Origin of the sequence: Paenibacillus solisilvae, assembly GCF_042656405.1 — a bacterium.
In the GTDB taxonomy this organism is placed as follows: domain Bacteria; phylum Bacillota; class Bacilli; order Paenibacillales; family Paenibacillaceae; genus Paenibacillus_Z; species Paenibacillus_Z solisilvae.
On sequence record NZ_JBHSOW010000096.1, the window covers coordinates 1 to 57,671 of the forward strand.

Sequence of the window (57,671 nt, forward strand, 5' to 3'; positions counted from 1 at the left end):
AAGTTCACTCATTCCTTATGGTACCATAAGGTTTTTTTCTGAGTGTCTACTTGAAGGGGATAATATCATTCCCTTGATCTACCGGTGTTTTTGATTAAGGCGCCGAGTTATATTTGCTATCCTAACTAAAGCCCGTTTACTTTAATATGCTCCGTGAATGCGGCTAATGCTGTACTGGAAAACCGGTCATTACGGCGAACCAGGCCCGTTTTTATAAATCTGAACGTTTCTGGAATCGGGTAAGCAATCAGATTTACATACTCTCCCGTTAACTCAGCGGCTCTTGCCGCAGCCGTAGTCGGGATAAGCTAAGAAACCTCCAGAAGCGCTGCTCCCGGAGGTTTCTGGCTTATTTGATCTTATTCATCCAAGTCTTCAATGCGGCAAGCAGTTGTTGATGCTGCTCCTTTTCCGAGATGGACGGGACGTTGTCTCCTCGCTGCGAATCAAAGGAACTGAACTGCGAATGGTTCCCGCCTTCAATGGAAACAAATGCCGTGTCAGCCGGCAAATTCACTTTGTTTTCCCTCCATGCCGACCAGGGTAATATCCCATCCTTGCTTGCCGTAAGCTGAAGCACCGGAAGTCCCTTCTTGCTAAGATCCCCTTTTGAATCGGCATAAGAGGCCAAAAAGAACATACCCTTCAGCTTATCCGAATGCTCCGCTGTATAACGCGCTGCCATTAATCCGCCGAGGGAATGACCCCCGATGATGAAGCTCTCTTCCGGATGCCCGTCTATAATATCATCCGCGCGATTCTTCCCAAAAACAGCCAAATTGAACGGCATTTTGACGATGTATACCGAATGCCCAGTCTCAGCAAGCTGCGATCCCCATGCAGCATAACAGCTAGCCTCTACCAAGGCGCCAGGGTATAAAATAATCGAAGGCTGCTTCACTTCCCCCTTTGGCCGAAAGACCAGCAGCCCCTTGGACTCTCTGACCGTTACTTTAGCTTCATTTGACAATGCAGCTATTGCTCTCGAATTCGGGTGATAGGTAAACAGCTGGAAGGCGATGGTACCAATGATCACACAGAGGGCAAGCATACTCACAACCCATATCGTAATGCGCTTTGATTTCCCCGCTTTGCTTCCTTTTCTATCCACTTTGTACATCCGCCACCCTCTTCCCGTCTGTTCTAAGTATTTCTACTAGTTGTAATTTTAAGTCCTTAATACCCGTTATGAACCGAACGTCAACTTTCCAGAAATTAGCGGCTTATCCAGCTAAACAGATGCTGGTATGCTAGAACTATTACATACAGCATCCATTACCCATTCGAACGGAGAATTCGCCATGAACAGTAAAGCAGCCAAGATTGTATTGACCGTCATGCTCCTTATAGGAGTGGAACAACTGGCTTCCCCCCACATCCATCACATTCATGCAAGCACTGTCATATTGAATGTCGGAGCCTCGGGGCAGCAGGTTTCCATGCTTCAAGCAGACCTTCAGCAGCTTGGATACTACACTTATCCAACGATTACGGGATACTACGGCTCCATTACCCAAACAGCTGTTGCCCGTTTTCAAGCCGATTACCTTCTTCGTGCAGACGGCATTGCCGGACCCTTCACGCTGGATGCCATCCATCATAGTCTCGTGAAGCAGCAGCTTGTGCGGGAGACCTATTCCTATACGGGAACTCCCTATGTCTGGGGAGGCTCTTCCCCTTCAACCGGATTTGACTGCTCGGGCTTCGTTTATTTCATGTTCACTACATTCGGCATCCCGCAGGCTCGAACAACCTCCGCTAACCTATATACACAAGGGATCGCGATTAACAAATCCCTGCTGCGTCCCGGCGACCTCGTTTTCTTCAAATCGATTAACACGGGAATGATCAATCATGTCGGCTTTTACATAGGAAACGGGTCTTTTATTTCAGCTATCAGCTCAAAGGGAATCTATGTCCAGCCGCTGGATAATTCGTATTGGGGTCCGCGTTACGCTGGCGCCCGGCGCTTGTACTGATAAATCATCCAGCCTTCGAAATTGTACATATCAGCCCCCTCCTGCCCATACATATAGATATGAAGAACAACCATTTTCCTTTTTGAGGGGGAAGCCTCCATTGCGCCAGGATGAAGTAAAAGCGCTCGAACGCGCCATTGATGAGATAACGGAAATCGCCAAAGGATTCGGACTCGATTTCTACCCGATGCGGTACGAGATTTGTCCGGCAGATATCATTTACACCTTCGGTGCATACGGGATGCCGACACGCTTCAGCCACTGGAGCTTCGGCAAGACGTTCAACAAGATGAAGATGCAGTATGATTTTGGACTTAGTAAGATCTATGAGCTTGTTATTAACTCGAATCCCTGCTATGCCTTCCTGCTTGACGGTAATTCACTCATTCAGAACAAATTAATCGTCGCCCACGTACTTGCTCACTGTGATTTCTTCAAGAACAATGCCAGATTCGGCAATACCAACCGCAACATGGTCGAGAGCATGTCGGCCACGGCGGAGCGCGTAAGCCAGTACGAGATGTTATACGGAACCGATGAGGTTGAGAAATTTATCGATGCGATTCTGGCGATTCAAGAGCATATTGACCCTACCTTGATTAAGCCCTATCAGCTCGACAAGTCGCATTATATCGAGATGCTCAGCAAGGAAGAATTGAACCAAGCGCCTCCTATAAAGACAGGTTACGAGGATTTGTGGACACTGGATACGGAAGAGAACGATAATTCCGCCAATAGCCCGGAGGCCAAACGTTTCCCTCCCAAGCCGGAGAAGGATCTCCTCTGGTTCATCGAGGAATATTCCCCGCAGCTGCAGGACTGGCAGCGTGATATTCTCTCTATGCTTCGTGATGAAATGCTCTACTTCTGGCCGCAGATCGAAACCAAGATCATGAACGAAGGCTGGGCTTCGTATTGGCATCAGCGAATCATCCGCGAGCTTGATCTCACAAGTGATGAGACCATTGAGTTTGCCATGCTCAATTCATCCGTCGTGCAGCCCTCCCGCCACAGCTTAAACCCTTATTACCTGGGGGTCAAAATCTTCGAGGATATTGAGAAGCGGTACGACAATCCGACCAGAGAAGAGCAGGAACGGTTCGGACGCAAACCGGGCCTTGGCCGTGAGAAAATGTTCGAGGTGCGGGAATTTGACTCCGATATCTCCTTCCTGCGCAACTACCTGACCAAGAAGCTGGTCGAGGATCTCGACCTCTATATCTTCGAGAAGAAAGGCGCCGAGTGGAAGATCACCGACAAAACGTGGGAGTCGGTTCGGGATCAGCTCGTCTATTCCAAGGTTAACGGCGGATTCCCGAATATTATGGTCGTCGATGGGGATTTCAACCGTATTGGCGAGCTCTTCCTCAGCCACCAATACGAAGGCATCGAGCTTGATCTGAAATATGTGGAACGAACGCTGCCCCATGTTGTTGCGCTGTGGGGCAAATCCGTACATCTCGAGACGGTCGTCGAGGATAAACGCATCGTATTCAGCTGTGACGGCAAGAAGACGAGCCGCAAGTTTATTTAATGGATGAAAAAAGAGATCGCCCTTCCCGGCTGCTCATCGAGCTTGGGAGGGCGATTTTTTGCGGTCTGCCATTTATACCTGGAACAAGCTGCTAACCCGCTCCTCTACCTGCTTCAGCATCTCTTTGCGCGCTGCATCATCCACCTGCGAAACAGCGCCGAATAGGAGATGATCGACTACCTCTATGCCGCAGAATTCAAAGATACCGACATCCGAGGTTTTCTTCAATGCATCCGTCATCCCATTGGAATCATAGATCTCACCAGGCGTTCCGTGTGTGTTAATAAAGAGCCCTTTCTTACCTGGAAGCAGCTTCTCAATGGTCCCGTCCTTGCCATAAGCGTATGCAAATCCATATGCGAAGACGCGGTCGACATACCCTTTCAGAATGGCTGGAAGGCCCGTCCACCAGATTGGATAGACGAACGTAATAACATCTGCAGAAGCTATGTATTCCTGCTCTGCCTTGATGTCTGAAGGGATTTGCCCCGTACGCAAGGCGCTGAAATCCTCAAGCGTCAGTACAGGTTCGAACTGCAGGGCATACAGGTCACGGACAACAACCTCATGCCCTTTGGCTTTCAATGCTTGGACCGCCGTTTGCAGAATAGCATGATTGAAGCTTTCTGGATTCGGATGTGCAGCTACGATAAGATGATTCATCAGTTACCTCCTTCAATGATCTCAATCAAACCTGCCTTTCAGTTTCTCCTTTCTTCCATTAACCTTATTCATAACTTTCACATCTAAACAACAAAGAGCGGCCGGCGCTTAATTGCACCAAGCCGCCCTTTCCCCTTTCCTGAGCCAAACACAGCCCTCTCCTTCCATCATACCTCTACCTTCTTCACATCAACGGTAACGACAAGGTCCGCTTCGCCCGTCCCGCGGTAAACGCCCTTGACGGGGACGATATCCTTGTAGTCCCTGCCGTGGCCCAATTTAACATAGCGTTCGCCTACTAAGGAATTATTGGTAGGGTCGAGACCGCACCATCCGATTCCAGGCGCATAGGCCTCCACCCACGCATGAGAGGCCTGTTCGAAGTCAGCGCTGCCTCCCTGCAAGTCGCCCACAAAATGATACCCGCTTACATAGCGGCATGGCACCCCATTCGATCTGCAAATCGCTATCATCAGATGAGCAAAGTCCTGACACACCCCGCGGCGTCTGCGTATCATGTCGCTGGCTACCGTGTATACATTCGTTGCATGCGGATCATACACGAACTCGGCATTAATGCGGCTGCAGACACTCAGCAGCCAGTCGTAAACCTCCTGCTCTACACCTTCCGTATTGTGACCCGGAACATGAGCTTCCGCAAAGGCAGCCACCTCAGGCGTTATACTGGTGTAGTCTGTGGGCAGCAGAAATTCAGCAAAACGGTTCTGCGCTTCTTCTCCTGCCAGCCACTCCCATGCCTTCTTTGGCTCCATCCCTTGCGCTCCAATGTGCTTTTTGCTCGCTTCTTTCGTTACGATTGTCATTTGGGTTCGGATTGTCAGCTGCTGATGAGGTTCGTTAACAGAGAATGCATGCACACGGTTGCCGAAATAATCTTCGTAGCTAAAAAGGGAAGCGTTCGGCTCGACGTAGATGGAATGCTGGTAGCAGGACTGCTGATCATTCGTAAACGGAGTCAATCGTATCTCATTGACACTGTCCGTCACTGCTCCCATATAGGAATATTGTGTCGTGTGCGAAATGCATAGCTTCATGCGCTGACCTCTCCCATCCGAAAGAAGGTATGCGCAAACGTTACCCCAAGCTGCTGAGAGGCTTGCAGCAGACGGCCCGTTACCGCGTTCTCCAGATCAAAGGAAAGATCCTCCCGCTCCAAGCATGCAAGCTCCGCTCTAAGCTTACCTACTTGACGGATAATTCGGTCATGAGCAATACGAAGCTGCTTCTCCTGCAGCTCGATACCGCGAAGATGATCATCCAGCTCATCAAGAGAGAAGTGAACCGAACGAGGGAATACCGTGTTAAGCACCAGAAACTCAACAATCGAATCTAGCGAGAATCCATCTGCATAATAGCGGCGGAATGCCTGATAACCGCTGACCGAACGAAGCACCGCCAGCAGAAACGGGTATACCTCATGATCCATGCTGTAATCATCAAAAGAAAGCGAGGCGGATTTGGATGCATGAACCGACTGCATAATGCGAAGTGTATTCTCCGCGCGTTCCAGGTAACGGCCGCACTCAATAAAATGCCATTCGTTCTCTCGCGGCATAACAGACTGGCAGATTCCCGTGAAGAGCGCTGTCCATTCTTTGATCCGGCCAAAAAACTGATGCGGCGATTCCTTGGTTAAATCGCTCTGCTGCTTCTCTCTAAGCCATAAATAAAATCCATTGGCAGCATCCCAAAGCTCACTTGGCAGCTTCTCCCGAAGCGTGCGCACATTGCCTCTGGCATGGTTTACACAAGTGACCAGTGAATTTGCGTTATCACGATCCAGCGTGACGTAATGAACAACATCCTGCTCGGTATATGAAGCTCCATACTGCTGCTCATAAGCTTGACGGCTTCCGAGCGCATCAACAATTCGTCCCCATTTACAGAGCCGCTGATCTTTGGATTCCGCATCCGAAATTAATTGAGTTTGTGATTCCTCAGACTGCAGGTGGTAATGGACATCAATGAGCCTCGCGTGATTTTCCGCCCGCTCCATATAACGGCCAATCCAAAACAACGCTTCAGCATTTCGGTTGAGCATCGTTCATCCCTCCAATTGATTATCGGTTAACGATTTAACACCCATGTGTCTTTGACTCCGCCCCCCTGCGAAGAGTTGACGACAAGAGAGCCTTCCTGCAGGGCAACACGGGTCAGACCGCCAGGAATAACATGCGTGTCCGCCCCCATAAGAATGAATGCACGCAAATCAATATGCCGCGGGGTCATCGCTCCGCCCATCATGACCGGAGCTCTTGAGAGCTTCATTGTGGTTTGCGCGATATACCTGGCCGGATCATGACGAATGGCATCGGCAAAGGCAGCTATTTCTTTCGATGCTGCAGCCGGACCGATCAGCATGCCGTAGCCGCCGGATAAAGAAGTTTCTTTCACCACCAGCTGCTCCAGATTGTCCAGCGCATACTCCCGGTCTTCCTTCCGTGCAAGAATATAAGTCGGCACATTATGAAGAATAGGCTCTTCCCCCAGATAGTAACGAATCATATCCGGTACATAGGCATACACGGCTTTATCATCCGCTACACCTGTTCCAGGTGCATTGGCAATCGCCACATTTCCCGCCCGGTAGGCATTCATCAGCCCAGGTACCCCCAGCAGTGAATCCGATTGGAATGCAATAGGATCCAGAAACTCGTCATCCAGCCTGCGGTAGATCACATCTACTTGTCTCAAGCCGCGTAGATCTCTCAGGAAAATTTTATGGTCTTTATACACGAGATCGCGGCCTTCTACCAGATGGATGCCCATTTGCTGCGCCAAAAACGCATGTTCGAAATAAGCCGAGTTGTAAGCCCCTGGCGTGAGCAGTACGATGAGCGGATTCGCTTTTCCTGATGGAGCTAAGCTGCGAAGCGAGCTTAAAAAAACATTCAAGCTTCGCTCAATATCCGCTACCCGGCTGGATAAATACAATTCAGGAAACAGCTCGCTCATCAAGCTCCTGCCTTTATATAAGTAAGAGAATCCCGATGGGGTGCGCAAGTTATCCTCCAGGACATAATATCGGCCTTTCTCGTCGCGGATCAGATCGATCCCCGAAGCGGTCATATACACATCCCTCGGTACCTGCAGACCAGCCATCTCCGGCCTGAAATATTTGTTGCTGACGATCATCTGACGAGGAATAACCCCGTCCTTCACAATTCGCTGTTCAAAATAAATATCCCGGATAAAAGCATTAAGCGCTTTGACGCGCTGCTTCATTCCCCGTTCAATGGACTCCCACTCATGCTTGGGAATGATTCTTGGAATGTAATCAAAGGGGATTGTCCGCTCGAGCGGCTCAGACTGATTGGGCGAGTATAAGGTAAACGTGATGCCTTCTTCCAGCATGCGTTTCTGCATGGCTGCCTGTCTCGCAGCGATCTCAGGGGGTTTCATGCGGGCGAATGTTCGATGAACACCTTCATAATGAGGGCGGACCGTCAAATCTTTCTCGAACATTTCGTCGTAAAACGACTGTGAATCGTAAGGATTGAATTGCGACTGGATCGCCATCGACATGTTTACCGCCTCCAAAGCAATCTCTTGTCAACTAAATGTCAGGTTTGTCCCGGAAGACCTATGAAATTTGGATGAATTACTGGGGATTGTTACCTAAATCATACCCCAACCCAAAATAACATGTCAACTTATATAACATAAAGAAAAGACGCGAAAGCCGCGTCCCTACTGGTTTTATGGAGTTGAAAATATGGCTGCGCTTTCATTCTTTGCTGATCATCCGAATCGTCCGAGGCGCGCTGCTCGCTCTCTCTACCATCATCCGGCCTCGGCCAGATAGAGCGCACCCGATTCCCGGATCAGGTGATTCACCTTTCTTATATTGGCTGTCGAGACTGTAGCCTCTATCCACTCACCGGTCGGTAAATGGTCTTCGAAATAAAGTTTGCGCTGAACAGGATCGTAGGCACTGGCTTTATTCAGGTTGACAATCGCATTCCGATCGACCTGCTCGTAGCCGAAGGCATTAAACTGCCTTACAAGCTCTGCAGCAGTTTGCGGGTAACGAAAATTTCCCCAGCGGGTCACAAACTCGGGCCCATTCTTCGTGGGTATGATCATACAGATTTCTTCGACTTGAACAATGCCGGGCTCGCCTTTGTCGTTCATCAGCAGCAGCTGCATATATGAGATACCCCCTGATAAAATAAGAACTTATGTTCTTATTTTATCATCGTTTCTCCATTATTTCCAGTCCCTTAAGGAATGCTTTTGCTCGGCAAAGAAAAAACCGCAGTGCGTTTACGCACACTGCGGTCTTCTTTCGACTATTATCGGTTCAACAGACTGCCTACATACCGCAGCAGTTCATTCGAACATACCGGGCAATATCCATGCTCATCCATAAGGCGCTTCGTCACCTCATTAATTCGCTTCAGTTGTCTTTCATCCGGTGTTTTCGTGGATGTTGTGATCTTCACAACATCCTTCAAGTCTGTGAAGAGTTTCTTCTCGATTGCTTCGCGGAGCCGTTCATGGCTGTAATAGTCAAACTTCTTGCCCTTGCGTGAATACGAGGAAATTCGGATCAGAATTTCTTCACGGAACGCTTTTTTCGCATTCTCGGATACGCCGATTTGCTCCTCAATAGAACGCATGAGCCGCTCATCCGGATCCATCTCCTCACCGGTCAGAGGATCTTTGATTTTCGACCAGTTGCAGTAGGACTCGATATTATCGAGATAGTTCTCGAACAGCGTTTTTGCAGATTCCTCATAGGAATAAACAAAGGCTTTCTGAATTTCTTTCTTGGCCAAATTATCGTATTCCTTACGGGCAATGGATATGAAGTTCAAGTAGCGTTCACGTTCTTCTTTCGTAATCGAAGGATGCTGGTCAAGACCTTCCTTCAGCGCCCGGAGCACATCCAGAGCATTGATACACTGCACATCATGCTTGATAAGCGCACTGGATATGCGGTTAATGACGTACCTCGGGTCAATGCCGGACATCCCTTCTTCAATGAACTCATTCTGCATTTCCTTCAGATCGGCTTCTTTATAACCTTCGATTTCCTCGCCGTCATACATACGCATTTTCTTGACAAGATCCATGCCTTGCTTCTTCGTTTCTTTAAGCCGGGTAAGTATGGAGAAAATAGCCGCCGCCCGCAGCGTATGCGGTGCAATATGAATATGCTTCATATCGCTTTGATCAATCAGCTTCTTATAAATCTTCTCTTCCTCGGATACCTTCAAATTGTAAGGAATCGGCATTACAATCATACGGGACTGCAAAGCTTCATTCTTCTTGTTGGCGATAAACGATTTGTACTCCGTTTCGTTTGTATGCGCAATAATGAGCTCATCCGCAGAGATTAGCGCGAATCGGCCAGCTTTGAAATTCCCCTCCTGTGTCAGCGAGAGTAAATTCCATAGAAACTTCTCATCGCATTTAAGCATTTCCTGGAACTCCATCAGCCCGCGGTTGGCTTTGTTCAGCTCCCCGTCGAACCGGTAAGCCCTTGGATCCGATTCCGAGCCAAATTCAGTAATGGTTGAGAAGTCGATGCTCCCTGTCAGATCGGCAATATCCTGCGATTTGGGATCCGAAGGACTGAATGTACCGATTCCGACCCTGCTTTCCTCTGATACAAATACCCGTTCTACTGTAACCCTCTCAATATCGCCGCTGTATTCTGTTCTAAGACGCATTTGGCAGGATGGGCATAAATTACCCTCAATGCGAACGCCAAGCTCTTTCTCTACCTCTACGCGAAGCTCATGAGGAACAAGATGAAGCGGATCCTCATGCATCGGACACCCTTTGATTGCATAGATGGCTCCTTTAGGTGTACGTGAGAATTGCTCCAGCCCCCGCTTAAGCATCGTGACTATCGTGGATTTACCGCCGCTTACAGGCCCCATTAGGAGCAGGATCCGTTTACGGACGTCAAGTCTTCTTGCCGCAGAATGGAAGTACTCCTCCACCAGGTTCTCGACTGCACGGTCCAAACCGAATATCTCTTGTTCAAAGAACTTGTATTTCTTCCTTGCGCCACCATCCTCAACGACGCCAAAAGACTCAATCATTTCATAGACACGAGCATGCGCCGTCATTGCAGGGGTTGGATCCTGCTTCAGCAACTCGAGGTATTCACTAAACGTCCCAGTCCACGCAAGCTTCTCGCTTTCCGCTTTGTACGCTGATATCCGTTTTAAAATATCCATGCCGTACCTCCTCTCGTCCAATCCGGTGCTGCTTACTGCTTCCTAATTGCTTCACATTACCTGTTTACGCTGCGGGTCATCATCTATCCCTCTAAAGCTGCCCGACTTTTTGTTGAAGTAATACAATCCTATGCGCCTACGTGAGGGAAGTTGCCCTATATTTTAAATGACAATCCAGCAAAATCCGCGTTTCTGCTACAAATGATTCCTGTCTCATTTACATGCGGTTTACGAAATTCTCGCAAGCTGCTCCATGTTTACCTTTACAAGCCCATGTCGAACACCGCGAATTCCGACAATTCCTCTTATGAGACGACAGAAATCCATTTTATGAAAAAATGCTCTGTTCCATCGCTATAACGGCAGGTATGAATATGTTATAATCTTGGGCAGGGCAGTTGGAAAGGGGGGCGCAATCGCTTGGCCGTCAAGCACGAAACAGAGCTGTACAAGCCAATTAAAGCCCACTTCGAAGCGCAAGGCTTTGAAGTGAAAAGTGAAATCATGCATTGTGATTTAGTCGCTATCCACCCGCTGAGCGGAGCAACCATACTAGTAGAAATGAAGAAAACCTTCAATCTTGCCCTTCTGCTGCAGGGCATTGAACGTCTTCGGCTCGGCGGAGACGTCGTACTTGCAGTCGAGCGTAACCGAAAGAAGAACGGTGCTCATAATCAGCGCTTCGGCGATCTCACAGAGCTGTGCAGGATGCTCGGCATCGGCTTTATGACCGTAACCTTCTTCAAGACAAAAGCACCGGTGCTCGATATTCTCTGCGAACCTGGCGATCCGCCGGTAAGAGGGCAGCGCCGCCTGCGCCAAACCCGGCTGCTCAATGAATTCCGGGAACGAAGCGGTGATTATAATACAGGCGGAAGTACAGGCCGGAAGCTGGTTACAGCCTACCGGGAGAAGGCGCTGCGGATTGCCTGGGCAATCAGCCAGCACGGTCAGCTTCCTCCGCGCCAGGCAGCTGCATTAACCCAGGTTATTAGAGCAAGCGACATTCTCCAGAAGGACTACTACGGCTGGTTCGAGCGTGTTAAGCGCGGTGTGTACAGGCTGAAGCCGGACGGTGCAGCCGCCGTAATCGAACATGCAGAGGTTATAGAAACATGGCTTAAAGGACAAGCTTCACAACCAATACTTCATAAAGGGGAATACAAAATATGAGCAGCATATCGGATCCTTCATCTCGCGTGATTGGCAAAGTTGAGGATTACAATCAATTTCCAGCGGCTGTAAATGTGGACAATGATCCCTACTTCATCGTTCATTCAAATTCACGCGCCAAAGGCGAGACTCCCGTATACAAGCTGGTCTCTGCCATCTGTCCGCATGCCGGCGGTACCGTCCGTCCGCTTGAGGACGAGCTCATCTGTCCGCTTCACTATTGGTCATTCGATGCATCGACTGGGGAATCCACTAACGTTCCCGGTGAGCAGCTTGACTGCCAGCCGCTTGCCATCCAGGATGGATATTTTGTTCTTCAAGCCTCGTCCTAGGTTAATCTAGCAAAAACCCTCCCAATAACAAAGAGAAGACCGCGTTCCCAATCGCAGGGAACCGGTCTTCTCTTTGTTAAGTGAACTGCTAAACTGCTTAGCAGCGAGCGATAAATTCATTGAACGCTTCGGCAAATGCATGAATACCGAGCTTCATCCGTTCGCCGTGTGTATACGTAAAGTTAAGCCGAGCTGTATTCACTTGAGGTTCACCAGCATAAAAAGACGCACCCGGCACGAAAGCAACGTTCTTCGTCACTGCACAGCGGAGCAGAGCAGCCGCATCCAGTCCTTCCGGCAGCTCCAGCCATAGGAACATTCCGCCCTCTGCCTCCACCCAAGATAAATCACGCAGATTCTCCTCGCGAAGCAATCTCTGCATATCCTGCATACGCTCACCATATGCATCGGCAATCTTCCGGATATGCGCATCAAGCGCAAAATGATCAAGCAGGTGGCTGAGCGTCTGCTGATCAACCGCACTGGAATGAAGATCTGCGGCTTGCTTTGCTTTTGCCAGCATCTGAATGACTTTACGGGCCCCCATCGCCCAGCCGGTACGCAGTGCCGGCGCGACGGTTTTCGAGAAGGTGCTTGTATAGATTACACATCCGCCCTCCGCTTCCCCCTCCAGAGAGAACAGTGTCGGATAATTTGCTTCTGCATCAAATTTAATGTCTCCGTACGGGTCATCCTCAAGAATTGCAATACCATATCGGCGGCATATCTCAAGCAATCCCTTACGGCGCTCAAGACTCCATACTCGTCCAGTAGGATTCCCGAAGGTAGGTACAATATATACGAGCCTCGGTTGATGCATTTGTATCAGGCGCTCCGCATCCTCCATAATCATCCCGTCTTTATCGCTTTGGACCGGCACAACGCGAAGTCCGCTCAGATTAAATACTTGCAAACTCGCCAAATAGGTCGGATTTTCGACAAGCACAATATCTCCAGGCTCCATAAGCACCCGGGTGACAAGATCAATTGCCTGCTGTGAGCCCGTTGTCAAGATCATTTGATCAGGCTGAACCCGCATTCCTTTATGAGCCATCCTCTGGCAAAGCCGTTCACGAAGAGGCATATAGCCTTCCGTCAATCCGTATTGGAGTGATCCTGTACCGGCAGTAAACACTCGATCAGCTGCTTCGCGAATGGCATTAAGCGGGAATAGTTCTTCGGCAGGCAATCCTCCGGCAAAAGATATAATGTCTTTCCCCTGCGTTAACTTGAGAATATCCCGAACAGCTGATGACTGCAGCCGCTCCACATTGCTTGAAAACCGATAATCCACGGTGGTTCCCCTCCCTTTTTCCTATGCTACATTTTACGCGCATAATGGCGGGGGAGCAACTGAATTACGACAGAAATACTCATTTTTAGCGGTTCAAACATTTGTTCACAAGTTTGAACATTTTCTTTTTGCCCATCTTTGGTTATAATAAATTACGTGTATAGGAGGTGTCCAGAATGACAATTAAATTTCTCATTGTCTTGGTTGTATTTCTGTTGTTCTTGGCAGCCATGCTTACTGCGTCGTACAACGACGACAAGACAAAAGGCATTTAACTAAAAAAGAAGCTTCAAGCGATTGAACGAAAGTTCATTGCTCGAAGCTTCTTTTTTTTTGCTCTTTAGCCGCGGCGCAGCGCGGACATTTCAGTAATACAAGCTGAACACAACGAGCGCTCTTTAAAATCCCGTACTTCCTCCATCGATCCGCAAAATACGCAGCGAGGACGGTAACGCTCCAAAATGATATGGTCACCCTGGACTAAGATCTCCACGGGGTCTCCTTCGTTCATTTGATATCTCTTGCGCAGCGATTTTGGCAGAACAATACGTCCCAATTGATCGACCTTACGCACAACGCCAGCCGGTTTCAATGATTTCACCTTCTCTACAGTCTGGATTTGCAAGTTTGCTTTATTGCTTTTGCACCCTACTAAGGTTCGATAGCGAGTGGCATATTCCTTCTCTTGCGAATATTTGCTTAATATCCTGCAATAATTATTCCATTCCCGCAAAATCAACCTGCCGCAGCGCCTCAAAAACGACAATTGCCGCGGAATTCGACAAATTCAGCGAGCGAACTTTGTCTGTCATTGGAATTCGCATACAGGTTTCCTCATGCGCTTGTAAGATTGAATCCGGCAATCCCTTCGTTTCTTTACCAAAAACAAAGAAGTCACCATCCTCGAATTTGTAATCCGTATATCGCTTTGATACCCGCGTGCTTGCACAGAAAAAACGCTGCTCCGGATATTTGGACTTTAACTCCTCAAATGAATCATAATAATGAATATTGACCGCATACCAATAATCAAGCCCTGCCCGTTTGAGCGTTCTGTCATCCGTATCGAAGCCAAGCGGACGCACCAAATGAAGATGTGTACCTGTTGCAGCACAAGTGCGTGCGATATTCCCTGTGTTAGCCGGAATCTCCGGCTCAACCAAAACAATATGAAATGGCAATGTATATTCTCTCCTTATTGTGTAATGCCTTGAATTTTAACATAGGTTTTACGATCCCTTAATCTTACGAAAAATGTACACTGCCATAATTAGCAATAGAATCGTAAGAAAAGGAGAACATTAACGATGAAGAAGAAAATATTAATCGTCGATGACGAGCCTTCCATCTCCATGTTAATAGAGTTCAACCTTAAATTAGCCGGATATGAAGTACGCTGCGTACAAGATGGCGAAGCCGTGTTTGATATGCTGAAACCGTTTCGGCCTGATCTGATCGTCCTTGATCTCATGCTGCCCAAAATGGATGGCATTCAAGTATGCCGGGAACTGCGCAAACAAAATAATGCCGTTCCGATTATTATGTTGACTGCACTGCAGGATGTTACCGACAAAATTGCTGGTCTTGATAACGGTGCCGATGACTATATGACAAAACCTTTCTCCCCCCAGGAACTGCTCTCTAGAATTCAAGCCATATTCCGCAGAATCCAAACGCTTCCTGGGTCGAGCGACACCGTTGTCCATGATATCGGCCGAATGTCAGTACTCACCGAGCAGCGGGAGGTTCAGATTGAAGGCAGACCCGTTGAATTAACACCAAAGGAATTCGAGCTCCTGCTTTTCTTATGCCGTCACCGCGGTAAAGTGTTAAGCCGTCAACAGCTGCTGCATGGCGTTTGGGATTATCATTTCCTTGGCGACACTCGAATTGTCGACGTCCATATTAGCCATCTTCGCGATAAAATCGAGAAAAATGCGAGAACACCGGAATATATCATGACCGTCCGAAATGTCGGCTATAAGCTTACCGGCCCTAACGCCGCCGACTCATCCCTTGCTTGATTGTTGTATCAATCATCATGCTTTCACATAGAAGACCGCCTTTCCTTCAATAATAGAAGGAGGGCGGTCTTTATTTTAAGGAGATGAATCGGCTGTTAACCGTTACGTTTCTGGAAATCCTGCATAAATTCAGCCAGTGCTTTACAGCTCTCAAGAGGAACTGCATTATATGTCGAAGCACGTAAGCCACCTACGCTGCGGTGACCTTTTAATCCGATAAATCCTTGCTTCTCGGATTCTTTGACAAACAGACTCTCAAGCTCTTCCGTTTGAATACGGAAAGTAATATTCATGAGCGAACGGCTTGCAGGATCTGCAAAACCGCGGTAGAATCCGCCGCTTTGATCAATGGTGTCATAGATCAATTTGGTTTTGTCACGGTTATATTGCTCTGTTGCACTAACGCCGCCGCGTTCTTTCAGCCATTTGAGCATGAGGCCAACAAGGTATACCGAGAAGGAAGGCGGTGTATTGTAGAGTGAGTTATTGCTTATATGCGTATCATAACGAAGCATGGTCGGAATCGACTTTGGACTTTGAGCAACCAAATCTTCACGTACGATAACAATGGTTACACCTGAAGGACCCAAGTTCTTTTGAGCTCCCGCATAGATAAGTCCGAATTTGCTGACATCAACGGGGCGGCTCAAGATATCACTGGACATGTCAGCGATTAATGTAACATCTCCGGTCTCAGGATAAGCCGCATATTGTGTGCCTTCAATCGTTTCATTGGAGGTAACATGCAAATAAGCTGCGTTCGATGGAAGCTCGATTCCGCTCAAGTCCGGAATCCGGTTAAATTTATCCGCTTCAGACGAAGCGACAATCGAGGTTTGTCCAAACAGCTTCGCTTCTTTAATCGCTTTATCTGCCCAGCTCCCAGTCATCACAAAGGAAGCTGTTTGGTCAGGCTTCAATAAATTCATCGGAATCATGGCAAATTGCGTGCTTGCCCCGCCTTGAAGAAACAACACTTTATAATTGTTAGGTATGCCGAACAATTCACGAAGCAGCGCCTGCGCATCATTGTTCACCTGTTCATAAATCGCACTTCGATGGGACATCTCCATAATTGACATGCCTGCACCTGCGAAATCAACAAATTCTTGCTGTGCTTGCTGCAATACTCCTAATGGTAATGCCGCCGGTCCTGCGTTAAAATTAAACGCGCGTTTGGTCACAGTTGTTCACTCCAGTCTCTTTCTTTATATCTTAATGATAGCAATTTTATAGGCCTGCATCAAGTCCAAAAGTCGAACATAATCATCTTGTGTCAAAGAAATCATTCGGATTTCGCCATAAACAAAAAACAAGCCTCCCAGATGGGAGGCTTGCCTGAAAAGTATAGGTCAAAAGTGCTAATTAGCAATCGAAGTACAGGCTGTACTCGTGTGGATGAACACGGATTGCAACAGCTTTTGCTTCGGAGCGTTTCAAAGCTACATAGTTCTCGATGAAGTCCTTCGAGAATACGCCGCCTTCTGTCAAGAACTCGGAATCAGCTTCCAGAGCATCAAGCGCTTCGTCCAGGGAACCTGGAACCGAACGGATTTCTTTCTTGTCTTCTTCTGGCAGTTCATAGATGTTTTTGTCAAACGGTCCGTATCCAAGTGCAACTGGATCCAATTTACGTTTGATACCATCAAGACCTGCAAGAAGCATAGCTGCGAATGCAAGGTAAGGGTTAGCAGTGGAGTCCGGTGTACGGAACTCGATACGACAACCTTTAGGTGTTACAGCGGCAACCGGAATACGGATTGCAGCGGAACGGTTACCTTTCGAGAATACAAGGTTTACTGGTGCTTCGTAACCAGGCACGAGACGTTTGAACGAGTTCGTGGACGGGTTAGTCAAAGCGATCAGAGCTGGAGCATGGTGAAGGATACCACCGATGTAGTGCATAGCGAGCGGGCTTAGGTTAGCATAAGCACCTTTCTCGAAGAACAACGGTGAATCACCGTTAAAGATCGATGAGTGAACGTGCATACCGCTACCATTGTCGCCGAAAAGCGGTTTAGGCATAAAAGTTGCAACTTTACCCCATTGGCGGGCAACGTTGTTAATGATGTATTTGTATTTCATAAGGTTATCGGCTGTTTTTGTAAGTGTGTCAAAACGGAAGTTGATTTCAGCTTGACCGGCTGTAGCAACCTCGTGATGGTGACGCTCAACACGCAGGCCGGATTCTTGCATAAGACGAACCATTTCGCTGCGGATATCTTGTTGGGAATCAACAGGAGCAACCGGAACGTAGCCGCCTTTTACAGGAATTTTATAACCAAGGTTACCGCCTTCTTCTACTTTCGCTGTGTTCCAGCCAGCTTCAGCTGAATCGACAGAGTAGAAAGAAGTGTTCATTTTGCTTTCATATCGAACATCATCAAAGATGAAGAATTCGGATTCAGGTGCGAAGAACGCTGCAGTACCTACGCCGGATTTTTTAAGAAACTCTTCGGCTTTTTGTGCGATGCTGCGCGGGTCACGCTCGTAACGCTCACCATCTGGCGTGTGAATGTTACACATAATGTTTAATGTCGGGTGATCAGTGAAAGGATCAATAAACACGGATTCTGTGTCCGGTACCATAACCATATCGGACTCTTCAATACCGCGGAAGCCTGCAATGGAAGAACCATCGAATGCAACGCCGTTTACGAAAGTGTCACCATCAACTTCCGTAGCAGGAAGGGTAATGTGGTGCGCATGGCCTGCGAGATCCACAAAGCGGAAATCGACAAACATGATGTTGTTTTCTTGAATTGTGTTCAAAACATTTTGAACTGACATTAGGTATTTCCTCCATTTCCGAACATTAGCGATGTGTTGAACAGTTATTGTTCAATTTTTGCACTAAAACTATGAGGTAATTATAGAATTTAGCTTTGCACCCCGTCAATAGTTATGTAAGGTATTTTTTAAGCGGCTGTTAGGTATCTTCACACATTTGTTGGATTATTTTACTGTGTTTCTTTCATTACCTAAAAAGAAGCCGCAGCTCTCAACAAGTGAGTTGGCTGCGGCTTCCGTATGAGCTTGGAATCTTTGTCCAAATTCTGCTTATTTAATCCAGCTTGTGAAGTAATCTGCCGTCTGTTTCGGAGTATCGAACCGTCTGCCTACCAGCTTGCCTAGCTGTTCAAGCTCCTTCAGAAGGTTCGCGAACTGATCCGGGAAAAGGGACTGTACACCGTCTCCGGTCATGGAGTTATCAGGATCGGTATGCATCTCGATGATGAGTCCGTTTGCCCCTGCAGCCACTGATGCTTTGGACATCGGCTCTACTAATTCACGGCGCCCTGTGCCATGGCTTGGATCCGAAATAACAGGCAGATGGCTAAGTGATTGCAGGACCGGAATAGCAGCCAAATCCAGTGTATTGCGCGTGTAAGTTTCGAATGTTCGGATTCCTCTCTCACAAAGCATAACGTTCGGATTTCCACCTGCCAAGATATATTCCGCGGCGTTCAAAAATTCGTCATAAGTTGCACTAAAACCGCGTTTGAGAAGAACTGGCGTCTGAATGGTGCCAAGCTTGCGAAGGAGATCAAAATTCTGCATGTTGCGTGTGCCTACTTGAAGAATATCCGCATATTCTGCGCATACATCCACATATTCAGGTGTCATGACCTCCGTAATTGTCAGCAGGCCGTGCTTCTTGCCTGCTTCCGCCATCATAGCGAGTCCTTCGACTCCGATGCCTTGGAAGCTGTATGGACCTGTGCGAGGCTTAAATGCTCCGCCTCGAAGCACTTGTCCGCCGGCTGCCTTAACCAGTCTTGCGATCTCATCAATCTGTTCCGGCGTCTCTACCGCACACGGACCGCCCATGACAACCAAATGCTCGCCGCCCATTTTGACGCCTTTAATTTCGATGACCGTATCATCCGGGTGGAAGTCACGGCTCGCCAGCTTGTAGGACTTTGAAATCTTGATTACATTCTCGACGCCCTTCATTTGCCGTAAATGCTCCGCAAGCGTTGGTTCTGCTTTGCCAATAATGCCGATGACCGTGCGATCCGTTCCTCTGGATACATGAGCCTGCACACCGGCTTTCTCAATATGTAGAACAATCTCTCCAATACGCTCTTCAGTAACATTGCTATTCGTTATAACGATCATATAAGAACAACTCCTCAAGTTTATGAAATTTCAGTGACTTTGAACATTCATTTAGGGTCGCACTGCAACGCGTGTTCGCTTTTAAGCTTTTATGCTTTTATGCTTTTATGCTTTTATGCTTTTATGCTTTTAATCGCTAAAGTAAATATATATTAAAAATCCGGACCCGTCAAGAGGCCGGATACAACTTTTACTCAGTAATGGGTTTAATATCAGGTTTGACATCCAATTCAACATCACTCGAACGGCGCAATTTCCGCTTTTCCTTACGTTTGTTGGCTACATATTGAATCATCATCTTAACAGGGAAATAAAAGAGCGCTCCTAATATAATACCATCAATAATACCGCCGACAATCAGCTTCAGATTCATCAATAAGATATGATCAACCCAGTCAGGGGCTAGAGGTACGTGGATCTGCATCTTCTCGGGCAGCACCCATCCTCCAACTTTACTGTTAATGAAAGCAACCGGAATGAAGATTATCTTACCTACTACAAACCCGATCAGCGCACCGGCAAAACTAGCTCGAAGCCAGTAAATGAGAGGGAAAATAAGAAAAAAAGCTAAACCATAAGTAGGCAAAGTAAACATTTCTACCGCCATGCCTATAGCAAATCCAAGAGCAACAAACGATGCTCCGCCTGGCGCTCTCATAAGCTGAGTGTACTTAAACTTCATCCAGCGTTTCAATGAGCGCGGTTTTCTTGAAGTACTCATATTCAGTTGCGCTCCTTTCTTTCAATCAGACAGACGATTTTACACGAATGGTGGGCAGCAGCTTGTTCATGTTAACCGTCCGACGGATTTCCCAAGTCGAAGGATCAGCATCATCAAATTGCTCCAAATAAGATAGGACTTCTTTGGTAAGCGGAGTAGGCGTTGACGCCCCAGACGTCACAGCTACCCTTTTCTTACCTCGCAGCCATTCCAGTTGAATTTCAGAAACATCTGAAACGCGGTAAGCCTTTACTCCCGCAATTTCCTCCGACACCTGAGCAAGCCGGTTTGAATTATTGCTTCTCGGATCTCCGACCACGATGCACAATTCCGCTTCCTTAGCTTGTTCAGCGACCGCTTCTTGGCGAACCTGTGTCGCCAGGCAAATCTCATTATGAATTTCAGCAGCGGGGAATTTCATTAGAAGTTTGCTGATTAAATGCTTAATATCCCACTGTGACATTGTCGTTTGATTGGTAATAATAATTCGATCTGCCTGCAGTTCCAGAAGATCGATTTCATTATCCTTCTCGATGAGGTGGACATGATTCGGTGCAATTCCAATAGCGCCCTCTGGTTCAGGATGCCCCTTCTTGCCGATATAGATAACCTCATAACCATCATTTACCTTGTCACGGATCAAATCATGCGTCTTCGTTACATCCGGACAAGTCGCATCTACAATCGTCAGCCCTCTGTCGCGTGCGCGATTTCGGACTTCCGGAGAAACGCCATGTGCCGTAAAGATGACGGTCCCGCTTGTAATTTGCTCCAATATTTCGAGCCTATTCTCACCATCCAGCGTGATGATCCCTTCCTCTTTGAAGGCTTCTGTCACATGGCTGTTATGAACAATCATGCCCAGAATATATATCGGGCGCGGGAGATCCAGGTTCTTCGTCGTCTGAAGAGCGAGAACCATGGCATCAACGACACCATAACAATAACCGCGCGGTGAAATTTTTACAATTTCCATGCTGCACCTGCTTTCTAAAGCCATAACGACCTGGACAAGCTACAAAAGTCCCGGTTATTCTATTATAACTGATTGGAACTGCCAGGGAAAGCAATCGGGAGCCATACAATAAATGTCGTTCCTTCTCCTTCCCGCGTGGCAACCTCAACCGAACCTTCATGTTCATCGATAATCCATTTTGCAATGGACAGACCGAGGCCTGTTCCGGCTGTCTGCCCCCGCGACTCGTCTGCACGGTAGAACCTCTCGAAAATATGCGGTATTTCGGCATTATTCATCCCGATTCCCGTATCTTTAATGACTATCCCTGCTTGATTGGCTGAACGGATCGCTTTCATTTCCACGGATCCGCTCGGGGTATATTTGAATGCATTCTCTACGAAAATGAAGAACAATTGACGCAGGAAATCTGCATGCGCATTAACTTGTACGTCCTGCAGCACGCTCAAATCCCCGATCCGCCACTCTGCTGTGCGAGGCAGCAGCTGCGCTCTGCGCGCTACATCCTCAACGAGCGTAAGCAGCGGCTGCGGTGTCTTCTCCATCTCATAACCGGCATCTGCACGGGCTAGAGATAGCAGATCATTGACCAGACTCGACATCCGTTTCGCCTCACCGGCGATATCCTGCATCGCCTCGCGGGTGAACTGTGCCTGCTGTTCTTGTTTGGTGAGTCCCTCGCTAAGGCGGTCAGAGCCGTCTTCTAACTTATCCTGCGGCTGAGGAGCTTCAAGCAGAGGCAGCCACATTTTCTCAAGCAGCTCAATATTGCCGCGTATCGTCGTGAGCGGTGTCCGCAATTCATGAGAAGCATCGGAAACAAACCGGCGCTGCGCTTTATAGGCTTCATCAAGGCCATTGTAGGTCGTTTCCAGCCGGCCCAGCATGCCATTCAAGGTATCGGCCAGCCTTCCCATCTCATCGTTAGGCGGCCCTTCGCGCGGAATGCGCATACTGAGGTCGGAACCGTTCTGTATGCGATCACTTGCCCGAATAATACTCTCGATCGGGCGCAAGGCTTGCCTTGCCAAAAACAGTCCGATCGTAAAGGCAATAACAACGACGACAACTGATGCGAAGATAAGGATCGTTCTTAATTCATTAAGCAGTTTTTCTTCTTTGCCGGAATATGCCGCAACCTGCAGTAAACCCAATACTTCATTGCCCTGTTTAATCGGACGCTGATAGACGAGAAAAGAAACATTTTTCACTTTTACATGCACATATCTATCTGTACGTAAGTCAGGACTAGTTGGTTCCGGATAGGGAAGAACTAATTGATAATCAATTAAATTAGAAGTACGCTCAAATTGGTCCGTATCTTGCTTATACTTAACGAGCTGAATATACAATTCCTCATCCTGAATTGTAGATGGCACAACTCCAAAATCGCTGAAGTCCAAAGTTGCACCGATTCGTATTTGAAGAGCTTGCGTGCGAATCCGCTCCTTCATCTCGCTGTACGTATTAATATTTACAAAAAAATAAATCGCAACGCCGAAGGCAACCAGCGTTGCCGCCAGTACGATGGAATACCAGAATGTAAGCTTCAGGCGAATGGACATCCCGCTCTAGCCTCCTTCCCCTCTCAGCACGTACCCGGTGCCTCGAACGGTTTGAATAAGTCGTTTATCAGTCCCGTCCTCCGTCTTTTGCCTAAGCATCGCAATATAGACCTCAAGCACGTTAGACTCTCCGCTGTAATCGTAGCCCCATATCTTATCCATAATCGTATCCCGCGTAAGCACCCGGCGGGGATTCTGCATGAGCAGCAGCAGCAAGTCGAACTCTTTAGCCGTCAGATCGATTCTCCGTCCGGAACGAACGGCTTCTCTAGAATCAAGATCCAAGATCAAATCCTCGAACTGAAGACGGCTGGTCGACTCTTCGATTTTGTCGGATTTGCGGCGCAGCAGGGCGCGAACTCTTGCGAGAAGCTCCTCCAGAGCAAAGGGCTTCACTAAATAATCATCCGCCCCCAGATCAAGTCCTCTCACCCGGTCCGTAATATCATCCTTCGCCGTCAGCATGAGAATGGGCACTGTACTGCCGCCTTCGCGGACACGCCTGCAAACCTCCCAGCCGTCAACCTGCGGCATCATGACATCCAGAATCAGCAGGTTGGGATCGCTGGCCAGCATAAGCTTCAAGCCCTCAAGCCCGTTCGAAGCTGTCGCTACTTCATAGCCTTCAAAAGCAAGACTGCGGCGAAGCAGTGAAATTATTTTCTCATCATCATCTACGACTAATATATGCGGCCTCATTGAAATCCCCCATCACTATTGCCCTATATTGTAAAAACACTTCCGTCATTATATCGTACTTTTTGTCTAAAACGAAAAGCAAAATCTATTTCATTCCGCAAAAAAGCGCAGACAGCCCATAATAGACTGCTGCGCCTTTTCAGTTGGATAAGCTGCCGTTATCCCTGAGTCTCAAACTCATTGCGATTACCGATGACAACCTTCAGATCCATCGCTTTACCGTCACGAATGATATTGAGCGACACCGAATCGCCGACTTTCTTGGTCTGGATAAAGGCAATCAGTTCCGCGCTCGTTTTGTAGTCCTTGCCGTCAATACCTTTGATAACATCATATTGTCTCAGATCCGCCATATAAGCCGGAGACTTGTAAAGAACGTTCTGAACAATGGACCCGTCTGTGCTTGATAAGCCGAGCTGCTTGGCGATATCATCCGTTATTGGCGCAAGCGTCGCACCGATGAATGGAACCGGTTTTTTCGGAATTTCTTTATTCGCCTTCAAATTCTCGATATTATCCATGATCGTGCTCGATGGAATAGCAAACCCGATGCCTTGTGCCTGCGAGCTAACCGCTGTATTGATACCAACAACTTCACCATTCAGGTTGATTAGCGGACCACCGGAGTTACCTGGGTTAATGGAAGCGTCTGTTTGCAGTAAATGCTCGTATTGACGGGTGCCTTCTGTATCCGGAATACTGATCGGACGTTCCTTGGCACTGAGAACGCCAACGGTTACCGTATGGTCAAATCCATAAGGATTGCCGATTGCAACTACCCAATCACCGATGTTGATTTTATCAGAGCTGCCGATTTTAAGCGTTGGGAAGTTCGTGCCTTCGACTTTCAGGACTGCCAGGTCAAGGTTATAGTCCGCGCCAAGCTTCTTTGCAACCAGCGGCTTGTTATAGCCTTGTACGGTAACTTGAATTTGATCAGCGTCACCTACAACGTGCTGATTCGTCAAAATATAACCGGTTTTATCAAAGAAGAACCCTGTCCCGATGCCTTCCGGAGTCAACTGACTGCTGTTCTGATCAGAGCTGCTTCCCTGGTCCTGACCATTGTCTTGACCTCCGAAATTGTCACCGAAAAACTGACTAAAGAAGTCGTTTGGATCGACCTGTCTGCCAGAGGAAGACTGCTGCTTCACGAATGTTTCAATCTTAACCACGGCCGGGCTTGATTTCTCGAATATTTGAGCGATATTGTTCGGCCGTACAACATCAGCAGCCGTTGAAACTTTACCGTCATCCCCTGAACCTGCAACAGCCGACGATGCTGTGTTGGATAGCTGTGTAAGCGCCTGATCGGAGCTGAACCAATTGCCTTTATCCGCCGCGAACATCAGCGAGCCTACAGCAACGACTCCTACAAGGAAGGAAGAGAATATAGCTTTAAAAGAAGTGCGGCGCGGTTCCTTCACCTGCCACCCGCTGCGCGCAGGCTGCGTCGGAGCGAAAGAGCGCAGCTGCTGGGGCGGCGTTACTTCAACCTGCCCATCTTGCTGATTAGCTCCCGGATGATCGCTCAGCTCAGAGCTTTGATCCGTTGGCTTGAAAGGCCCATACGAATAATAGTACGATGACTTCGATGTGTCCGTGCTGCCAGTTTCCCCTGGCTGATGCGTATCCTTCGCCTGCTGCTCATCCTGTGAAGCTTTATAGTTCTCGTCGTTTTCCTCACGCTTGTTCGCTTGAAAAAAATCGTCGAAAGGATTTTTTTTGTTCTGATCGTCCATGGTAGTTCCTCCTCAAATTTATACGTACGAATATTACGAAGTCCTTCAAACCTAGCAACATGCCTCGTAACAACTTTTGCTGTTAGTACTATCTTGCACAATCTACCTTAAATCAAACTTAAAATTCATTTAAACGTACATAAAAAAATCCGAATCCAGCTATATATTCATAGCCAAACCGGACTTTTTTGAATCTCATACTCTTTTAATGGGGAAATAGCTGCTCCACTTCGCTTAGAATGTCCTTTGCTTTGTCAATCCATTTGGGCTCAACATGGGCATCGGGATCCAGCGGTTCCTGGAATTGGTCAATCAAACTTCCCATAGCCCGGGGGTGGGCTTCAGAATCCAAACCCTCGTTGTAAATATGCTTCAGCACGAACGGCTGACCGACCTTAATGGTTGCCTCACTGTCTGCGGACTCGCTGTCCACATTCCCGTTCACGACATCAAAGGGCACCCGCAGCCACACTTTATGAGCTTCATCCAAATAACGATCGAATGAGCCATGACTGTAGTCCCAGCTGCCGCCAAGTGCAAATTCATGCTCCTCCAGCGCATTTTTCATTTCATGAAAGGGCTGCTCGCTTGATTCCAGCCTGGAAGAAAGGGGGATCATATCTAGGCATTCTCCTTATTGTTGGGTTATGCCATTAGCGTGCCCGGAGAATACGGCCGTTATCCCGTCTTGACCCAGCCTTTGCGGTGTGCGAAGACGGCAAGCTGCGTCCGGTCCTCGAGCTCGCACTTCATCAGCAGATTGCTGACATGTGTTTTCACCGTTTTAATACTGATATGCAGTTCTTCGGCAATCTCTTTGTTAGATCTTCCTTCTGCGATAAGCAGCAGCACTTCCCGCTCCCGCTCCGTGAGTCCTTCATCCGCGCCTTGTGCTGTACGCTGCCGCAAGCCGCGCGTCAGCGCCTGTGAAACATCCGCCGTCATAACCGGCATTCCTTTAACAGCCCCATTGAGTGCATAGATCAGCTCCTCAGCCGAAACGGTCTTCAGCACGTAACTGACAGCCCCCGCTTCAATCGCGGCAACTACCTTCTCGTCTTCCAGAAAGCTCGTCAGCATAACGATCTTCAAATTCGGGAATTCCTTCATGATGACCCGCGTTGCTTCCACACCGTCCATCTGAGGCATCATCAGGTCCATAAGGATAATCTGAGGCTGACCTCCCGGGATCCCGTCACGCAGCAATTGAACCGCCACTTCACCATTGGCAGCTTCTGCGACAACATCAAATTTAGGCTCCAGCATTAAGTAAGTCCGCAGTCCTGCGCGAACCATGTCATGATCATCAACTATCATTATTTTCCACTGATCGATTCCGCTCATTCCTACGATTCAGCTCCCTTGTTCATATAGTTAGGCAACGTAACACGAACCCTTGTGCCGCTTCCCGGTTTACTAATGATAGACGCATCCCCGCCGAGCTTATTAGCCCTCTCCCGCATCGTGGATAAACCGTAGGAGCCTCTCTTCACCTGATCAGCCCGGAATCCCGCGCCATTGTCCTGTAAGGTCATAATGATTTGTCTCTCCGTCTCCGCGACGGTGAGGAGCGCCGTCTGTGCGCCTGCATGCTTTACAATATTCGCCATCGCTTCTTGGATGATTAAGAACAGCTGATGTTCCTTCGCTTCGGAGAGCTTCTCCTTGATCCGCCATTCCAGCACGCCTTGAAGGCCATTTTGCCGGCAATAGTCCGGGAACCATTTATCCAGCGCTTCCTGGAGCGACTTTCCTTCGAGCTCCAGCGGGCGCAGCTGCGCAATAAATCCGCGCATCTGCTTCTGGGCAAGGGATGACATGGAAATGAGCTGCTCCATCACAGAAGCCGCTCTCTCTTGGTTAATTTCCAGCAGCTTCGGAAGCGAAGAAGCGGACATATGAATCGCGAATAATTGCTGGCTTACCGTATCATGCAAGTCGCGTGCTAGCCGTTTGCGCTCCTCCAGAACAGCTGCTTCATTCGATGCAGCCTCCCTCATGACCTGCTCCTCGCCCGTGTGCTGGATCACCTGCATACGCTGATCCAATGCTTCCACCATGTCGTTAAATTCCTGATAAACAGCCATAAAAGTGCGTGCCCCCTGCTCAGGAAGTCTTGCCGCATAATTCCCGTGGGTCGCCTGCTTCAGCCCCAAATACAAGACATCGATCTGTCTTTGAGTCCGCTGCGCAGCCCAATAGCCAATCCCAGCACTGACAATGATAAAGAGCGCGGCAATGCCGATCCAAAGGTCGCTGCTGCCAACCTTTGAATCGGCCATTCTGCAGCCTATTGTCCATATTAGTACAGAAAGCGTAGAGGATGCCGTGAACAGAAGAATCATTTCCCACTTGCTGTTGCGGAAAAGTCTAACCATCATTGCGTCATCATCCTACCTTCGTAACACGCACATCGCCGATAAATGTACTCACGACTAGCGTCACTTTTTTATCTGTATCCTGATAATAAGGGGTTTCAATATTCATGTTCTTGAAGATCCCGCCTTCTTTATGATCAAGAACAGCGACATCACCTATGAAAGCGCTGGATACTACATGAATGCCAACCTCAAAATCATTGGGCATAAACACCTTCACATCTCCGATAAAGGATGAGATATGAACACGGGTCTCGCCGACCGGAATTTGCGCTTTCGTCAAGTCCAGCACCGTATCACCTATAAAATGCGAGATATTCATCGGCTTGAGCTCCCAATAATCATGACCGACGTAGATATCTCCGATAAAGCCGGATCTGTTCTGAGCATTGGGATCATGATTCCACCACTCGGTTCGATCGTGATGACGATGCTGAAACCGGTGTGCCCGCTGCTCCATTCGCTCACGCACTCGCTCTGCACGTCTTTCCCATCTATCCATTTTGCCATGAACATATGGGTTATATGAAGAACGCGCCTGATTCTCATGGTGAGGATTGTAATCGGCACCGCTGCCGTTCTTCGCTTGTTGAGTGCCGGCGGCTGGCGCAGGCATTTCCCAATCAACTGCATCTTCCGGATTATCCTTCTTCAGATTAATCGTTGGCCGGGTTGGATCCGGATGCAGCGGCGGCGCAGGCGGAATTGTCTGTTCCGGCTGTCCATAAGGATAAGCCTTCCAATCGTCTCCACGCGAAGCATCATTTTTTTTGCGTTTCGGTTTAAAAATCATTCCGATACCAAACAATATAATGATGAATGGAACCGCGAATTGAATAAGATCGCCGATCGACCAAGTGAACCATCCCAGATTACGGCCGAGAAAAACGAACCCGACAAGCATGAGAATAGATGAACCGAAAATTGAGCCTCTTCCATAAACAAAATTGGACAACAGACTCTGAAGGCCTAAGAAAAGCGGAATTAACGGCCACAGCAGCGATATAATCTCGCCGATATCAAAATCAATGACACCGCTCTGTCTTAGCATTAATACAACGCCGATTACAATGATGAATAGTCCCCATAGTAATCGGTTTAAAAAATTATTGTTCATTGCAACCATCAACTCCCAAATTGTTCTTCCAAGGTTTGTACTCCAAGTATACCCCACGCCCTGAGCGCCATAAAGGGTCTGCCGATTGAATCCGCACTAAGTCTAGAGACTGAGACAATCGTTATCTTTATCAAGTCGGTTCATGTTATATGAGCTGACTCTCTCCGTTGACATCACTTACGTGACACTTATATAATGATGGACGGACTAGGAGAAGAGATAAAACCTGACATGACTACATTCGAACAGGGGATGAAATAATGGATCTGGACATAGCCACACTTTCCAAGGGACTAGATACGATTTGGGTCGTACTAACTGCAGCCATGATACTACTAATGGAAGGCGGCTTCGCTTTGCTTGAAGCAGGATTCGTTAGGCAAAAAAACGCAGTCAGCATCATTATGAAAGTATTTGTGGATATCACCTTCGGCGCTCTTATTTTTTACTTTATCGGTTTCGGATTCATGCACGGCAAAGATACAGGCGGATTAGTCGGACACACGGGCTTCATGCTCAGCGGCGACTTGACCCATATTCAATTAAACATTACGAATGATACGTTCTGGTTATTCCAATGCGCTTTCGTAATTGCTGTCATTTCAATCGTGTCAGGAGCGGTGGCAGAACGCATTCACTTTAAAGCTTATATTCTCTACACCGTGGCAATGACTGGCATCATCTATCCGCTTGCAGGACATTGGGTATGGGGCATTGGCGGCTGGCTTCAGAAGATCGGTATGATTGATTTTGCCGGTTCTGCAGTCATCCATGCACTTGGCGGATTCTCCGCATTGGCGGCAGCGATATTCATCGGCCCTCGCATCGGTAAATTCACTTCAGATGGCAAGAGCAATATTGTACCGCCTTCCAACCTGCCCCTCGCATCGGTTGGCGCATTCATTCTGTGGTTCGGCTGGTTCGGATTCAACGCAGGCAGCACGCTAAGCGCAACGAACGTGTCTATCGGCCACATTGCCGTTACCACGATGCTGTCGGCTGCTGCCGGAGGCGCGGGCTGTATATTATTCACGATGTTCCGTTATAAAAAGGCAGACCCGCCAATGGTCATCAACGGCTCGCTTGCCGGACTGGTAGGCATTACAGCAGGCTGCTCCTTCGTCTCTGACGGCGCTGCAATCTTCATCGGGCTATTATGCGGAATTATAATGGTCCTCGCTACAGAATTTCTGGAGAGCAAGCGCGTTGACGATCCGGTTGGAGCCTTTGCGGTTCATGGTGTCAGCGGGAGCATAGGTACTCTTGCAGTAGGTATCTTCGCCAAGCCTGAATTAACAGAAGGCGTTGGCAAAGGGTACTACGGCCTCGTATATGGCGGGGGATGGAGCCTGCTTGGTGTTCAGGCCTTAGGATTGGTCATTATCTGCATTTGGGGCTATCTGCTCACATGGGGGTCTCTGAAGCTTATCAAGCTTGTCATTCCAGTCCGGGTTTCACAGGATGAAGAACTGATCGGTCTGGATGTGGGAATACATGGTGTCCCTGCTTATAATCAAGATCATGACTTCCTTGATCTCGACCAATTAAGAAAATAATAAACGAACGTCCCTCAGCCGCAAGACTTGCAGGCAGAGGGACGTTTATTGTATGCCTGTGTACTTCCATGGGCAAATAAAAAACCGTCTAATAAGGACGGCATCAGTTTATTAGTTCATTTCTTCAGAAAGCTGATAAGACCTGTTAACAGCATCGGAATCTATTGGATTATTCAAAATATCACGCGCTCTCTCTACTTCTTTACGAAGCTGCCTGACTTTCTCCATCGGCTTCTTCACGTAATGAATGTACTCGACTGCCAAATGATGATCCGGTTTCTTGCCAGAGAGCATTCGGCGCAAGGTAGACATCGATTGATAAGCTCGTTCCTCCATCAACCTGCGTTTCTCATAACGCTCCACCATTTGTTCAATTTCGTTAATTTCTTGTTCTTTCCTCGCGATATATGTGTTTAAGAATGGAATGACATCAGCAACTTTACCATGCCTTAAACGTGAGGGTGTTTTATTTTCGATCGGTTCCGCCATGATAACTCACCTACCCTTACATGTTATCAATTGTCACACCATTAATTTTACACCATCGTACCGCATTTGCAATCCTTTTTTCTATACAACTAATGGCAATTATTTGACGCGTATGACTGCACCGATGACGCCAATCAATTGTACAGCCTCCGAGACCTCTTCAACTGCAGCTGTTAATTGATCTGAAATAACAAGGGTTCATTCATTAACTGAGTAAACGACAAAAAGAAAGAGAGACCAAATGGTCCCTCCTCCTGTGAAACAAAGGCTAATATCCTTGTAAATTCGTTTATTTCTCGGATTTTTGCGATGCGAATTTATTTGCTGTTTGGTTTGTTGCATTTACAGAATTTGCTGCATTTTCGGAAGCAAATTCGGCATTATATTTGTTTTGGGATGCGTTAAGTTTATTGTTTTTATTTTTAGCCATTGGCGTGCTCACCTCCCGTACAAGCTATAGTATGGCGGGTCGGTGATTATATTATGTAGTTAATTTCAGGCTTATCCCGGCAAACTCCCTGAGCCGCTCATCCAGCGCTTTAACTGGATTTTGGTACGATGAATACGCGCTTTAATCGTGCCCACAGGCTCCTTCATTGCATCCGCGATCTCCTGGTCTTTAAACCCGTAATAAAACTTATACAGCAGCATAGTGCGCGATTTGGCATCCAGCACGCCAAGCAGTTCAGAAATTTCGATCATTAATTCTGCTTCCGTCTTAGCTGGAAGCAGTGAATGCCGGCAAGCTTCATCTGTTTCACAGGTGCTGCAGCGCTGCCACCGCTTGGATTCTTTATTCAAGTTAAGGGCAACATTAACGGTTATGCTCTTTGCCCAAGCGCTTAATTTGCTATGCTCCCTCAATGTATGATGATTCGCTAACATTCGAACCCAAGCCTCCTGGACAACGTCCAGCGCATCCGACTTATTATACAGCTTGGAGTAGGCAACACGGACCATTTGATTATATAGTTCTCTGAGCTCATCCTCGGAGCTTGATGACTGCAACAGTTTGCCTGATTCGACAGGTGAATATTCATCATTCATCGATAATCGCTCCAATTAATCTAATGATAGCGTTTACAATTATAGTACCACACCTCATATGTAAAAAAAAGAACATTCAACAAATTTTTCATTTTGTTGAATGCCGCTTCGAAGGAGAATATTATGATTTTAGATATACATCTGGAATTTTCTTCTCAACTGTGACCGCATGATTAAGCTCATTAAGCCAGGCTTCCGTAAGTTTCCCTTTCCCTTGTCTCATTACATGAACGACAACGGTTCGTTTGCCCCACTGCTTAAAGACCTGCCTGCGCGTCTCGAAATAAAGATCAATCTTCCTGCCTTTGATTGCTGATCCTGTATCTGCTACCACCCCATAGCCATAGCCGGGGATAAACAATAAAGTCCCAATAGGAAATACCTTAGGATCGGCAGCAATTGTCGAAACAATGGCCCGTCTTACTTTAACACCTGAATAAGTAATTCCGTACTGCGGGTGACCTGGCCGTTTACCGGTTGATTCGATTCCTGCAGTATAGCCGGTTGCAACTACCCGAATATGCTTCAGCGCCTGTACGCTGCTGTTTGTCGGTTTGATTGGTTTCTGCTGCGCCTTCGTGCTTGCTTGCTGCTGATGCGAAGATGGATGATTCGGCTTCGCTGTACATTGGGCAGAAACATTCATGAGAAGCAAACCGCATGCGATGATTATGCTCATCAGCATCCGTTGAAACGCAATAAAGCTCGTCATCATTTGGTTTGTAGTCCCCCTTACTCGGAAGCATACCCCAACGTGACAAGCTTTATGCAGCCCCTTTTAGAAGGTGCTAGACTCATAGAAAGAAGCGTTTAGATTTGTTTGGTGCTGATTTCCTCCTGCAGCAAAGCTATGAGCTCAGCAACCGGCTTAGCCCCGATGTCGCCTTCTCCACGTTTACGGACAGATACGGTACCGGACTGAGCTTCATTATCCCCGAGCACCAGCATATAAGGCGCTTTTTCCAACTGCGCTTCACGGATTTTGTAGCCAAGCTTCTCATTGCGCAAATCAGATTCAACTCGAATTCCAGCCAGCTGCAGCTTCTCCTCCACCTCGCGCGCATAACCCTCGAATGCAGTTGATACAGGGATGATTTTTGCTTGAACCGGCGAGAGCCAGAGCGGAAGCGCACCCGCGAAGTTCTCCAGCAGGAATGCGGTCATACGCTCCATTGTACTGATAATGCCCCGATGAATGACGACAGGACGATGTTTCTTCCCATCATCACCGACATATTCAAGTTCAAAGCGTTCAGGGAGCAAGAAATCCAGCTGAGCAGTGGAGAGCGTCTCTTCCTTGCCAAGCGCTGTCTTAATTTGAACATCAAGCTTCGGACCGTAAAATGCCGCTTCACCCTCTGCCTCAAAAAACGGCAAGCCAAGCTCTTCGACAACTTCACGAAGCATACGCTGGGACATCTCCCACATTTCGTCATTCTGGAAGTATTTCTCAGTATCTTGAGGATCACGATAGGACAACCGGAAGCGATAGTCCTTAATTCCGAAATCATCATAAACTTGACGAATCAAGTTAACCACCCGGGCAAACTCATCCTTGATTTGATCCGGACGGCAGAAGATATGAGCGTCATTAAGCGTCATCGCACGGACACGGTGAAGGCCAGTCAGCGCCCCGGACATTTCATAACGGTGCATCGTTCCGAGTTCTGCTATTCGGATTGGCAAATCACGGTAAGAGCGCATGTCGCTCTTGAACACCATCATATGATGGGGACAGTTCATCGGACGAAGAACGAGCTCTTCGTTGTCCATAATCATTTTGGGGAACATATCCTCACTGTAGTGCTCCCAGTGTCCACTTGTTTTGTACAGCTCAACATTGGCAAGAACCGGCGTATATACATGCTGATAGCCTAAACGTTCTTCCAGATCAACGATGTAACGCTCCATTGTTCTGCGAAGCTTCGCACCGTTTGGAAGCCATAGCGGGAGCCCTTGTCCCACCTCTCTGGAGAAAGAGAACATCTTGAGCTCACGGCCCAGCTTGCGGTGATCGCGTTTCTTAGCCTCTTCAAGGAAATGCAAATGTTCGTCAAGCTGTGCTTTCTTCGGAAACGCAGTACCGTATATACGCTGCAGCATTTTGTTCTTCGAATCACCGCGCCAGTAAGCGCCGGCAACGCTGAGCAGCTTGAATGCTTTAATTTTACCGGTTGAAGGCAAATGAGGTCCGCGGCATAAGTCAAAGAACTCGCCCTGATCATAGATCGTCAGCTCGGCTTCTATCGGCAAATCACGGATAAGCTCCAGCTTAAGCGGATCATTAAGCTCGGTAAACGTTGCGATTGCATCCTCACGGCTGATTACGCGGCGGCGGATCGGAAGATCCTCCTGTACGATCCGTTCCATTTCTTTCTCGATTTTGATCAGATCCTCAGGTGTGAGCGACTGCTCCAGATCGATATCATAATAGAAACCATCTTCAATAACAGGTCCAATTCCAAGTTTAACTTCGGTTTTGCCGAAGAGCCGTTTAATGGCTTGGGCCATCAAATGCGCCGTACTGTGACGGTACACTTCCAGTCCGTCCGCCGAATCCACTGTTACGATTTCAAGTGAAGCATCGCCTTCAATCGGTGTGTACACATCAATGACTTTACCGTCCAATTTACCGGCGATGGCGTTTTTTCTAAGCCCGGAGCTGATTGAGCCCGCAACTTCCTCCACTGTTGTTCCTTTCGCATACTCCCGGATTGCTCCGTCTGGCAGTTTTACTTTTACAGTCATTCCCTATTCCTCCTGAACGTTATCCTGCGGAACTGCTCTCGTATCCGCATAGGATCAATGTAAGCGCTGCGGATGTGCAGACAACAAAAAAAGCACACATCCCGCGAAGGGACGAGTGCTTGATAGACCCGTGGTTCCACCCTAATTCAACCTGCACAGCCAAAGTAGCATGAAGCGGCTGCCGATCCTTGTGAACGTTCTGTAACGGGAACGGCCCGATACAGCTTACAACCGTAACATAAGGTTCCGGCTTCAACTGTACAGCTACAAAGGGGTATAAGTACAACTGCTGTCGTAAGGAAATTACAGCCAAGTTTCCTCTCTCTGAAACGAGCATTTCATACTTACATGTCTTTGTCTTTGCTTTTACTGCCATCATTATAATCCGCCAGCGCTTGCCTGGTCAAGCCCGATGTTCAGGGAATGACATTCCGAACCCGCAAGCCTGCCTTTACGTCATTTGCCGCCGGCTGAATCGCCGCCGTATCTTCAAAATATGAACCGCAGTGCTCACAATCGGTGCACAGCTGCACACGCTGCTCAAAGATCGTCTCTAACGTTCTCATGACAGGAAGCTCGGGCTGACGTGTGTGAATTACAATTTGCTGGGGTGAGACTGTAATCAGTGTACTGACAATCATGTCCTCCATATTCATTTCCGTTTCCAGCATCTCAGCTACGATGCGGTCGGCCTGGATAGCCTCAAGGAGCTGGAATTGATCATCATACAAGGCGAACTCCGTGCCTCCTTTGTGCAGAACATGAACAATAGGAAGCTTGATCTCCTGCATCCGGACAAAATATTTAAGCAGCGAAATAAATTCCTGGTACTGCTGATCCATGACGTACTCATCCACCGCATAAGCCACAACCTCGCGCAGCTCCTCCCAATAAGTTGCAAGTCGGAAGGTTACAAATCCGTCCAGATGGATGCGTGTGTGGCTGCTAAGAAATTGCTCCAATTCATCGGCTACTTTATTTTTTCTCCGCTCCCTGTCATTCCGCAGCATGTCTGAATCGGCCTGGTCTTCTTCGGATGTCGGCACTGCAGCGCCATACAGCAAATTTCTGCAGTACAGCTCTACGGTTCCGATTTCTTTGTCATCTTCGTAGTGAAATTGTTTGCGGATAATGGCTTTGAGCAGCAAGGGCTCAAGCTCTGCCAAAATGTAATTAGCAAATGCGCCGGCTGCTTTGCGGTAAGCGGCCGGTCCCTGCTCGACAAGGTTAAATTGCGGCAGTACAGCGTTGCATTTAATTTCATTTGCTTCATAATCGAGGTCGAATGTATGGGCAGCAGTCTGATTGATCGCTTCATTTTCGTTATGTAAATCGACGAATTCTTCGTTTAAACAACGGTGCAGCCGATCAAGCGCCTCCATAGAAGCTGACATTAAAGAAACGGTGAACAGTTCCATGCGCTCCACTCCTAAATGTATGGTATGGCTTCCCAAATGCATGCTTCCAAGCTTGTCATACACGTTTATTTTGGCTTCCATAACAGTATATGGCCTTACAAAAGCATATATACGATGTAGGGAGTGGGGATACTGGCGGGGGATTGGAATGAAAGGTTATTCATGGTATATTGAGACTTGTTACGAAGTACGCCTGTTGGAGTGAGCCTAGTGGATTATGAGTCAATTGATTACAATCGTTACCGGTGGAATCGTATGCTTCTCAACGTTTTTTGGATTATTTTAATCCTCACCATCCTGTTAGAATTTTTGTATCTGATCACGATCACTGAAATACCTGCCTTTGAATTCTTTACCAATTTCATGTTAAAACCTTCTGCCTTGCAGCTGGTTGTTCTGCTCCTGACCGAAACCGCGCTTCGCGTACTCAAAGGAAAATACCAAGATTACATTCTCATACTCACCTCTGCTTTACTCGCCGTAATCATTGTCGAGATCCATAACTCCATCAATTACCTACTCCTAGCGCTTTTCTTGCCTGTTATGGTTTCCATCTTTTACTTCCACCCCAAGAAACTCATCTTTGCCTTATGTAATACACTTATGTCCCTGTATGGGCTTTATTGGAGTAATACTTGGATGAATGATGACATCACCTTGGTTGGTTTAACTACGATTACCGTTATGTTTTGCGTCTTTTCATTAATTGCTTGGGGAATATTGAGACGCGGCCGGGAATTAATGATTTATCTTAAATCCTCATTCGAATCCCATCAGGAGCTGCTGGTCAAAACCATTTGGATGGATAAATTAACCAAGACCGATGCACTGACGGACTTGTACAACCATATGACCTTTCATGAATATTTCGAGGAATTGATTGAGCAGCATGAGCAGAACAGCCTGCCTCTCCAGCTCGCAATTTTCGATATCGATAATTTCAAGCAGGTTAATGACATGTATGGCCACCGTGCAGGTGACGCCGTCTTGCAGCAGGTGTCTGAGCTCATTCGCAAGAAGACATGTGCCAACGACTTTGTCGCTAGGTACGGGGGCGAGGAGTTCGCCATATTGTTCACCGATAAGCTTAAAATGGAAGCGCTCAAAGTCGTCGAGCAAATTCGCCTGGACATTGCACAGGCTCCACATGAGCTTCAGCAGGGTAAAACCGTGACGGTCAGTATTGGTTTCGCAGAGTATGAATCCGGTGAGGGCAAGGAGCATTTCTTCAACCGGGCGGACGATGCGCTCTACAAAGCCAAAAGCACCGGTAAGAATAAAACCGTTATCGCGGCCGAGCCGTTTGAAAGTCATCTTGCCTAAGAAGAACGAACTTAAGTCCCATCTCCGGGTTCATTGCTTGATAACAAAAAAAAAGCTTCCTCATGACGAATGTTTGGATCATTCGCATGGGGAAGCTTCTTTTTTGCCTCGGAGAATCTGAATACCTGCTTAGTTCTGCATAACAAAATCGTTCAATGCGCCTTCGCTCTCATTGTACACTTTAAGAATATCGTAACGCGTATTCCGCTGAGCCGGAATTTTGCCAGCTTCACGGATCAAACGCAGGATGGATTCGATGTTCACTTTGTGAGTCGTGCCCGCAGCAGATACGACATTCTCTTCAATCATGGTGCTGCCAAAATCATTACAGCCATAAAAGAGAGACTGCTTGCCAACCTCAGGTCCCATCGTAACCCAAGACGATTGGAAGTTATCAATATTATCGAGCGTGATCCGGCTGATCGCAAGTGTCTTGAGGTATTCCTCAGGCGTAGCCTTTTCTCGCTTCATGTTCGTATTATCAGGCTGGAAGGTCCATGGAATGAACGCAAGGAAGCCTTTGGAATTATAGCCGTTTGCGAAGCATTCATCTTGGGCATCACGAACACGGATAAGGTGGAGTGCACGCTCCTCCATCTCTTCCCCAAAACCGATTACCATCGTTGCCGTTGTGTTCATACCGACGCGGTGCGCGGCCTTCATGACGTCCATCCAATCCGTCCATGAGCCTTTAAGGCGGCTGATTTTGCGTCTTGTACGGTCATCGAGGATTTCCCCGCCGCCGCCGGGAAGTGAATCAAGTCCAGCCAGATTCAACTGGCGAACAACCTCTTCGAGCGATAGGCCACCGGAAATTTCACGCATTTTTTGAATTTCTGCCGGGGAGAATGAGTGCATCGTAATACCCGGATAGTGGCTTTTGATTGTGCGCAGCAAGTCCAAATAATACGTAAATGGCAGATCCGGATTAACCCCGCCCTGCATGAGAATTTCTGTACCGCCGACATCCATCGTCTCTTTAATCTTAGTTAAAATCGTCTCATCCGGCAGCACATAACCTTCAGATGAGCCCGGTGGGCGATAAAATGCACAAAAGCGACAATACACGTCGCATACATTGGTATAATTGATATTACGACCTACGACGAATGTCGTAATGGGCTCCGGATGCTTGCGCAGCATGAGCTGATTAGCGACATGGCCCATTTTCTCAATCTCATCGGATTCAAATAATGCCGTACATTCTTCTAAACCAATTCGCTCGCCTTGAAGAGCTTTGTCTAGAATACGATCTATTTGCTGCATCTAGGAAGACCTCCTTCTCTCTCACATGTCCGTACCTGTATAGGCTTCTCTTTCATACTAACATAACTAAAGTAGCTGCGTCATCCGCAGAATGACGGAGCAAAATCAAGTCTAAAAGTCGAAAAACGCGGCTAGTCCGCTAGGACTGCCGCGTATCGCTTTAAATCGCTTCTTTCCCGTCCAGCGCCTGCTCCAAATCCGCAATCAAATCGTCAACGTCTTCAAGTCCGACTGAATAACGCACAAGACCGTCGGTAATGCCCCGCTGCAGACGAACCTCACGCGGCATCGCCGCATGCGACATCATCGCAGGGTACGATAGAATACTCTCTACTGCTCCGAGACTTACGGCTACAAGCGGCAGCTTGACCCGGCTTAATACCGCCTTGGCACGATCTCCATCCCCTACATCGAAGGAAACGACAGCTCCATAGCCGCGTGATTGTTTCTCATGAATCTCGCGCCGAGGATGGTTGGGAAGTCCCGGATAATAAACTTGAACCACATCCGAACGCTTGTCCAGCCAGTCAGCCAGCTTACGCGCACTGCTCTCGCTGTGCTCCATCCTAGCCTGCAAGGTTTTCATCCCACGGATAAGCAGCCATGATTCCTGCGCACTCAGCACGGTTCCAAGGCCATTCTGAAGCTGCTTCAAGCGACGACCCAGATCTTCATTGGCAACGACAGCCAGACCCGCCAGAACATCGCTGTGACCGCCTAGAAACTTCGTCGCACTGTGCAGCACAATATCGACGCCAAGCTCAATTGGACGTTGGTGATATGGGGTCATGAATGTGTTATCCAGCATCGTGATAAGGTCAAGTGACTTCGCCCATTCCGCAATTTCGCCGATATCGGTAATTTTCAATGTCGGGTTGGATGGCGTTTCCATAAAGACCGCTTTGGTATTTGATTTCAGTGCCGCTTTCACAGCTTCAAAATCCGTCATATCAACGAAAGTGGATTCAATACCCAGTCGATTGAGTACCGTTGTAAGCAGGCGGTATGTGCCTCCGTACACATCTTCTGTCACGATGACATGGTCACCGGAGGACAGTAGAAGGAACGAGGTTGAGATCGCTGCCATGCCTGATGCGAAAGCAAAGCCGCGGACTCCGCCTTCAAGCAAAGTAATGTAATCTTCCAGCGCCTGCCGGGTCGGATTGCCGGACCGGCTGTAATCATAATCCGGCGGGTTGAAGATATCATGGTGATGGAAAGTGGAAGCCTGGTAAATCGGCACACTGGAAGCACCTGTATGCTCATCGATTTCAGCTCCGAAATGAATCAGCTTCGTCGCGAATTTCTTTTCCTGCTTATCCTTAAGACTGCCGTGCTCTTGTTCTGCCATCGTGTTATGCCTCCCCAAACTCGCGTTTAGCCGCCTCTAGCGCCTGGCCCAAATCCGCGATGATGTCATCAGCATGCTCAATACCGACCGAGAAACGGAGCAGTCTGTCATCCACACCGATTTGACGGCGAATTTCTTCTGGAATATCCGCATGCGTCTGTACAGACGGATAAGTCATTAAGGACTCAACGCCGCCAAGACTTTCTGCGAAAGCGATCAGTTGGATGTGCCGAAGAATCGGTTCCACATAACGGGCATCCTTCAAACGGAAGGAGAAAATTCCTGTATTTCCGGAGGATTGCCGGCTCTGAACATCGTGGCCGGGATGGTGAGGCAAGGCTGGATAATAAACCTCGTCGACCGACTCATGCTCAAGCAGCCAGTTGGCAACCCGTGTAGCATTCTCTTGATGGCGTTCCATACGCAAAGCCAGTGTTTTCATCCCGCGCATCAGCAGCCAAGAATCCTGGGCACCCAGAACAGCGCCTATAGAATTATGAAGAAATGCCATTTGCTCTGACAGCTCTTTCCCTTTGGTGACGATCAGACCGGCAAGCACATCATTATGGCCTCCAAGATACTTTGTGGCGCTATGAATGACAATGTCTGCACCGAGCTCAATCGGACGCTGGAAGAAAGGAGTCAGGAGCGTGTTATCCACGATCGTCAGCATGCCTTTGGACTTTGCCCATGCACTTACACGTTCTATATCTGTAATCATCATCAGCGGATTCGTCGGCGTTTCAATGAGAACTGCTTTCGTGTTGGGCTGATACAGGGAAGACAGCGCATCGAGATCATTCGTATCTGCATAAGAAGCCGTCACACCGAACCGGCTCATGATGCGCTCCAGAAGACGGTAAGTACCGCCGTACAAATCAAGGGAAACCAGCAGATGATCCCCTTGGCTGAACAAAGCGAAAATCGTTTGGAGGGCAGCCATTCCGCTGCTGCAGGCAAAGCCTGCATCACCGGATTCCAGACCTGCCGCAGCCTCTTCCAGAACCTTGCGTGTGGGACTCTTCGTTCGGGCGTAATCAAAACCTGTGCTCTCTCCAAGCTTCGGATGGCGGAAAGCCGTCGAATTGTAGATCGGGAAGCTGACAGCCCCCGTAACAGGCTCTTGAATGGATCCAATCTGGGCTAATCGGCTTTCAATTTTCATTGTAATAGGGCTCCTTTTGTAATCGTTGGACGATTGCTGATCTATCTTAAATATACGCCCCTAAATCATAAGGGGTTTGCTGATAAACATAATAATTCAGCCAGTTGGAAAACAGCAGGTTCGCGTGCGCACGCCAGGTGGACAGCGGAGCCAGCTCTGGATTGTCGTTAGGAAAATAATTTTTGGGTACGGCGATTTGAAGGCCTTTGGCCGTATCGCGGTCATACTCATATTTGAGTGTCTGCGGATCATATTCTGCATGCCCCGTGACGAAAATTTGCCTGCCGTCTTTAGATGCAGCAATATAGATTCCGGCATCCGGTGATGTAGAGAGAATCTCAAGCTCCGCCATACGCTCGACATCCTCGCGGCGCACTTCGGTGTGACGCGATTGCGGCACGTAGAACTGTTCGTCAAAGCCGCGCATCAACGGGACATTCCTTTTCTCTACAATGTGCGGGAACACTCCGAAAATTTTCTCGTCAAGATCGACTTTAGGAACCCCGAAGTGATGAAACAACCCCGCCTGCGCTCCCCAACAAATATGAAAGGTTGACGTGACGCGGCGTTTGCTCCAATCCATGATTTCCTTAAGCTCTTCCCAATAGGCGACATCTTCAAACGGCATTTGCTCTACAGGAGCACCCGTGATGATAAGACCATCATAATATTCATGGGCGATATCCTCAAACGTCTTATAAAAGCTTTCCAGATGCTCAGAAGATGTATTCTTGGACGTATATGTCTTCATGTGAAGGAGCACGGCTTCCAGCTGCAGCGGCGTGTTGCCGATCAGCCTTAGAAGCTGGGTTTCTGTCGTTTCCTTCGTCGGCATAAGGTTCAAAATAGCGATGCGCAGCGGGCGAATATCTTGATGATACGCCACACTCTCATCCATAACAAAAATGTTCTCCTCTGACAAAATTTCTTTGGCAGGTAAATGATCCGGTACTTTAATCGGCATCTCAATCACTCCTCAAGGGTGCAGTCTGTTCAACATTACTTTTCTTTGAGGACGCAGGAAAAAGCCCCCTCTCTGTCGTCAGAGAGGGGGCACAAATGTATCGTTCATGCGCCTCTCATCTCCCAGAAACATTAAATCGTTTCCGCAAGAATTAGCACCGTGCGTGTTAACGCCGGTTGCCGGGCTTCATCGGGCTAGTCCCTCCGCCTGCTCTTGATAAGAAAGCTTGCTATTCGGTTAATATCTAACTTACTAGCTCCACTTTAAATCATTCCTCTGTTCCCGTCAAGTCGATTCCGCCGGCTACGGTGAAGCTTTCGGAAGTTCGCACCGCTTCAATGACGGGGCATATGCTGTAGTAGAAGAGCCCTCTAGTTTCTGCTTGAATGGAAAGACATTGTCGGAGTATACTAGACAAGGATTGCACAGCTTCTATAGCTGATGTCAAATGACATTAAAGGGGTGTTGACGAATATGGATGGCGACCCGAGGCCTAAATTACCGGTATCGCAAGATGACGTGACAGTTAACGTTCTGAAGTCTATGTTCGTCAATGCCGCTTAATTATATACGGCTTAACTTGCATAACTTAATGGGCGTCTATCGTCCGTTCTCTTCCACTTTACCGGCATCTTGGGGTATTGCAGCAAGGATGAGAGGAGAGGACGCGGATGAAAATCCGGTTGGTTAATCAAGGTGTATTTACACCCGTTGAGGATATTAGAGCAGCGCTAGTTCCGCCTGCCCAAGGATTTTATTGGATTGATGCCGATGTCGATGATCTTGAAGTTCTGCAGCCTATATTTCAGCTCCATGAGCTGGCTGTTGAAGATTGTCTCAGTGAAGAAGAGCAGCGTCCGAAGATTGAGATTCATGAAGGCCATTATTTTATCGTTATTAACAGTATCCGATTCGACGATGAGGAAATTTTCCTCCGTGCGCTTAATATTTTTCTTGGCCGTCATTATATCATTACGGTAACCAAGCAGAAGATCAACGAACTTCGTTCCCTGAAACCTATTCTGTGGGAAGAAGGCGTTAACCGGCCCGATTATTTCCTTTATCATCTCATTGATATTGTGGTCGATAATTACTTCCTCGTAGGAGACCGGATTGAAGCCCGTATCGAGAGACTGGAAGAAGATATCCTCATGCACACCAAAAAATCCCACCTCACCGAAATTATCGGTCTTAGAAGTGAGATTCTATGGCTCAAAAAAGTGCTTGGGCCGCAGACGCAGGTTATTGCGACATTGAACAAAAAGGACTTGAAGCTCATTGACGATCAGCTGCAGAAGTACTTCAGCGATATCTATGAGAATGCCGTCAAGATTGCTGAAACCTTCGAGACGTACCGCGATCTAATGGCTAACTTACGCGAGGCTTACCAGTCGAGTCTGGCCAGCCGGGCCAATGATATCATGCGCGTATTTACTGCATTGACGACAATATTCATGCCATTAACTTTTCTTACAGGCATTTACGGAATGAATTTCGATTTTCTTCCCGGCATCCACAGCCACAGCGGATCCTATATTCTGCTCGTATTCATGCTCCTGCTGGGAGCGGGCATGCTGTATGTGTTCAGAAAGAAAGATTGGTTATGATGGGCGCAGAAGGAATACGAATGTAGAGGCTCTCTTCGGTCTAATGGACCTTAGAGAGCCTCTTTGTTGTGCATGTCCGGAACATCTCATTAAACAGATTCGCCAGCTGTCGCTTCCTTCCGGCCTTTATCCAAATTCACGAAGGCCAAAATCGCAATGCCGATAATAAAGAAGGCGACAAGCGACAAGATCGCTAACCGGCTTGATCCCGTAATCGTTCCTACTACCGAGAATACAAGAGGACCGGCAACCGAGGAGAATTTACTCGACAAGCTAAGGAAACCGAAGAACTCGGCGGTTCTTGAGGGCGGCACCAGATTGGCATACATCGATCTTGCAATCGCTTGACTGCCTCCCTGGACAAGTCCAACCATAAAGGCAAGTAAATAAAAATGAATCGAATTCGTCATAAAATAACCAAGAATGACAATTACGACATAAATAACCAAAGATCCGTTCAACGATTTCTTCGAACCGAAACGGGAGGCCAGCTTAATAAACAAGAGCGTGCTCGGATAACCCACAAACTGAGTAATGAGCAGGGCAAGAATAAGGTCTGAGGTTCCGATGCCAATTCCGCTCCCGTAGATGGTTGCCATTACGATCACCGTGTTAATGCCGTCATTGAAGAACCAGAATGCCGCCATATATTTGAGCAGCTCCGGATAGCGGGATGCGGTCTTCATTGTCCGGCCAATCCGCGCAAATCCGCTTTTGACTGCATCACCGTAGCTAAGTGCTGCACCCTTCGCTCTCTCTTTCACATGCCTGACGATCGGAATCGAGAATAGAAGCCACCATATTCCCACCGTGATAAACGCGACTTGTGTGGCCGTCGTCTTATCCGGAAACCCAACCATCTCCCATCCCTCGATCATGACCAGATTGACAGCCAGCAGCAGCCCGCCCCCAAGATAGCCAAGCGCATAGCCCCTGGCACTCAGCGAATCCCGCTTCTCCGGCGGCGCAACTTCCGTTAATAATCCATCATAAAAGGTGTTCCCTGCCGAAAACCCGATCGTCCCCAATATCACAAGTGAGGAAGCAAGCAGCCAGTCTCCGGGCCCGATTAACGACATGAACATCGTCGCAAGAGCTCCGATAAACGCGAAGACGGCGAGAAATTTAACCTTCGCTCCGGAATAATCAGCAATTGCCCCCATGATCGGAGATAACAAAGCTACGAACAGCATTGCAATCGTTTGCGTGTAGCCCCAGTAATTCTCAGCCGTGTTTCCTACTAAATCAGCCCCTGCAACCGACTTGTAGAAAATGGGCATCACGGCTGCCATGATCGTTGTAGCAAAGGCTGAATTCGCCCAATCGTACAACAGCCATCCCCGAACCGCTTTTCGATCCATTGCGATCACCTCTTCTGTAATTGGCTTGTCATACTCGATCAATCTTTTCGACAATAATCTCCCGTTTCCTTTTAAAGCTTTTGTAAAGAAACCGCAATCAAAAAGATGTTTTTGTCGATATCAATTGAAAAATAGATTTATATTTTCAGAGCCAGCAGCAGTTTCTGCGGTTCTCCTCCAATACTAGTGCGGGTTCGACAAAAACAGGCTATTACCCCTGATCTATCACCGCTCTATAATAGAAGTATTCAAGAATGGATGAAGCACTTAAGAGGAGGATCTTCACATGCTCAAGAAGACCGTCTTACAAGCAGCCCGCCTAGGCGGAATACATATCCAATTGATAATGGCCAAATCCAAATACCGCGACAAGCTTAACCGGTTGATCCGTGCAAACGGAATGGTCATTCCCGCTCTTACCTCAGACCTCCAGCAGCGAACGCAGGGCTATTGGGAACGATATTACGGGGCCAAAATCAATTTATCCTGGCATGCTGCTTATGCGGCTGTAACCGGTTACGATGATGAACGGTATATTCCTGAGGATCTGTTTTTTATGGAGATCGAGCCTGCGCTTAACCGCAAGGAATTGTACCGCGCCTATGTGGATAAAAGTAATTTCAATCAGATCTTGACCGGTTTCGCTTCTCCTGCCTTGCTCTTCAAAATGATTAACGGCGCTTATTTAGACAGCAGCGGCGTTACGATTGATCAACGAAAGGCGGAGCATCTCCTCCTTGAGCATCAGGCAGATTTCGTGATCAAACCCTGCATTTCGGAAGAGGGCTCGCCGCCGGCAAAATGGATGACCAGTACAACAGGCAAGCTGATGGATGAGGGTTCGAGTGAGCAGAACTTCGAGCAGCTTATTGCAACCTTTCACAGCGGCGATTTCATCGTACAAGAATGCGTTAAGCAGCATAAGGAGCTCGCCCGTGTCTATCCGGTCTCGATTAATTCGCTTCGACTGCTGACTCTCCGGTTCAAAGGCGGCATTTATCTGCTCTGTGCCGGAGTCAGATTCGGCAGCGGCGGGAGCAAGGTGAGCGAGGAGGCCGGGATACTTTTCTGTTCCGTCGGAGTGGACGGACGGCTAAGCGAATCGGCGACCGACAGCTGCGGGAGACGGTACGACCATCACCCTTATACAAACTATGCATTTGGCCAAACGCGAATACCTGCTTACGGCTCTTTGGTAAGACATGTAGAATCCCTTCATGACCAGCTCCATTACTTTGATCTCATTTCCTGGGATTTTGCCTTATCTCCGTCAGGATCACCCGTCTTACTGGAAATCCATTTGACCCGGCAAGAGATAAATAGTTATCAGTTTAATGACGGTCCTTTATTCGGTCAATGGACGGAAGAAATCCTGCAGCTTGTCAAAGAACGCAAAAACACCGTCAGACCCCTCTTCTGATCCTCTCTTCTATTTTGCTGTTGAGCCGGTTTTCAATTATAATAGAAAGAGCATCTGATAGAAATCTTTAATCAAAAAGGGGGGGTTCCGTGAATATAAACCAACTTGAGACGTTATTAACGATCTCCAAGACGATGAGCTTTCGTAAAGCGGGTGAATTGCTCAACTTGACCCAACCCGCTGTCTCGGCACAAATCAAGAGCTTGGAGGATGAGTTTAAGACCGTTCTCATTGACCGGAATCAGCCTGTCACCTTAACCGATCGCGGTCAGGTCTTTCTGGAACATGCGGAGAAGATACTCGCAGTCGTCGAGGAGCTCAAACAAAAGCTGTCCGACCTTAGTCAAACGCCGCAAGGTCATATCGTTCTAGGAACGACCTCTTCAATCGCCATTCAAATACTGCCGCGCGTTCTCTCTTACTTCCAAGATCAATTCCCGATGATTAAGACAACCATTCACTCCATGCCCTCTTCTCAGGTCATGGCCAGCGTAGAGAATGGCTCCGTGGACATTGGCATCACCTACTTATCGGAGCGCAATCCAAATGTCGAGACGTCGATTCTGTATTATGATACCTACGAGCTGGTTGTCGCTCCCGAGCATCCCTTGAGCAATTTGAAGCATACTACGATCGAATCACTCAAGGATATTCCGATGATCATGCTCTCACCCGATACGCTGGGCAGACGTTTCCTTGATCAAATTTTTAAAAAGCTGAAGCTTCAGCCTCATATCCTCATGGAGCTTTCGAGCAGCGAAGAAGTGAAACGGATGGTGGAGATCAATCTTGGCGCGGCTGTCGTCTCCAAGCTGTCTATTGCCAATGAAGTCAGGCTTGGCACCCTTAAACGGATTAAAGTAAATGAGCTTGATATGAGCCACCCCGTCGGAGTTGTATATAAGTCAGGACGTTATATTAATTCAGCGATGCAGCAGTTCTTAAGTGATTTGAAAGGAATGCCGGAAGACCAATTCATCAGCAGCGAATAACATGGATTGGTTATTACTTACATTTGATGATCAGAAGGAGAACGAGAGCTATGAAATTTGATTTACACACGCATCACTTCAGATGCGGCCATGCTGACGATATCATCGAAGCTTATATCCAGGCGGCAATCGGGGCAGGTCTGGGAGTAATTGGAATCTCCGATCATTCTCCTTATTTTGCAAGTGAGCATGATCAGCCTCAGCCCGGCATTGCAATGGCCAGAAGTGATTTTGCTAATTATATAGCCGAAGTTCTCCAGTTGAAGGCCAAGTATGAAGGTAAAATCGATGTGCTCCTTGGCGTTGAATCAGATTTCTATCCGGAGCATGCTCAGCTGTATAAAGATATCTATGCGAAATACCCATTCGATTACATTATCGGATCCGTTCATCAAACGCGCGGAGTCAGCATATTCAACCGTAACCGCTGGAAAGGCTTGCCCCCTGCGAAGCAAATCGAGGAAAAACGTCATTATTATGAGCTGATCGGGCAATCGGCAGCAAGCGGTATGTTCCAGGTGCTGGGGCATATTGATGCCATGAAGGGTTATTATCCGGCTTTCTCGGATATTTCTGCGAACGATGCTGTAGACGAGGCATTAAGCATGATAGCAAGCAGCGGGGTGGCCATTGAAATTAATACCTCTGCGAAGCTGAAGGACGCTGAGGAGTGGTATCCATCTGACGCTATTCTAGAGCGCGCCCTTCACTTTGGTGTTCAGGTAACCTTCGGATCGGACTCCCATGTCCCAAGCCGCGTAGGTGATGAATGGGATGCGGTTGCTCAGCGGCTTAGGGAAATCGGCTTCAAGCAGTGGGTATATTTCAATCAAAAACAACCCGTAGTCGTTTCCTTATAGGCCTGGATACAAAAAAAAATTGGACCTGCACGCAGCAGGTCCATAATTATATAGTAAAAAGGGGGTCTTGTTTATTATAATAGCCCTCGAATGTAATGGGACGATAACAGATTGATTTCATTTGTGTAACAATTTTTGAAGCGCCTACTGTCAAAGCAAGGAGTTGAATGCATCATGTGGTTTGCAGCGGCGGTGGGCAGTGCCATCCTGTTCGGATTAGCCGGCTGGTGGATGAAAGTGTCCCAGATGCAGAGCGGTTCAACCGCTTGGCTGCTTCTGGGACTTTACTTGTCCGGGACAGTTGGTTTCGGCATCCACGCGGCAGTCGAAGATACTTTAATTCCATCGCTTCAGGATCCCAAAGTATGGGCGGCCGGGTTCATTATCGGTGCCGGCTCCGGGCTCGGGAATGCCTTGTTTATGAAAGCGCTGGAATACGGACCTGCCAGCTTAACGTCTCCACTGACCAATATGAACATCGTCCTCGTCATTGCGATGGGAACCTTCGTGTACCACGAACCTTTATCCGGCACGCAGTTTGGGGGCGTTCTGTTATTACTTCTGGCTGTCCTATTCGTTTCTTTCCGCGGAAACAAAGAGAAGCAGTCTATCAAGGAGTCGAGATGGTTTGTGTACGTAGCTGTCAGCATCCTTATGTTTGCTGTCCGTAATGGGGGCTTGAAAGTAACTGAGGAGATGAATCTTGCGGGGGCGCCAGTTTTATTCGTCGCTTATATATTATCCGTCCTGTGGTTTGCCCGGTCGGCAGTAAGAGAACGCAAGCAGCAGGTTTCATTGGGAGGATTAAATAATCTGCGGCATGAACGCGCCCTGCAGCTTGCTGCCAATTCCTCACGGACTGGCATGCGCTGGGGTCTGCTTGCCGGGTTATTCTCCTATGGCGGCCTGCAGCTGTATGCTATCTCGCTCCAAACCGGACAAGCCAATATCGCAGGTCCGATCTTTGCCGCAAACAGCTTAGTCGTGGCGGCAGGCTCAATTGTGCTCTATCGTGAACGACTTACTCCCCTGCAGTGGACTGCATTCATTCTCACTGCTGCAGGTCTGATCCTCATTCGATTGTGAGCCAGCGTCAACATGAGCATTCACGGCCTATCTGCTGCGGTGGGAGAATCCTTTTCGAAGCAGTGCCTGCGTGGATAAAAAAAAGCGTTTGATCTGATGCCGCAGCCGATTGCCGGAGGACAGCTTCATCACCGAACCCCATCCATCGTACCGCCCGCCCTTTCCAATCATGAGCCTGTACAGCTCGCGGACACGCTCATTTACCGTATCAAGCCTGACATCCTCAAATCTGCTGATAACCAGAGGATAAGGGTAGCCATTCTCGGGGTTGCCCTCCTTCTCTTTCTCAATCCGATATCCAAGTGTCTCAAGCATCGCTTCCATCTCGCGGCGATGATTATCCTCACGGAATAACAGCCAATGGTACACATGCCTTGGTTGTTTAATGTCATCCCCTTTGTGTATCAAAGCATAGATCATTTGAGCGTTGTGCACGAACAGTTCTTCCAGGGCGTCAGGCAGCATGAAGTGATAAAAGGTCCAGTCGGGATCCGGTTTCAAGTAATGCTGCACCCGGTATTCCCAATGCTTCTGCATCCACTCTTGGATAGCCGTCTCTTCTAACCGGCCTGCTCCCACGTAATAATAAAACTCCAGCCGCGTAGCTGCATTGATTCTGCCGACATAGATCGCATCCGCTTCACTCTTCAGCCACTGCTCAAGCTTCGATTCAAACTGTTCTAATCGTTTTATAAAATCCTGCTTCGAACGGTTGTCCGTGCGAATCGGGTATAAGTTTATCGTAATCGAAAACAACTCGTCATATCCAGCCAGCGGAGCAGAGGCCTTATAGCCAATATTGACCAGGACCCGCATTTGATCCGACTCCGTCCGGCGTTCATAAAATCCCCAATTGTCCGTCATAAAGCACCTCTGATTCATTTGGTAGCAGCTAGCTTGTCTTGTGCATACAAACTATTATAACGGTTCTATTCGACAGATGACTATGCTTTTTGCATAAAATACGTAAATTATGCTGCTAACTTTACTGAAGTTAATAATTTATTTTAAGTTCTTTGGGTGTTCTGTCGATTAAACACTCCTTTTTTAAAACACCTTGTGCTACAATGGAAGAAGTGAAAGAGGGGTGATTGCGGTGGACTATTCCAAAATGTGCCCAAAATACGAATGCGCAACGGAGTTACTCGGCAAGAAATGGACGGGCATGATCGTACGTGTTCTGCTTGGCGGGCCAAAACGGTTCAAAGAAGTGAAGGAACAGATTCCGGAAATGAGCGATAAAATGCTGACCGACCGGATGAAAGAACTCGAGCAGTTCCAAATTATTAAACGAAACGTTTATCCGGAAATGCCGGTTCGCATTGAATATGAGTTAACCGCCAAGGGGCGGGGATTAGAGCCCGTTATTCAATCGATTCAAGATTGGGGCGAGGATTGGTGTTAAGAAGCTGCTGCTATCAAGAAGGGCAGCTTTTCCACTTTTAGGAAATAGATAATAATAAGGCGCAGGACGAGAAATACGTCCTGACGCCTTTTTATGCTTTAGTCGAAAAAAAACACACGCGAGCGTTAAATAAACGCTTCGCGTGTGGGTAAAACGCTCAGGGCACCAGACTACATGCCGAGCCATTTCTTGAATAAATGCTTGGTTGTATCTTTGTTGATCGCTGCGATGGAAGTCGTAAGCGGAATGCCCTTCGGACATGAGCGTACGCAGTTCTGCGAGTTGCCGCAGCCTTCGATACCGCCATCCTCCATCAGGGTTTCCAGACGCTCCGCCTCATTCATTTCACCCGTAGGGTGAGCATTGAACAACCGAACCTGCGAGATCGCCGCCGGACCGATGAAGCTGTTCCGGTCATTAACATTCGGACAAGCTTCCAAGCATACGCCGCATGTCATGCATTTAGACAGCTCGTACGCCCACTGACGCTTCGTCTCAGCCATCCGGGGCCCAGGACCAAGATCATAGGTGCCATCGATCGGAATCCAAGCTTTAACGCGTTTGAGTGCGTTAAACATTCTCTCGCGATTGATAACAAGGTCACGGACCACTGGGAATGTGCTCATCGGCTGAAGCCGGATCGGCTGTTCGAGCTTATCGATCAGTGCACTGCAGGCCTGACGCGGCTTGCCGTTGATCACCATGGAGCAGGCTCCGCAAACTTCTTCCAGACAGTTGGATTCCCAACATACCGGAGCTGTCTTGTCTCCGTCCTGCTTCTTCGGATTACGCTGAATTTCCATCAGCGCACCGATCACGTTCATGTTCGGACGGTATGGAATTTCGAACGTTTCCGTATAGGACTGAGCGTCCGGGGCATCTTGACGCGTGATAATCAGCTTTACTGTTTTTGCTGCAACTGCCGTTTCCGCCATCGTTTATTCTCCTTTCTACTTTTCCTTCGAATAGTCGCGTTTACGCGGCTTGATAAGCGATGTATCCACGTCTTCATACGAAATTTGCGGGCCTTCAGCCGTCCATTTCGCTTTCGTTGTTTTTAAGAACTCCTCATCAATACGATCCGGGAATTCCGGTTTGTAATGCGCGCCGCGGCTCTCGTTACGAAGCAAAGCGCCAAGCGTCATCGCTTCGGAGAGCTCCATCATGTTCCAGAGCTGACGGGTGAAAGCTACAGAAGCGTTATTCCAGCGAGCAGTATCATTGATGTTGATATTGCGGTAACGCTGTTTGAGTTCTTTGATCTTCGCGATGGTTTCTTCCAGCTTCTTATTGAAGCGAACAACGGTCATGTTGTTGGTCATCCATTCGCCAAGCTCTTTGTGAAGCACATATGCGTTCTCTGTGCCATCCATCTTGATGATGCTCTCATATTTATCGGTTTGACGTTTTTTCTCGCGATCATACACCGAGGAGGAAATATCCTCAGCCGATTTCTTAAGGCCTTTAATGTATTCAACAGCTTTCGGCCCCGTAATCATACCGCCGTAAATAGCCGATAACAGCGAGTTTGCGCCAAGGCGGTTCGCACCGTGATATTGATATTCGCATTCACCGCACGCGAACAATCCAGGGATGTTCGTCATTTGGTTGAAGTCGACCCACATTCCGCCCATGGAATAATGGACTGCCGGGAAAATTTTCATCGGAATTTTACGCGGATCATCGCCCATGAATTTCTCATAAATCTCGATGATTCCGCCGAGCTTAACATCCAGCTCCTTCGGATCCTTGTGGGATAGATCAAGATAAACCATGTTCTCGCCATTAACACCGAGCTTCTCGTCTACGCAGACATGAAAAATCTCACGGGTTGCGATGTCACGGGGAACAAGGTTGCCGTATGCCGGATATTTCTCTTCAAGGAAGTACCAAGGTTTGCCGTCTTTATACGTCCAGATCCGGCCGCCTTCACCGCGTGCGGATTCCGACATTAAGCGAAGCTTGTCATCGCCCGGAATTGCAGTCGGGTGAATTTGAATGAACTCACCGTTTGCATAATCAACACCCTGCTGATAGACAGCGCTCGCTGCAGTACCTGTATTGATAACAGAGTTGGTTGTTTTGCCGAAAATAATACCGGGACCGCCTGATGCCAAAATAACCGCATCTCCGGCAACAGTATGAACTTCCATCGTCCGAAGATCTTGGGCGGATACGCCGCGGCATACGCCATCGTCATCAAGTACCGCTCCAAGGAACTCCCAGTGTTCGTATTTGGTTACGAGACCCGCTGTTTCCCAGCGGCGTACTTGCTCGTCCAGTGCATAGAGCAATTGTTGGCCTGTTGTCGCGCCGGCAAATGCAGTACGGTGGTATTGGGTTCCGCCGAAACGGCGGAAGTCGAGCAAGCCCTCAGGTGTCCGGTTGAACATAACGCCCATCCGGTCCATGAGATGGATGATGCCTGGTGCAGCATCACACATCGCTTTGACCGGCGGCTGGTTCGCCAGAAAATCGCCGCCGTAAACGGTATCGTCAAAATGCTCCCAGGTGGAGTCGCCTTCACCCTTTGTATTAACCGCACCGTTGATGCCGCCCTGCGCACAAACGGAGTGTGACCGTTTAACGGGTACAAGTGAAAATAAATCAACGTGCATGCCCGCTTCTGCTGCTTTAATTGTAGCCATTAGACCGGCGAGGCCGCCGCCAATGACGATTATTTTATTTTTAGCCATGTCGATTCGCTCCTTGTCCTAATGCCTAAACGAGATTCGTCAATTGCAGCGCTGCTGATGCCGCTTCTCCAAACTCATCACCGCGGAACGCCCCTAGCGACAGAAGGAACAAAGCCGCTACGATGACGAATACGCCTATCCATATAAAGGAAGAAATTTTCTGAGCGCGAGGACCAACCGTGATTCCCCAGCTCACAAGAAATGCCCACATCCCGTTGCTGAAGTGGAATGTAGCTGCTATAACACCGATGATATAGAGCACAAAGTAGAACCCGTTTGTCGAGATATCGTGCATCAGGTTGCCTAGGTCTTCATGCTTAACTTCGCCGATCAACACTTGAAAGCGTGTTTGGTACAGATGCCAGAAAACGAAAATGAACGTGATAACACCCGAAATCCGCTGAAGCGCAAATGCCCAGTTCCGGCCATATTGGAAGCGTCCGGTGTTCAGGTTCGATTGGTACGCGACATAAAGGCCATAAACGCCATGGAACAATAGCGGCAGCCATATGCCGAAAAGCTCAAGGAAAAAGACCAGTGGGAGATCATTCAGGGTATTAATGCTATCCTTGAACCCCTGCGCTCCGCCCTCATATGCAGAGTAGTTCGTCAGCATGTGCTCAATAATGAACAAGCCGAGCGGGATTACTCCTAGCAGAGAGTGGATCTTGCGCGATAAATACGAATTTCCTTTCATAACTTGTGCGTTCTCCTTTCCAAACTGTGGAATTACATTCGCCAAACTTCGCCAAAACCATTCTCCATTGTACCGCCAGCCCCTATGGGCGTCAATATATAAGCTTGACACATATTGGTCACACTTCACATCATACTCCTTTTGTGCTTATAATGGAATTGCCTATTATTCATTAAAGGTTATAACTATTTTGCATATGTAATCAATAAGCCGCGAAGGAGATACACATGCTTGAAGAATTGAATGTATTTGCCATTGTGGTGGAGCAATCCAGCATGAATAAGGCTTCCGCGACATTGAATTTGTCCCAGCCCGCTCTCTCCCGCAAAATTGCCAAGCTGGAGCAGGAGCTCGGCGCCCTGCTGTTCCGCCGAATCGGCAAACGTCTGGAGCTGACCCGTATCGGCCAGCTTACTTACGAGTACGCTGTCGAAGCACGGCAGCAGCATCTGCGATATTTGAAGATGGTCGCGGACTACAAGAGTGCCGGCCGCTCGTCCCTTACCATTGGAGCGAGCCTTACCACGCTGCAGACGACACTTCCAGATCTTATCCAAGCTCTGACCAAACGAAGTCCTGAGCTTGATATAAAAGCGATCACCGGTAAAACCCATGAAATCGTGACGCTCGTCCGTGACCACAAAGCTGACCTTGGCATCGTGGCCTCCCGAATTGACGATCCCTCGCTTCATTGTGTGCCGCTGTTCGACGATCATCTCGTACTCGTTCTGCCCCGGAACCATTTTGTCATGGATAAAGGAGTGCCGGTCATCGGAGATCTCGACGGCATGCCGATGATCCTCTTCTCCAAAGGAACCTGGTATCGCATCTTAACGGATGAATTGTTCGACAACTATCAGCTGCTTCCCGATGTGCGGATGGAAATCGATTCATTCGAAGCGATTCTCAGGCTGCTTCATACCTGCCGCGCCGGAACACTGCTGCCCAAATCCTATTTGAGGCCGGAAATGATCGCAGATAACGACCTTACCGTTATTCCCATTCGCGAGCTTGTTGAATCCAAACGGACCACATCTCTTATCCATGCCGACACAGACAGCTTGAGTCCGGCTGTCAGGCTGTGGATTGACGAAATCGCTACGCATTATAAACGCGGCGGCGGTGGCGGTGCGGACGCTCCGCTGGGATGAAGAAGCGGCCTACGGTGCTGGTCGAAGGATCACTTTCCCACGCTGTTGAACCCGGGAATTTTGATTATACTCCTAGTGGTGTATTCCCGGGGTTCAAAGGCGATCGCTGCCGCTCTCCAACCGAATCCTTCTTACCTGCACCAGGCCCTCTTCATCCCAGCTTCGCGGATTCAGCCTGCCAGCACGCGCTGCCGCTTTTAAGCTCCGCTGGGCAGAGGGATTAAGCTCCGCTTGCCTATCGCCAGCTCCGCGCAATGGCAAAGCATCCTTGGCAGATGCGGCCGCTGCTGCGACTCGCAAAGAGCCTTCTTTCCGTACTTCTGCTTTACCGCATTCGCTGCCATAACAGCAGAAAGGACAGAGACCGCATGAAGCGGTCCTGTCCTTTATTGTTTGCCATTTTTCGTATCCAATACCATCCCGAGCTTGCGGGCCATCCAAGCGGTTGTGCTCGCCTGTAACAAGATCGTCAGCATAATCGCCATAAAGGTGACCGAAGCGATTATATCCGCATGCTTGACGCCCATCCCTGCCAGCATTCCGGATAGGGCTGCCGGAATGACGCCTGTTTCGCGAACCCACATCATGAAGGCCATTTCCTTCAGTGACCATCGCGATTTCACATCCGGCAGCGCTGAAGCAAATACCGTCAGCGGCCTTGCAATAACCATAAGCACAAGTACGGCTAGTAAGCTCTGCCACCAATAATCGGCCAGCAGACCGAAATCAACCTGGCTTCCAAGCAGGATGAAAATCAGCATCCGCATCATAACGGTCATATTATCGGAGAAATGTGACATTTCTTCATGCTTACCATGCATATGTAAGCCAAATGAACCGGAGTTGCCCCAAATTAAACCAGCCACGAAGGTAGCCATAAACCCGCTGACATGCAGCAGGTCACCAAGCAGATAGGAGCCGATAGCTGTTCCGATCATCGCAATGGTTGTGTAATCACGCAGCACGCCAAAACGAATATGCGAAACCAAGTAAACCACGGCAAACCCGACCCCTAACCCGACCCCAATTCCGCCTAAGGCTGTTTTCAGAAAATCCAGCGTGATCACGCCGGCATCCAGCGAAGACTTACCTGTGGCAGCCCCCAGCAGAGCAAAGGTCAGAATTGAGCCTGTTGCATCATTAAACGCCGATTCACTCTCTACCGTTTCACGGACCCGTTCACGGATTCGGACTTGACGAAACACGGGAATAATCGAAGCTGGATCCGTTGAAGCGATAACCGCAGCAGCCAGCAAAGCATACAACCAATCGATCCCGAACAGGTAGTGAATGACTGCGCCAACAACACCAACGGTAATGAGAACGCCCGGCACGCTGAGCAGTCCAACCGTCCAGCCGACCTGCTTAAGCCCATGCAGCCGGATGTTGCGTCCGCCGTCAAACAGAATAATCGCTGAGCCCGCAACGAGAATGAACTGATTGGTCAAGGAGGTGCTCGATTCGTTAATCCAATGAAATCCCTGCCCGATAATCATGCCTGCAATGATGAATAATGCAACGTCCGGCAAACGCAGCTTCTTCGCAATGGTTCCAACGATCATGCCGGTCGACACAATGACAAGCAAGAGCAGCATTAAATGCTGAATGAGTTCCGTTGTCGTGTTTTCCATGCCTAGCTTACACCCTCAATCTTAAGAAGGAGCCGGCACCCGCGGTTAGCGGATTACCGACTCCTCGAAATGTTCGATCTGCTGATTCGTACCTATGACGACCATGACGTCTTTCTCTGCGAGCACATCGGTAGCCTCAGGTGCGATGATAACACCTTTAGCTTTATTAATCGCTACAATGCTGCAGCCGAAGCGTGCGCGAGGATTTAATTCCTTCAAGGATATTCCGTTCAAGCATTTTGGAACAGCCAGCTCCGCAATGGTATAGTCCTTAGACAGCTCAATATAATCGAGCAAATTCGGAGAAACAAGCTGATGAGCAACACGAATTCCCATATCCCGCTCCGGATAGACAACCCGATCAACACCAATTTTCTCAAGCACGCGCCCATGAAGCTCAGTCATGGCTTTGGCCACCACCTGCTTAACGCCCAGATCCTTTAACAGAATAGTCGTTAGGATACTCGCTTGAATATCATCACCGATGGCAACAACACCGCAATCGAAATTTCGAACGCCTAAGGAACGAAGAACTTCCTCATCCGTACACTCCGCGACAACGGCATGCGTCAGCACCTGACTCATTTCTTGAACGGCTTCCTCGTCTTTATCGACGCCAAGCACCTCATACCCAAGCTTGGTTAATTCCCTTGCCAGACTTGAGCCAAACCGACCCAAACCGATAATAACAAACTGACTGCTCTTCATCCCGCTTCGTTTCCCCTATCCAATCGTAATTTTCCCCTCAGGATGCCGGTACAATTCCTTTTCTGTGCGGGGCCCAAGCGCATAAGCAAGCGTCAGAGGGCCAAGCCGTCCGGCAAACATCGTAAGTGAAATAAGAATTTTACCTATAAGTGATAACTCAGGCGTAATGCCTAAGGTTAATCCAACCGTACCGAAA

The 57,671-nt window shown here is 48.2% G+C and carries 55 protein-coding genes and 1 riboswitch (1 of these 56 running past the window's edge); of the genes, 14 read left to right on the forward strand and 41 right to left on the reverse strand.

Going from position 1 to position 57,671, the window contains the following annotated elements; genetic code table 11:
- Positions 1-349: 349 nt before the first annotated feature.
- The gene (locus ACFPYJ_RS25215; protein WP_379190992.1) at positions 350-1,120 is read right to left on the reverse strand and encodes an alpha/beta fold hydrolase; all 771 of its coding nucleotides are present in this window, start codon (positions 1,118-1,120) and stop codon (positions 350-352) included.
- A gap of 181 nt (positions 1,121-1,301) precedes the next feature.
- On the opposite strand from ACFPYJ_RS25215, the gene ACFPYJ_RS25220 reads away from it, so the two are divergent.
- Both ACFPYJ_RS25220 and ACFPYJ_RS25225 read left to right on the forward strand, forming a co-directional pair.
- Positions 1,302-1,979 (forward strand): C40 family peptidase, encoded by a 678-nt coding sequence (locus ACFPYJ_RS25220; protein WP_379190993.1) that lies wholly within the window; start codon positions 1,302-1,304, stop codon positions 1,977-1,979.
- A 100-nt stretch (positions 1,980-2,079) separates the two neighbouring features.
- A complete protein-coding gene (locus ACFPYJ_RS25225; protein ID WP_379190994.1) occupies positions 2,080-3,513 on the forward strand; it encodes a SpoVR family protein in 1,434 nt (477 codons plus the stop codon).
- Between the two features lie 72 nt (positions 3,514-3,585).
- On the opposite strand, the gene ACFPYJ_RS25230 is transcribed toward ACFPYJ_RS25225, so the two are convergent.
- The 6 genes from ACFPYJ_RS25230 to ACFPYJ_RS25255 form a co-directional block, all read right to left on the reverse strand.
- On the reverse strand, positions 3,586-4,176 hold the full coding sequence (locus ACFPYJ_RS25230; protein ID WP_379190995.1) for an NAD(P)H-dependent oxidoreductase: 591 nt from the start codon (positions 4,174-4,176) through the stop codon (positions 3,586-3,588).
- A 167-nt stretch (positions 4,177-4,343) separates the two neighbouring features.
- Entirely contained in the window at positions 4,344-5,231 is an 888-nt protein-coding gene (locus tag ACFPYJ_RS25235) for a transglutaminase family protein (RefSeq protein ID WP_379190996.1), read from the reverse strand.
- On the reverse strand, positions 5,228-6,238 hold the full coding sequence (locus tag ACFPYJ_RS25240; protein ID WP_379190997.1) for an alpha-E domain-containing protein: 1,011 nt from the start codon (positions 6,236-6,238) through the stop codon (positions 5,228-5,230). The genes ACFPYJ_RS25235 and ACFPYJ_RS25240 overlap by 4 nt, the downstream gene beginning before the upstream one ends.
- Before the next feature lie 26 nt (positions 6,239-6,264).
- Complete coding sequence (locus tag ACFPYJ_RS25245; protein ID WP_379190998.1) at positions 6,265-7,722, reverse strand: circularly permuted type 2 ATP-grasp protein; 1,458 nt, start codon at positions 7,720-7,722, stop codon at positions 6,265-6,267.
- Positions 7,723-7,980: 258 nt separating this feature from the next.
- Entirely contained in the window at positions 7,981-8,346 is a 366-nt protein-coding gene (locus tag ACFPYJ_RS25250) for a hypothetical protein (RefSeq protein ID WP_379190999.1), read from the reverse strand.
- A gap of 146 nt (positions 8,347-8,492) precedes the next feature.
- Positions 8,493-10,391: a PrkA family serine protein kinase gene (locus tag ACFPYJ_RS25255; protein WP_379191000.1), complete on the reverse strand. Its 1,899-nt coding sequence runs from the start codon at positions 10,389-10,391 to the stop codon at positions 8,493-8,495.
- A 420-nt stretch (positions 10,392-10,811) separates the two neighbouring features.
- On the opposite strand from ACFPYJ_RS25255, the gene ACFPYJ_RS25260 reads away from it, so the two are divergent.
- On the forward strand, positions 10,812-11,564 hold the full coding sequence (locus tag ACFPYJ_RS25260) for a DUF2161 family putative PD-(D/E)XK-type phosphodiesterase (protein WP_379191001.1): 753 nt from the start codon (positions 10,812-10,814) through the stop codon (positions 11,562-11,564).
- Positions 11,561-11,896, forward strand: a complete 336-nt coding sequence (locus ACFPYJ_RS25265) for a Rieske (2Fe-2S) protein (RefSeq protein ID WP_379191002.1) — start codon at positions 11,561-11,563, stop codon at positions 11,894-11,896. The genes ACFPYJ_RS25260 and ACFPYJ_RS25265 overlap by 4 nt, the downstream gene beginning before the upstream one ends.
- 97 nt (positions 11,897-11,993) lie before the next feature.
- On the opposite strand, the gene ACFPYJ_RS25270 is transcribed toward ACFPYJ_RS25265, so the two are convergent.
- The 3 genes from ACFPYJ_RS25270 to trmL form a co-directional block, all read right to left on the reverse strand.
- Complete coding sequence (locus ACFPYJ_RS25270) at positions 11,994-13,190, reverse strand: aminotransferase-like domain-containing protein (RefSeq protein ID WP_379191004.1); 1,197 nt, start codon at positions 13,188-13,190, stop codon at positions 11,994-11,996.
- Between the two features lie 340 nt (positions 13,191-13,530).
- Positions 13,531-13,782: an AbrB/MazE/SpoVT family DNA-binding domain-containing protein gene (locus ACFPYJ_RS25275; RefSeq protein WP_379191005.1), complete on the reverse strand. Its 252-nt coding sequence runs from the start codon at positions 13,780-13,782 to the stop codon at positions 13,531-13,533.
- Between the two features lie 124 nt (positions 13,783-13,906).
- Entirely contained in the window at positions 13,907-14,371 is a 465-nt protein-coding gene (gene trmL, locus ACFPYJ_RS25280; RefSeq protein WP_379191007.1) for a tRNA (uridine(34)/cytosine(34)/5-carboxymethylaminomethyluridine(34)-2'-O)-methyltransferase TrmL, read from the reverse strand.
- A 126-nt stretch (positions 14,372-14,497) separates the two neighbouring features.
- On the opposite strand from trmL, the gene ACFPYJ_RS25285 reads away from it, so the two are divergent.
- Positions 14,498-15,214 (forward strand): response regulator transcription factor, encoded by a 717-nt coding sequence (locus ACFPYJ_RS25285; protein ID WP_379191008.1) that lies wholly within the window; start codon positions 14,498-14,500, stop codon positions 15,212-15,214.
- Positions 15,215-15,309: 95 nt separating this feature from the next.
- Here the strand turns inward: ACFPYJ_RS25285 and serC are convergent, their stop codons facing one another.
- The 12 genes from serC to liaF form a co-directional block, all read right to left on the reverse strand.
- Positions 15,310-16,398 carry a 3-phosphoserine/phosphohydroxythreonine transaminase gene (gene serC, locus ACFPYJ_RS25290; RefSeq protein WP_379191009.1) on the reverse strand — a complete coding sequence of 363 codons (1,089 nt, stop codon included), beginning with the start codon at positions 16,396-16,398 and terminating at the stop codon, positions 15,310-15,312.
- 181 nt (positions 16,399-16,579) lie between these two features.
- A complete protein-coding gene (gene glnA, locus ACFPYJ_RS25295; protein WP_379191010.1) occupies positions 16,580-18,004 on the reverse strand; it encodes a type I glutamate--ammonia ligase in 1,425 nt (474 codons plus the stop codon).
- Positions 18,005-18,274: 270 nt separating this feature from the next.
- Positions 18,275-19,336: a 3-deoxy-7-phosphoheptulonate synthase gene (aroF, locus tag ACFPYJ_RS25300; protein ID WP_379191011.1), complete on the reverse strand. Its 1,062-nt coding sequence runs from the start codon at positions 19,334-19,336 to the stop codon at positions 18,275-18,277.
- A 190-nt stretch (positions 19,337-19,526) separates the two neighbouring features.
- Complete coding sequence (locus ACFPYJ_RS25305; RefSeq protein WP_379191012.1) at positions 19,527-20,057, reverse strand: DUF2062 domain-containing protein; 531 nt, start codon at positions 20,055-20,057, stop codon at positions 19,527-19,529.
- Between the two features lie 25 nt (positions 20,058-20,082).
- Entirely contained in the window at positions 20,083-21,033 is a 951-nt protein-coding gene (locus ACFPYJ_RS25310) for a 4-hydroxy-3-methylbut-2-enyl diphosphate reductase (protein ID WP_379191013.1), read from the reverse strand.
- A gap of 62 nt (positions 21,034-21,095) precedes the next feature.
- Positions 21,096-22,598: a sensor histidine kinase gene (locus ACFPYJ_RS25315; protein WP_379191014.1), complete on the reverse strand. Its 1,503-nt coding sequence runs from the start codon at positions 22,596-22,598 to the stop codon at positions 21,096-21,098.
- 6 nt (positions 22,599-22,604) lie between these two features.
- Positions 22,605-23,297: a response regulator transcription factor gene (locus ACFPYJ_RS25320; protein ID WP_379191015.1), complete on the reverse strand. Its 693-nt coding sequence runs from the start codon at positions 23,295-23,297 to the stop codon at positions 22,605-22,607.
- A gap of 158 nt (positions 23,298-23,455) precedes the next feature.
- A complete protein-coding gene (locus tag ACFPYJ_RS25325; RefSeq protein ID WP_379191016.1) occupies positions 23,456-25,039 on the reverse strand; it encodes a S1C family serine protease in 1,584 nt (527 codons plus the stop codon).
- A 205-nt stretch (positions 25,040-25,244) separates the two neighbouring features.
- Positions 25,245-25,658 carry a YugN family protein gene (locus tag ACFPYJ_RS25330; protein ID WP_379191017.1) on the reverse strand — a complete coding sequence of 138 codons (414 nt, stop codon included), beginning with the start codon at positions 25,656-25,658 and terminating at the stop codon, positions 25,245-25,247.
- A gap of 59 nt (positions 25,659-25,717) precedes the next feature.
- A complete protein-coding gene (locus ACFPYJ_RS25335; RefSeq protein ID WP_379191018.1) occupies positions 25,718-26,383 on the reverse strand; it encodes a response regulator in 666 nt (221 codons plus the stop codon).
- A 2-nt stretch (positions 26,384-26,385) separates the two neighbouring features.
- Positions 26,386-27,420 (reverse strand): sensor histidine kinase, encoded by a 1,035-nt coding sequence (locus tag ACFPYJ_RS25340; RefSeq protein ID WP_379191019.1) that lies wholly within the window; start codon positions 27,418-27,420, stop codon positions 26,386-26,388.
- A 7-nt stretch (positions 27,421-27,427) separates the two neighbouring features.
- Positions 27,428-28,534 carry a cell wall-active antibiotics response protein LiaF gene (gene liaF / locus ACFPYJ_RS25345; protein ID WP_379191020.1) on the reverse strand — a complete coding sequence of 369 codons (1,107 nt, stop codon included), beginning with the start codon at positions 28,532-28,534 and terminating at the stop codon, positions 27,428-27,430.
- 266 nt (positions 28,535-28,800) lie between these two features.
- Between liaF and ACFPYJ_RS25350 the strand changes: the two genes are divergently transcribed.
- Complete coding sequence (locus ACFPYJ_RS25350; RefSeq protein ID WP_379191105.1) at positions 28,801-30,090, forward strand: ammonium transporter; 1,290 nt, start codon at positions 28,801-28,803, stop codon at positions 30,088-30,090.
- 111 nt (positions 30,091-30,201) lie between these two features.
- On the opposite strand, the gene ACFPYJ_RS25355 is transcribed toward ACFPYJ_RS25350, so the two are convergent.
- The 6 genes from ACFPYJ_RS25355 to ytxC all read right to left on the reverse strand — a co-directional run bounded on the left by ACFPYJ_RS25355 (position 30,202) and on the right by ytxC (position 35,792).
- Positions 30,202-30,579: a hypothetical protein gene (locus ACFPYJ_RS25355; protein ID WP_379191021.1), complete on the reverse strand. Its 378-nt coding sequence runs from the start codon at positions 30,577-30,579 to the stop codon at positions 30,202-30,204.
- A gap of 289 nt (positions 30,580-30,868) precedes the next feature.
- Positions 30,869-31,009 carry a hypothetical protein gene (locus tag ACFPYJ_RS25360; RefSeq protein ID WP_379191022.1) on the reverse strand — a complete coding sequence of 47 codons (141 nt, stop codon included), beginning with the start codon at positions 31,007-31,009 and terminating at the stop codon, positions 30,869-30,871.
- A gap of 71 nt (positions 31,010-31,080) precedes the next feature.
- Positions 31,081-31,626: an RNA polymerase sigma factor gene (locus ACFPYJ_RS25365; RefSeq protein ID WP_379191023.1), complete on the reverse strand. Its 546-nt coding sequence runs from the start codon at positions 31,624-31,626 to the stop codon at positions 31,081-31,083.
- Between the two features lie 121 nt (positions 31,627-31,747).
- Positions 31,748-32,338 (reverse strand): 3D domain-containing protein, encoded by a 591-nt coding sequence (locus ACFPYJ_RS25370; RefSeq protein ID WP_379191106.1) that lies wholly within the window; start codon positions 32,336-32,338, stop codon positions 31,748-31,750.
- Between the two features lie 98 nt (positions 32,339-32,436).
- Positions 32,437-34,374, reverse strand: a complete 1,938-nt coding sequence (gene thrS, locus ACFPYJ_RS25375) for a threonine--tRNA ligase (RefSeq protein WP_379191024.1) — start codon at positions 34,372-34,374, stop codon at positions 32,437-32,439.
- A 416-nt stretch (positions 34,375-34,790) separates the two neighbouring features.
- Positions 34,791-35,792, reverse strand: a complete 1,002-nt coding sequence (gene ytxC, locus ACFPYJ_RS25380) for a sporulation protein YtxC (protein WP_379191025.1) — start codon at positions 35,790-35,792, stop codon at positions 34,791-34,793.
- Between the two features lie 210 nt (positions 35,793-36,002).
- On the opposite strand from ytxC, the gene ACFPYJ_RS25385 reads away from it, so the two are divergent.
- Positions 36,003-37,115: a GGDEF domain-containing protein gene (locus tag ACFPYJ_RS25385; protein ID WP_379191026.1), complete on the forward strand. Its 1,113-nt coding sequence runs from the start codon at positions 36,003-36,005 to the stop codon at positions 37,113-37,115.
- Positions 37,116-37,244: 129 nt separating this feature from the next.
- On the opposite strand, the gene mqnC is transcribed toward ACFPYJ_RS25385, so the two are convergent.
- The 4 genes from mqnC to metA all read right to left on the reverse strand — a co-directional run bounded on the left by mqnC (position 37,245) and on the right by metA (position 41,861).
- On the reverse strand, positions 37,245-38,381 hold the full coding sequence (mqnC, locus tag ACFPYJ_RS25390; RefSeq protein ID WP_379191027.1) for a cyclic dehypoxanthinyl futalosine synthase: 1,137 nt from the start codon (positions 38,379-38,381) through the stop codon (positions 37,245-37,247).
- A 160-nt stretch (positions 38,382-38,541) separates the two neighbouring features.
- Positions 38,542-39,732 (reverse strand): trans-sulfuration enzyme family protein, encoded by a 1,191-nt coding sequence (locus ACFPYJ_RS25395; RefSeq protein ID WP_379191028.1) that lies wholly within the window; start codon positions 39,730-39,732, stop codon positions 38,542-38,544.
- A gap of 4 nt (positions 39,733-39,736) precedes the next feature.
- Positions 39,737-40,897, reverse strand: coding sequence for a PLP-dependent transferase (locus ACFPYJ_RS25400; RefSeq protein WP_379191029.1), 1,161 nt, complete (start codon positions 40,895-40,897; stop codon positions 39,737-39,739).
- Between the two features lie 46 nt (positions 40,898-40,943).
- Entirely contained in the window at positions 40,944-41,861 is a 918-nt protein-coding gene (gene metA, locus ACFPYJ_RS25405; RefSeq protein WP_379191030.1) for a homoserine O-acetyltransferase MetA, read from the reverse strand.
- Between the two features lie 112 nt (positions 41,862-41,973).
- Positions 41,974-42,084, reverse strand: a riboswitch (SAM riboswitch).
- A 448-nt stretch (positions 42,085-42,532) separates the two neighbouring features.
- Between metA and corA the strand changes: the two genes are divergently transcribed.
- Positions 42,533-43,468: a magnesium/cobalt transporter CorA gene (gene corA, locus ACFPYJ_RS25410; RefSeq protein WP_379191031.1), complete on the forward strand. Its 936-nt coding sequence runs from the start codon at positions 42,533-42,535 to the stop codon at positions 43,466-43,468.
- An 89-nt stretch (positions 43,469-43,557) separates the two neighbouring features.
- Here the strand turns inward: corA and ACFPYJ_RS25415 are convergent, their stop codons facing one another.
- Positions 43,558-44,829, reverse strand: a complete 1,272-nt coding sequence (locus tag ACFPYJ_RS25415) for an MFS transporter (protein WP_379191107.1) — start codon at positions 44,827-44,829, stop codon at positions 43,558-43,560.
- Positions 44,830-45,115: 286 nt separating this feature from the next.
- Here ACFPYJ_RS25415 and ACFPYJ_RS25420 point away from each other — a divergent pair, with 286 nt between their 5' ends.
- The 4 genes from ACFPYJ_RS25420 (at position 45,116) to ACFPYJ_RS25435 (ending at position 49,187) form a co-directional block, all read left to right on the forward strand.
- Positions 45,116-46,249, forward strand: a complete 1,134-nt coding sequence (locus ACFPYJ_RS25420; protein WP_379191032.1) for a sugar-transfer associated ATP-grasp domain-containing protein — start codon at positions 45,116-45,118, stop codon at positions 46,247-46,249.
- 89 nt (positions 46,250-46,338) lie between these two features.
- Entirely contained in the window at positions 46,339-47,241 is a 903-nt protein-coding gene (locus tag ACFPYJ_RS25425; protein WP_379191034.1) for a LysR family transcriptional regulator, read from the forward strand.
- A 50-nt stretch (positions 47,242-47,291) separates the two neighbouring features.
- The gene (locus tag ACFPYJ_RS25430; RefSeq protein ID WP_379191035.1) at positions 47,292-48,101 is read left to right on the forward strand and encodes a histidinol-phosphatase; all 810 of its coding nucleotides are present in this window, start codon (positions 47,292-47,294) and stop codon (positions 48,099-48,101) included.
- A 174-nt stretch (positions 48,102-48,275) separates the two neighbouring features.
- Positions 48,276-49,187, forward strand: a complete 912-nt coding sequence (locus ACFPYJ_RS25435; RefSeq protein WP_379191036.1) for an EamA family transporter — start codon at positions 48,276-48,278, stop codon at positions 49,185-49,187.
- Between the two features lie 27 nt (positions 49,188-49,214).
- Here the strand turns inward: ACFPYJ_RS25435 and ACFPYJ_RS25440 are convergent, their stop codons facing one another.
- Positions 49,215-50,051, reverse strand: coding sequence for a DUF695 domain-containing protein (locus ACFPYJ_RS25440; protein WP_379191037.1), 837 nt, complete (start codon positions 50,049-50,051; stop codon positions 49,215-49,217).
- Positions 50,052-50,283: 232 nt separating this feature from the next.
- On the opposite strand from ACFPYJ_RS25440, the gene ACFPYJ_RS25445 reads away from it, so the two are divergent.
- Positions 50,284-50,592 (forward strand): winged helix-turn-helix transcriptional regulator, encoded by a 309-nt coding sequence (locus tag ACFPYJ_RS25445; protein ID WP_379191038.1) that lies wholly within the window; start codon positions 50,284-50,286, stop codon positions 50,590-50,592.
- 170 nt (positions 50,593-50,762) lie between these two features.
- Here ACFPYJ_RS25445 and sdhB read toward each other — a convergent pair whose 3' ends face one another.
- From sdhB to ACFPYJ_RS25460, 3 genes are read right to left on the reverse strand one after another with little or no spacing between them, the layout of a single operon-like run.
- Positions 50,763-51,527 (reverse strand): succinate dehydrogenase iron-sulfur subunit, encoded by a 765-nt coding sequence (gene sdhB, locus ACFPYJ_RS25450; RefSeq protein WP_379191039.1) that lies wholly within the window; start codon positions 51,525-51,527, stop codon positions 50,763-50,765.
- 15 nt (positions 51,528-51,542) lie between these two features.
- Positions 51,543-53,288, reverse strand: a complete 1,746-nt coding sequence (gene sdhA / locus ACFPYJ_RS25455) for a succinate dehydrogenase flavoprotein subunit (RefSeq protein ID WP_379191040.1) — start codon at positions 53,286-53,288, stop codon at positions 51,543-51,545.
- Positions 53,289-53,313: 25 nt separating this feature from the next.
- Positions 53,314-53,985, reverse strand: coding sequence for a succinate dehydrogenase cytochrome b558 subunit (locus ACFPYJ_RS25460; RefSeq protein ID WP_379191041.1), 672 nt, complete (start codon positions 53,983-53,985; stop codon positions 53,314-53,316).
- A 227-nt stretch (positions 53,986-54,212) separates the two neighbouring features.
- Here ACFPYJ_RS25460 and ACFPYJ_RS25465 point away from each other — a divergent pair, with 227 nt between their 5' ends.
- Complete coding sequence (locus ACFPYJ_RS25465) at positions 54,213-55,136, forward strand: LysR family transcriptional regulator (RefSeq protein ID WP_379191042.1); 924 nt, start codon at positions 54,213-54,215, stop codon at positions 55,134-55,136.
- Positions 55,137-55,229: 93 nt separating this feature from the next.
- Here the strand turns inward: ACFPYJ_RS25465 and ACFPYJ_RS25470 are convergent, their stop codons facing one another.
- The 4 genes from ACFPYJ_RS25470 to ACFPYJ_RS25485 all read right to left on the reverse strand — a co-directional run.
- Entirely contained in the window at positions 55,230-55,436 is a 207-nt protein-coding gene (locus ACFPYJ_RS25470) for a hypothetical protein (RefSeq protein ID WP_379191043.1), read from the reverse strand.
- An 86-nt stretch (positions 55,437-55,522) separates the two neighbouring features.
- Positions 55,523-56,767, reverse strand: coding sequence for a cation:proton antiporter (locus tag ACFPYJ_RS25475; RefSeq protein WP_379191044.1), 1,245 nt, complete (start codon positions 56,765-56,767; stop codon positions 55,523-55,525).
- 45 nt (positions 56,768-56,812) lie between these two features.
- Positions 56,813-57,475 carry a potassium channel family protein gene (locus ACFPYJ_RS25480; RefSeq protein WP_379191045.1) on the reverse strand — a complete coding sequence of 221 codons (663 nt, stop codon included), beginning with the start codon at positions 57,473-57,475 and terminating at the stop codon, positions 56,813-56,815.
- A 15-nt stretch (positions 57,476-57,490) separates the two neighbouring features.
- Positions 57,491-57,671, reverse strand: partial view of a TrkH family potassium uptake protein gene (locus ACFPYJ_RS25485; protein ID WP_379191046.1) — the final stretch only. The gene runs 1,172 nt beyond the window's last position; only the last 181 of its 1,353 coding nucleotides appear in the window; the start codon falls outside the window, past its right edge — the gene reads right to left on this strand; it ends in the stop codon at positions 57,491-57,493.

Coding starts and splice junctions, on each gene's coding strand:
- ACFPYJ_RS25255 (WP_379191000.1), bottom strand. CDS start 10,391: ATGGATATTTTAAAACGGATATCAGCGTACAAAGCGGAAAGCGAGAAG.
- ACFPYJ_RS25305 (WP_379191012.1), bottom strand. CDS start 20,057: ATGAGTACTTCAAGAAAACCGCGCTCATTGAAACGCTGGATGAAGTTT.
- ACFPYJ_RS25315 (WP_379191014.1), bottom strand. CDS start 22,598: ATGTCCATTCGCCTGAAGCTTACATTCTGGTATTCCATCGTACTGGCG.
- ACFPYJ_RS25335 (WP_379191018.1), bottom strand. CDS start 26,383: ATGAGCGGAATCGATCAGTGGAAAATAATGATAGTTGATGATCATGAC.
- corA (WP_379191031.1), top strand. CDS start 42,533: ATGAAAATCCGGTTGGTTAATCAAGGTGTATTTACACCCGTTGAGGAT.
- ACFPYJ_RS25435 (WP_379191036.1), top strand. CDS start 48,276: ATGTGGTTTGCAGCGGCGGTGGGCAGTGCCATCCTGTTCGGATTAGCC.
- ACFPYJ_RS25320 (WP_379191015.1), bottom strand. CDS start 23,297: ATGAGGCCGCATATATTAGTCGTAGATGATGATGAGAAAATAATTTCA.
- ACFPYJ_RS25230 (WP_379190995.1), bottom strand. CDS start 4,176: ATGAATCATCTTATCGTAGCTGCACATCCGAATCCAGAAAGCTTCAAT.
- ACFPYJ_RS25285 (WP_379191008.1), top strand. CDS start 14,498: ATGAAGAAGAAAATATTAATCGTCGATGACGAGCCTTCCATCTCCATG.
- ACFPYJ_RS25400 (WP_379191029.1), bottom strand. CDS start 40,897: ATGAAAATTGAAAGCCGATTAGCCCAGATTGGATCCATTCAAGAGCCT.
- ACFPYJ_RS25395 (WP_379191028.1), bottom strand. CDS start 39,732: ATGGCAGAACAAGAGCACGGCAGTCTTAAGGATAAGCAGGAAAAGAAA.
- ACFPYJ_RS25215 (WP_379190992.1), bottom strand. CDS start 1,120: ATGTACAAAGTGGATAGAAAAGGAAGCAAAGCGGGGAAATCAAAGCGC.
- thrS (WP_379191024.1), bottom strand. CDS start 34,374: ATGACTGTAAAAGTAAAACTGCCAGACGGAGCAATCCGGGAGTATGCG.
- ACFPYJ_RS25365 (WP_379191023.1), bottom strand. CDS start 31,626: ATGAATGATGAATATTCACCTGTCGAATCAGGCAAACTGTTGCAGTCA.
- ACFPYJ_RS25480 (WP_379191045.1), bottom strand. CDS start 57,475: ATGAAGAGCAGTCAGTTTGTTATTATCGGTTTGGGTCGGTTTGGCTCA.
- ACFPYJ_RS25240 (WP_379190997.1), bottom strand. CDS start 6,238: ATGCTCAACCGAAATGCTGAAGCGTTGTTTTGGATTGGCCGTTATATG.
- ACFPYJ_RS25430 (WP_379191035.1), top strand. CDS start 47,292: ATGAAATTTGATTTACACACGCATCACTTCAGATGCGGCCATGCTGAC.
- sdhA (WP_379191040.1), bottom strand. CDS start 53,288: ATGGCTAAAAATAAAATAATCGTCATTGGCGGCGGCCTCGCCGGTCTA.
- ACFPYJ_RS25415 (WP_379191107.1), bottom strand. CDS start 44,829: ATGGATCGAAAAGCGGTTCGGGGATGGCTGTTGTACGATTGGGCGAAT.
- metA (WP_379191030.1), bottom strand. CDS start 41,861: ATGCCGATTAAAGTACCGGATCATTTACCTGCCAAAGAAATTTTGTCA.
- ACFPYJ_RS25370 (WP_379191106.1), bottom strand. CDS start 32,338: ATGACGAGCTTTATTGCGTTTCAACGGATGCTGATGAGCATAATCATC.
- ACFPYJ_RS25235 (WP_379190996.1), bottom strand. CDS start 5,231: ATGAAGCTATGCATTTCGCACACGACACAATATTCCTATATGGGAGCA.
- ACFPYJ_RS25420 (WP_379191032.1), top strand. CDS start 45,116: ATGCTCAAGAAGACCGTCTTACAAGCAGCCCGCCTAGGCGGAATACAT.
- ACFPYJ_RS25360 (WP_379191022.1), bottom strand. CDS start 31,009: ATGGCTAAAAATAAAAACAATAAACTTAACGCATCCCAAAACAAATAT.
- glnA (WP_379191010.1), bottom strand. CDS start 18,004: ATGTCAGTTCAAAATGTTTTGAACACAATTCAAGAAAACAACATCATG.
- ACFPYJ_RS25355 (WP_379191021.1), bottom strand. CDS start 30,579: ATGGCGGAACCGATCGAAAATAAAACACCCTCACGTTTAAGGCATGGT.
- ACFPYJ_RS25265 (WP_379191002.1), top strand. CDS start 11,561: ATGAGCAGCATATCGGATCCTTCATCTCGCGTGATTGGCAAAGTTGAG.
- ytxC (WP_379191025.1), bottom strand. CDS start 35,792: ATGGAACTGTTCACCGTTTCTTTAATGTCAGCTTCTATGGAGGCGCTT.
- ACFPYJ_RS25330 (WP_379191017.1), bottom strand. CDS start 25,658: ATGATCCCCCTTTCTTCCAGGCTGGAATCAAGCGAGCAGCCCTTTCAT.
- liaF (WP_379191020.1), bottom strand. CDS start 28,534: ATGAACAATAATTTTTTAAACCGATTACTATGGGGACTATTCATCATT.
- ACFPYJ_RS25220 (WP_379190993.1), top strand. CDS start 1,302: ATGAACAGTAAAGCAGCCAAGATTGTATTGACCGTCATGCTCCTTATA.
- ACFPYJ_RS25340 (WP_379191019.1), bottom strand. CDS start 27,420: ATGATGGTTAGACTTTTCCGCAACAGCAAGTGGGAAATGATTCTTCTG.
- aroF (WP_379191011.1), bottom strand. CDS start 19,336: ATGATCGTTATAACGAATAGCAATGTTACTGAAGAGCGTATTGGAGAG.
- ACFPYJ_RS25475 (WP_379191044.1), bottom strand. CDS start 56,767: ATGGAAAACACGACAACGGAACTCATTCAGCATTTAATGCTGCTCTTG.
- ACFPYJ_RS25465 (WP_379191042.1), top strand. CDS start 54,213: ATGCTTGAAGAATTGAATGTATTTGCCATTGTGGTGGAGCAATCCAGC.
- mqnC (WP_379191027.1), bottom strand. CDS start 38,381: ATGCAGCAAATAGATCGTATTCTAGACAAAGCTCTTCAAGGCGAGCGA.
- ACFPYJ_RS25440 (WP_379191037.1), bottom strand. CDS start 50,051: ATGACGGACAATTGGGGATTTTATGAACGCCGGACGGAGTCGGATCAA.
- sdhB (WP_379191039.1), bottom strand. CDS start 51,527: ATGGCGGAAACGGCAGTTGCAGCAAAAACAGTAAAGCTGATTATCACG.
- ACFPYJ_RS25310 (WP_379191013.1), bottom strand. CDS start 21,033: ATGGAAATTGTAAAAATTTCACCGCGCGGTTATTGTTATGGTGTCGTT.
- ACFPYJ_RS25245 (WP_379190998.1), bottom strand. CDS start 7,722: ATGTCGATGGCGATCCAGTCGCAATTCAATCCTTACGATTCACAGTCG.
- ACFPYJ_RS25250 (WP_379190999.1), bottom strand. CDS start 8,346: ATGCAGCTGCTGCTGATGAACGACAAAGGCGAGCCCGGCATTGTTCAA.
- ACFPYJ_RS25325 (WP_379191016.1), bottom strand. CDS start 25,039: ATGGACGATCAGAACAAAAAAAATCCTTTCGACGATTTTTTTCAAGCG.
- ACFPYJ_RS25460 (WP_379191041.1), bottom strand. CDS start 53,985: ATGAAAGGAAATTCGTATTTATCGCGCAAGATCCACTCTCTGCTAGGA.